This is a genomic window from Pseudomonas helvetica (assembly GCF_039908645.1).
Lineage (GTDB): Bacteria > Pseudomonadota > Gammaproteobacteria > Pseudomonadales > Pseudomonadaceae > Aquipseudomonas > Aquipseudomonas helvetica.
Window position 1 is genome coordinate 4,561,546 of sequence record NZ_CP150917.1, and the last position, 57,111, is coordinate 4,618,656.

Genomic DNA, 57,111 nt, shown 5'->3' on the forward strand with positions numbered 1-57,111 from the left:
CATGTAGCCGCGAATGACGATGCCCTGGGTCGCCAGGTATTTTTTCGCAATCGCCCCCGCAGCCACACGCATGGCGGTTTCCCGCGCCGAGCTGCGACCACCGCCACGGTAATCGCGCTCGCCGTATTTGTGGTGATAGGTGTAGTCGGCGTGGGCCGGGCGGAACAGGTCCTTGATCGCCGAGTAGTCCTTGGACTTCTGGTCGGTATTGCGGATCAGCAGGCCAATCGCGCAACCGGTGGTGCGGCCCTCGAACACGCCAGAGAGGATTTCGACTTCGTCGGCTTCCTGACGCTGGGTGGTGTGGCGGCTGGTGCCGGGCTTGCGGCGGTCCAGATCACGCTGCAAGTCTTCCAGGGACAGTTCAAGGCCCGGCGGGCAGCCGTCGACAATGGCGACCAACGCCGGACCATGGCTTTCGCCCGCGGTGGTGACAGTGAACAGCTTGCCGTAGGTATTGCCGGACATGCAGGGCGCTCCGTGAATTCGCTGAGTGACTCAACCTGAAAATGTAATGTCGGCGAGTATACGCAGGCTATCCAACTAGTTCATCCTCGAACCTTATCGGTGCCTGCAAGTCCAACCGACACCTTCTGAATGATGGCGTGATGATGCTGCGAGTTATTGCCTTGAGCCTTACCCTGTTTACTGGCCTGCTTTCCAATGCAGCCCAGGCCTCTGTTGTACTGCAACGGCCAATCAGTCTGGATACCGGCAGCGGTGAGCTTTTCGGCTCGATGTTGCTGCCAAAGTCCGACAGCCCGGTGCCGGTTGTGCTGATCATTTCCGGCTCGGGCCCGACTGATCGTAACGGCAATAACCCGGAAGGCGGCAACAACGACAGCCTCAAGCGCCTGGCCTGGGTGTTGGCCAAACACAACATCGCCAGCGTGCGTTACGACAAACGCGGCGTGGCGGCCAGCCTCGCAGCGACCCCGGATGAACGCAATCTGACCCTTGAGGCCTACGTTGCCGATGCCGTGGCCTGGGGCCAGAAACTCAAGTCCGACCCGCGTATGGGGCCATTGATTCTGCTCGGGCACAGTGAAGGTGCACTGGTGGCCACACTCGCCGCTCCGCAAGTCGATGCCGCCGCAGTAATCTCCGTGTCCGGTAGCGCCCGTCCGGTAGATCAGGTCTTGCGTCAACAATTGAGCAATCGAATGCCTCCCGATCTGCTGCTGCGCAGCAATGAGCTGCTGGACAGCCTCAAGGCCGGACATGTCGATGAACATGTTCCGACGCCGCTGCAGGTGATCTTCCGTCCCAGCGTGCAACCGTACCTGATCAGCCTGTTTCGCCAGGACCCGGCAGCGGCTTTCGCCAAATTGAAAATGCCGGCGCTGATCATCCAGGGCAGCAACGACATGCAGGTCGGTGTCGGTGACGCACAGATGCTCAAAGCGGCGAAACCGGATGCCCAACTGGCGCTGATCGAAGGCATGAACCACGTGATGCGTATCGTGCCCAATGACATCAAACGGCAATTGGCCTCCTACAAAGACCCGCAACTGCCCCTCGCTGTCGAACTCGGCTCGAGCATCCTGAGCTTTATTGACGGACTTCGCGCCAGTTAAGCCGGTTTTACCCTCCAGTCCTGGAAAAAACGGCCGATAAGCCTGTGTCGGCAGCCCATTGGCTGCCGCCAAGCAGGGCTTGGACAGGATCTCGCCGTTATGACTGATACCCAGAATTCACCCGACACTGCGCCGCAAACCACCGCCACTGAAGTGGTCGACCTGCCGTGGTCGGACGTCCAGGCCGAGCACCACAAGATGCTTCGCCTGGCGCCGCTGAAAACCGATCGAGCGACCGGTGGGCGGCCATTGCGCTTTGTCGAGTTCGGTTATGCCGAGCGCAACAGCAAAGAACGCAGCCTGCTGCGCATGAGCATTTCACTGCCCGGTCAACGGGTGCGCAAAGAACAGAACCACCTGGACGTCTGGGTCGATCATGAGAACCGTCGCGTGCACTTCGGTCCCGACAGCGGTCTGCAGATTGAACCGCTGAACCGTGGCATTGGCCGTTTTCTGGCCGCTCAAGGCATTACGTGGGCGAAGAAAAAGTGGTCGAGCTACACCGTCGACGGTGCGGACCTGAACAACAAGGACGCCCTCAACGAAGACACCCGCCTGCGCCGCGACCACTTCCTGCGCGTGCATGGCTTTGACGTGGTCTACGCCGACGCCCAGCATTTGAAGGGCAGCGTCAAAGAGGTAAAGGTCGGCGATCTGCTCGGCGACTGGAACTCCGAAAAACTGCAATTCGTGGAAATCCTCGAAGCCGCGCAGATGCTGCAGCAAGCCGAGCAGAATCTGGCGGAGCAGGAAGTCAAACTGCAAAAGCAGGAAGAGAAAGTCAGCAAATACAAACGCGAGGACACCGGGCTACGTTTCACCATCACCTGTCTGGTGGCGTTTTCGGTGTTCCAGGCGGGACTGCTGATCTGGATTGCTACGCACCGCTAAAAACCTGAGTTTGCTGTGGTTCTTGTGGCAAGGGAGCTTGCTGAGGCTCTTGTGGCGAGGGAGCTTGCTCCCGCTCGAGCGCGAAGCGCTCGCAATCCTGTTACCTCATCGTTGAGAAAACAAGGTCGGGGGCTGCTGCGCAGCCCAGCGGGAGCAAGCTCCCTCGCCACGTTCACCACATTAAACCCTGGCAGCGAACAACGCCTGATGCTGGCGGCATTGCTCGGCGCTGAGCATGAACACACCGTGACCGCCGCGCTCGAATTCCAGCCAGGCGAAATCGACTTCCGGGTACAACGCCTCGACGTGCACCTGGCTGTTGCCGACTTCAACGATCAGCAAGCCCTTCTCGGTCAGGTGATCCGCCGCTTCGGCGAGCATGCGCCGCACCAGGTTCAAACCATCGTCACCACAGGCCAGACCCAGTTCGGGTTCGTGCTGGTATTCATCCGGCATGTCGGCAAAATCTTCGGCGTCAACGTAAGGCGGGTTGGACACGATCAAGTCGAAACGCTGCCCTGGCAAACCGTCGAAGCCATCGCCCTGAACGGTGTACACGCGCTCATCGACGCCATGGCGCTCGATGTTCTGATTGGCCACTTCCAGCGCTTCGAAAGACAGATCCGCTAACACCACTTCAGCGTTCTGGAACTCGTAGGCGCAGGCAATGCCGATGCAACCGGAACCGGTGCACAGGTCAAGAATCCGTGCAGGTTCGCTGCCCAACCACGGCGCAAACCGTTTTTCGATCAGCTCGCCAATCGGCGAACGCGGAATCAATACACGCTCGTCAACGATGAACGACATCCCGCAGAACCAGGCTTCGCCCAACAGGTAAGCCGTCGGGATGCGCTCCTCGATTCGACGCTTGAGCAAGCGCTGCAGGTTGACCAGTTCGTCGTCTTCAAGACGGCAATCCAAGTAGCTATCGGCGATTTCCCACGGTAGGTGCAATGCCCCCAACACCAGTTGACGGGCTTCGTCCCAGGCGTTGTCGGTCCCATGGCCGAAAAACAGATCCTCCCCATGAAAACGGCTGACAGCCCAACGAATGTGGTCGCGCAAGGTGCGCAGGCGGGAAGTGATCACGGGGGCAAACTCCTGAAAAAACGACTGGCGATTCTAACAGCCTAAACCCTCCTCGACGACGCAAGAAAATCACCGGACGGATGTAGGATTGATCCTGATTTTCAGCTTTTGATTGAACATCTGCTCAGCTCTTGACAGGCTGCAGGCCAGCAACGACGGTGCCTACGATGGTAGCGATTCACAGAAGCGCTCAGCCAGAGGACAATGTCGCAAAAGCCCCACTCGAAGGAGCCCCAGAATGTCCGTTCCAAAAACGATGTTTCAACTCAGCGGTCGTGGTTACGCGCCGGCCAATCTGGCCCATGCGACGCTGGTGATCATCGATGCCCAGAAAGAATACTTGAGCGGCCCCCTGGCCCTTTCCGGCATGGACGCCGCCGTCGACAATATCAAGCAACTGCTCGCGGCTGCCCGCAAGGCGGGTAGGCCGATCGTCCATGTACGCCACCTCGGCACCGTCGGTGGCCTGTTCGACCCACAAGGCGAACGCGGTGAATTCATCCCGGGCCTTGAGCCACTGGCTGACGAAACTGTCATCGGTAAATTGCTGCCCAGTGCGTTCCACGGCACCCCGTTGGAAAAACGCCTGCAAGACCTCGGCTCGCTGGACCTGATCGTCTGCGGTTTCATGAGTCACTCCAGCGTCAGCACCACCGTGCGCGCCGCCAAGAACCTGGGCTTTCGCTGCACCCTGGTCGAAGACGCCTGTGCCACCCGGGACCTGCCTTTCAAAGGTGGCGTCCTCAGCGCCGAACATGTCCAGCAGACTGAAATGGCGATCATGGCCGACAACTTCGCGACCCTCGCCCAGACTCAGGAACTGATCTGATCAAGCGCTTGATGAGCGGCCAACGCAGCCGCTCATCCGCAAAAACCGCTCATTCCCCGCAATTGCCTTAGCCTCAGGAACCACCCGGTCAACTCCCGGTCGAAGGGCCGATACCCATTGAGGAAGGTCGGAATGAAGAAATCCGATGGTTTTGACGCTCGCCGCTTGCGGCCCAAAGGCCCGCGCAACTGGCGTTATCGTTTTGGTGCGGCATTTTCCGCGCTGCTGGCAACCCTCGGCGTGTTGCTGGCGCTGGCCGGTGCCGCCAGCCTGTTGGGCCACCCGCCGGCTCTTGGCGAGTTGAACACCAGCCCGGCCGGCGCCGCGGTGGTCTTGGCGCTTGGCCTGTTGCTGCTGTATGTCGGTGTCGCGTTGTGGCGTCGCTGCCGTCGCCGGATGCGCCAACCGCGTGAGCTGAACCTGGCTCCGCATTTGATGAAAAAACATGACTGAGTGGCGCGCGTTGCGTTTTGACGCGCCCGATTCACCTCGACTTGGGTAAACTGGCCGCCCTTCGCGGAGGCTGACATGCAAGACGACGATTTTTCCCTGTTCAAAAGCGCGATCCAAGGCGTCAAGCCGATCAAGCACGATCGCGCCGAAACCGGCAAACCCAAGGCTGACCGCGCGCACATCGCCAAGCTGCGTCAGGCCGCCACCGTGCGCACCGATGCCACCACTGTTGACGGTCTGTCCGATCAGTTCGTGATCGATGTCGGTCCGGAAGACGAGTTGATGTGGGCGCGTGACGGTGTGCAGGAAAGCCAGATGCGCAAGTTGAAGGTCGGGCAGATCCCGTTCGAAGGCAGCCTCGACCTGCACGGCATGACCGTCGAAAAAGCCCGCGAGACGCTGTGGGCTTTTCTCGCCGAAGCAACAAAATTCGAAATCCGCTGCGTGCGCGTGACTCACGGCAAGGCTGTACGCCTGGACGGCAAGCGGCCGATGATCAAAAGTCACGTCAACACGTGGCTGCGCCAGCATCCGCAGGTGCTTGGCTTCACCTCGTGCCAGGCCAGACACGGCGGTGCCGGAGCGGTTTATGTGATGCTCAAACGGACCATGATGGAAGGTCGCGACGAGTAAAGCTGATGCGCTACGCTTGCAGCGCCGTGTCCGCCGCCGTACCCTTGCCCTTTGCGTAAAATCCCACAGGTAGTTTCATGTCCCTGGAACAGAATTACACGGCGATCCTCGGCCAGCTTGGCGAAGACGCCACCCGCGAAGGTCTGCTCGACACGCCGAAGCGTGCCGCCAAAGCCATGCAGTACCTTTGCCGCGGTTATGAGCAGACGCTCGAAGAAGTCACCAACGGTGCCTTGTTCAGCTCCGACAACAGCGAAATGGTGCTGGTCAAGAACATCGAGCTCTACTCGTTGTGCGAACACCACTTGCTGCCATTCATCGGCAAGGCCCACGTGGCCTATATCCCGAGTGGCAAGGTGCTGGGCCTGTCGAAAGTCGCGCGGATCGTCGATATGTACGCCCGCCGCCTGCAGATCCAGGAAAACCTTAGCCGGCAGATCGCCGAGGCTGTCCAGCAAGTGACTGGCGCCCTGGGCGTGGCGGTGGTGATCGAAGCCCAGCACATGTGCATGATGATGCGCGGTGTAGAGAAACAGAACTCGTCGATGATCACCTCGGTGATGCTTGGTGAGTTCCGCGAAAACGCGGCGACCCGCAGCGAGTTTCTCAGCCTGATCAAGTAATCGCTGTACGAAGAAAACCGGCATTCATCGCCGGTTTTTTTTCGCCTGTGAAAAATCAGGTAAGCTGCGCGCCTTTCTTCATTCGCCCGTGAGGCTTATACCGTGTTAGTAAAAGCGCTTCGTGTCGGCCTCGGCCAGCTGATCATTTTCATCGACTTCCTCACCCGCCCGAGCAAAAAGAAGCGCCCCGCTGCCGCTCAGGCCCAGGTCGAAAACGTAGCGAAAGGCCTGACGCTGTATCAGTTCCACGCCTGCCCGTTCTGTGTGAAAACCCGCCGCACCCTGCGCCGCCTGAATGTGCCGGTGGCTTTGCGTGATGCGAAGAACAACGAACAGGATCGCCAAACCCTGCTTGAGCAAGGCGGCAAGATCAAGGTGCCGTGCCTGCGTATCGAAGAGAATGGCCAGACTACCTGGATGTATGAATCCAAGGTGATCATTGATTATCTGGACAAGCGCTTCGCTGCAGCCTGATGGTTTTGTGGTGTTTTTGCCCGCGATGAGGCCAGCACAGACAACATAAATCCTGAACAAAAATAAACCGGCTCATTCGCCGGTTTATTGGTTTTTAACCTTCCCTCACGCAGCCTGAGCAGCCTGTGCCTGACGCACTACTCCAGCCAATCGTTTAAGCCCTTCGTCCAGCCGCGCCGGATCGATGTGGCTGAAGTTCAGCCGCAGATGCCCCGGATTGTTGTCCGGTTCAGAGAAGAACGGCTCCCCCGGCATAAAGGCCACGTTCTGCGCCAACGCCTCGTTCAGCAAGGTCCGGGTGTCCAATGGCTGCTTCAGGATCAACCAGAAAAACAGCCCGCCTTGCGGTACATTCCACTCGGCCAGATCGCAGAAATGGGTTTCCAGTGCCAACTGGAAGGCGTCACGCCGAACCCGGTAGAAGTCCCGCAGCTCACTCAGGTGATCGCGAAACTTCTCGCTGCCAATCCATTGCAACGCCTGCCATTGGCCAACACGGTTGGTGTGCAAGTCAGCCGATTGCTTGAGTCGCAGCAGGTGCGGGAACAGGTCCGGGCTGGCGATCAAATAGCCGACGCGCAAGCCAGGCAGCAAGGTCTTGGACACGGTGCCGGTGTAGATCCAGCTGGCCTTCTTCAAGCGACTGACGATGGGCGTCGCGCTGCCGCCATCAAAGGTCAGTTCACGGTAGGGTTCGTCTTCGATCAGGGTCACGCCGAATTCATCGAGCAACGCTGCCACTGCATCGCGCTTGGCTTCGCTGTAGCGCACGGCCGAGGGGTTCTGGAACGTCGGGATCAGATAGATGAACGCCGGGTGATGTTTTTCCAGGCGCGCGCGCAGCTCATTCAGGTTCGGGCCGTCAGCCTCCAGCGGCACGGTCAGACAGTCAGCGCCGAACAGCTGGAAGATTTGCAGCGCCGCCAGATAGGTCGGCGCTTCGAGCATGATCTCGGTGCCTTTGTCGATGTACAGCTTGGCCGCCAGATCCAGGGTTTGCTGGGAGCCGCTGACCACCAACACCTGACTCGCCTCACACGGTACGCCCAAGGCCCGGGCCTCAGCCGCCAGCGCTTCGCGTAATGCCGGTTCGCCTTCGCTCATGCCGTATTGGCCCATGGACAACGGCATGTCAGCCCACTCGACCTTCGGCAGCATGGCTTCGGCAGGCAGGCCACCGGCAAACGACATCACTTCCGGGCGCTGAGCCGCGGCAAGGATTTCACGAATCAAAGAACTTTTAAGGCGCGAGACACGTTCGGAAAAAGCCATGGGGGTCACCGGTAGCGAAGGCCAAGGAAATTAAGTCAAACTACTTGACCGAAATTACGACAGCGCGAGCAGATACGTCAATATGCTTGACCTTAAAAACCAAAGCACCCAGCAAACCGCCATGGAAGCGTTCTTCTTCGGCTACCAGGCCTTTACTGCCAAAGCCGACGAAATGCTTGAGCGGCGCGGTTTGAGCCGCGTGCATCAGCGCATCGTGTTTTTCATCGCCCGCTACCCAGCCCTGAGCGTCAAGGAATTGCTCGCACTACTCGGTGTGAGCAAGCAGGCGCTGAACATTCCGCTGCGTCAGTTGGTGGAAATGCACCTGGTGGACAGCGTGGCGTCAGCGACCGACAAGCGTAAACGCCTGCTGGAGCTGACCGTCGACGGCGCGCGGTTCGAGGAGTCGCTGCGGCGTGAGCAAGTGAAATTGCTTGAGCGAGTGTTTGCCGAGGCTGGCGAGGCGGCGGTGGATGGCTGGTTGGCGGTGAACAAAGCGCTGGGCGAAAACCGCTAAACCACGCTTTCGTAGCAGCTGGCGAAGCCTGCGTTCGGCTGCGAAGCAGTCGTAGGGTTCCCCCCGATAAACCATAGAGTTGAGTTGGATTTTACGACCGCTGCGCGCTCGAACGCAGGCTTCGCCAGCCGCTACGGAACAGCCCTATCCCCTGCATATAGCTTTCTCTCCAGACTTTTCGTCTACAAAATCAAAAACATTATTTGCTTTATTTGTATACAAAAGCATAATCCGTTTCGTGCGAGTTCCTGACCAAGCGGTCAACAAATTCGCAAGTACCTCAAAGAGCCGCTGCCCACCTCATGTGTCCGGCTCTGGAAATAACAATAAAACTCTTGAGGAGTACTCGCTGTGGAAAGCCGCAAATCCGAAGCCTCGACGCTGGAACTCTCGCCGCCGTTACGCAATGGCTGGCTGGAGCGCATTTTTAAACTCAGCTTGCATGGCACCACGGTGAAGACCGAGTTGATCGCAGGTATTACCACCTTCATCACCATGGCCTACATCATCTTCGTCAACCCCAACATCATGGCGGACGCCGGGATCGACCACGGCGCCGCCTTCGTCGCGACTTGCATCGCGGCTGCGCTCGGTTGCCTGTTGATGGGTCTGTACGCCAACTGGCCCGTCGGCCTCGCGCCAGGCATGGGCTTGAACGCCTTCTTTACCTACACCGTAGTCGGCACCATGGGTTACCACTGGGAAGCGGCACTGGGCGCGGTGTTCATTTCCGGTGTGCTGTTCATGTTCCTGACGCTATCGCGCGTACGGGAATGGCTGCTCAACAGTATTCCGGTGAGCTTGCGCTTCGCCATGGGCGCAGGCGTTGGTTTGTTCCTCGGGATCATCGGTCTGAAAACAGCTGGAATCATTGTCGCCAGCCCGGCCACGCTGATCAAACTGGGCAATCTGCGTGATCCTGCTCCTCTGCTGGCAGCCGTTTGTTTCCTGATGATTGCGGTACTGAGTTACCACCGCGTGTTCGGCGCGATCCTGATCAGCATCATCACCGTGACCCTGGCAGGCTGGGGTTTGGGCCTGGTGCACTACGGCGGCATTCTGTCGACACCGCCAAGCCTGGCACCGACCTGGATGGCCATGGACATCGCCGGCGTGTTCAACGTCAGCATGATCAGCGTGGTGCTGGCGTTCCTCTTCGTACACATGTTCGATACCGCCGGGACCCTGATGGGCGTGGCGCAACGGGCAGGTTTGGTCGGCAAGGACGGGAAGATCGAAAACCTCTCCCGAGCACTGAAAGCAGACAGTGCGTCGAGCGTGTTCGGGGCGATGGTCGGTGTGCCGCCAGTGACCAGTTACGTGGAAAGTGCCGCGGGTGTGGCCGCCGGTGGTCGTACCGGTCTTACCGCAGTGACCGTAGGTGTGCTATTTATTGCTGCGATGTTCTTCGCGCCGCTGGCTGGCATGATCCCCGCTTACGCCACCGCCGGTGCGCTGATCTACGTGGCCATGCTGATGATGAGCGGCCTGGAGCACATCAAATGGAGTGAAGCCACCGACAGCATTCCGGCGATCGTCACGGCCATCATGATGCCGCTGACCTTCTCGGTTGCCGACGGTATCGCGCTGGGCTTTATCACCTACGTGGTGCTCAAGGCCGGTACGGGTAAACACAAGGAAATTTCCATCAGTCTTTGGGTGCTGTGCGCGATCTTTATCGCCAAGTTCATTTTCTTGTAAGCGGTACGCGTTTCAAACCAGCCTCACCCCGTCGGGTGGGGCTTTTGCACATAGGGAGGAAAGTGATGAGTCTGGAAACCTGGCTGCTGTTCAGCGGCGCTGCACTGGTGGTGATCCTGATCCCGGGGCCACTGTCGTTGCTGATGATCAGCAACAGTCTGAATTATGGTCTGCGGCGTTCTTACCCGGCGTTTCTCGGCGGCGTATTTGCCTCGATCTGCCTGCTGAGCGCATCGGCATTGGGTCTGGGCGCCCTGCTGCTGGCTTCGGAGCAACTCTTCAGTGCGCTGAAGATTGTCGGCGCGCTGTACCTGTTCTACCTCGCTTGGCAAAGCTGGCAGCAATCGCGCCAGCCATCGGTCGGCGCCGAAGTGCCCCAGACCGCGCCGACACCGCGCTTTCGTGCACTGTTCGGGCGCGCGTTCGTGCTGGGTGCCAGCAACCCGAAAGACATTCTGTTCTTCGCCGCCTTCCTGCCACAGTTCTTGAGCGCACAGCAGCCCTTTCTGCCGCAGTTACTGATCATGATCGCCACCTGGACCGTGCTGGATCTGTGCTGCAAGGTGGCCTACGGCCTCGGTGCGCATGGTGCGGCGCGGTATCTGCGCAGCGGCAAGGGCCAGAGCTGGTTCAACCGGATCAGTGCCGGGTTGTTCAGTGGCGCGGGTGCTGCCTCCCTGTTGAGCCGCTAAAAGCATCGCGGGCAAGCCTTGCTCCTACAGGTCCTGAGTCGCTCTCAATGCATGCGAACGACATAAATCCGTAGGAGAGGGGGGACGCCTAGTTCTTGCCCGCGATGGCGTCATCAGACACACCACATTTCTCAAGACGAAAAAAAGCCCGCAGTGTGAGCGGGCGAAAGACCAAAGAAGCTATATGCGCAGTCGCTTCTGAGAAAGATAGCTGGGGGAAAGTCCTAGCTTCCTCTGTAGGTCGAATAGCTGTAGGGCGAAATCAACAATGGCACATGGTAGTGATCCTGCTCTGCCGAGATGCCGAAGCGCAGCACCACCACATCCAGAAAGGCCGGCTCCGGCAGCTGTACACCGCGCGCGCGGTAGTAATCGCCGGCATGAAACTGCAGCTGATAAACCCCGGAACGGTAGTCATCGCCTTGCAACAAGGGTGCGTCGCAACGGCCGTCGCTGTTGGTCAGTGCACTGGCGACCAATTCCAGCTGCGAACCTTCAACGCGGTACAACTCGACCTTGATCGAGCTGCCCGGGCAACCGTGTGCTGCGTCCAAAACGTGTGTAGTCAAACGTCCCATTGATTCTGCGCGCCTGCCTGCGTTTGCAGCAGTCAGGCCTCGCGCCTCCCGGAGTCAGTTAAAAAGGAGACCGCACCTTTTCGGAGCACGAAAAGCGGCGGCAAGCGACTGATTAAGACACTTTTTAAAAAAATTGTACACAATAAAAACGACATTTTTACCACTGTACTCGCCGTCCATGGTTTCTCGGCGAATCTGACGCTGAACCATAAGATCAGAGGACCTTCCATCCATTAGCTGACCACTCAGGCAGGTTTCTTGCAGCCCCCTGAAAAGATGACAGCTGATGAAAAATGCAAAAAATCAGGCTTACAAAGTGAATATAAAGTTGTATACAATCAGTCCATCGCTGTGACGCCAGCCTGTCACCTCACCTTCAGGCCGCCACACACCCCTTATCGCGAATAAGTAACCCCGAATAAGAAGGAAGACTGCAGTGAGCGCTGACTACCCACGCGACCTGATCGGTTACGGCAGTAACCCTCCCCACCCACACTGGCCGGGCAATGCCCGCATTGCCTTGTCTTTCGTGCTCAATTACGAGGAAGGCGGCGAGCGCAACATCCTGCACGGCGATAAAGAGTCGGAAGCCTTCCTCTCGGAAATGGTCTCGGCGCAGCCGCTGCAAGGCGAGCGCAACATGAGCATGGAGTCGCTGTATGAGTATGGCAGCCGTGCCGGCGTCTGGCGGATCCTCAAGCTGTTCAAGGAATTCGACATTCCACTGACCATCTTCGCCGTGGCCATGGCCGCCCAGCGCCACCCGGACGTGATCCGCGCCATGGTTCAAGCCGGCCACGAGATTTGCAGCCATGGCTATCGCTGGATCGACTACCAGTACATGGACGAAGCACAGGAACGCGAGCACATGCTCGAAGCGATCCGCATCCTCACCGAAATCAGCGGCGAGCGCCCGCTGGGCTGGTACACCGGCCGTACCGGGCCGAACACCCGTCGGCTGGTGATGGAAGAAGGCGGCTTCCTGTACGACTGCGATACCTACGACGATGACCTGCCGTATTGGGAACCGAATAACCCGACCGGCAAACCGCACCTGGTGATCCCGTACACCCTGGACACCAATGACATGCGCTTCACCCAGGTTCAGGGTTTCAACAAGGGCGACGATTTCTACCAGTACCTCAAGGACGCGTTCGACGTGCTTTACGCCGAAGGTGCCGAATCGCCAAAAATGCTCTCCATCGGTTTGCACTGCCGCCTGATCGGTCGCCCTGCCCGCCTGGCCGCACTCAAGCGGTTTATCGAATACGCAAAAAGCCATGAGCAGGTCTGGTTCAGCCGCCGGGTCGATATTGCCCGCCACTGGCACGCAACCCATCCGTACCCAGGGGCTTCGAAATGACTGCTTTCCAAACCCTGAAGCCATCGACCTTGAGCCGCGACGCCTTCGTCAACGCCTTCGCCGACATCTACGAACATTCGCCATGGGTCGCCGAAAAAACCTTCGACCTGGGCCAGGACGCGGCAATCGACGAGATTGAAACCCTGCACCAGCGCATGAGCGATATCCTGCTCTGTGCCGATCACGCCAGCCAGCTGGCCTTGATCAACGCTCACCCGGACCTGGCCGGTAAAGCCGCCGTCCAGGGCCAGCTTACCGCAGCCAGCACTGAAGAACAGTCTGGCGCGGGTATTCACCAATGCACGGCCGAAGAGTTTTCTCGCTTCACCGAGTTGAACGACGCCTACAAAGCCAAGTTCAAGTTTCCCTTCATCATGGCGGTAAAAGGCAGCAACCGGCATCAGATCCTCGCTGCGTTCGAAACGCGCATTCACAACTCGGCAGACACCGAATTCAAATGCGCGCTGGCGGAGATCAACAAGATTGCGCTGTTCCGATTACTGACTCTTTAGCGAACATGACCCGAGCGTGAATGAACGTGAAAAACGCCCAGGGCCCTGCAAGCATCCCAAGCCACTTCAATTAAAGGCAGACAAGAAGAATGAAAGCTTACGCCGTACCTTTCGAGAAGTTCGTCAACCTGGCCGACGCCCGCCTGGGCACCAAAATCATCTCGGTCACCGATGACTGGTTCGCTGATGCCAACCGCCTGTTCCAGCCAACCCCGGCCGTATGGAAAGAAGGCGTGTTCGATGACAACGGCAAGTGGATGGATGGCTGGGAATCGCGCCGCAAGCGCTTCGAAGGCTACGACAGCGCGGTGATCCGTCTCGGCGTGCCAGGCTCGATCAAGGGCGTGGACATCGACACTTCATTCTTCACCGGCAACTACCCGCCATCTGCCTCCCTGGAAGCCTGCTTCGTGGCCTCCGGCGAGCCGACTGAAACCACTCAGTGGGTTGAAGTGCTGTCGGCCGTCGAGCTGCAAGGCAACAGCCACCACTACCACGAAATCAACAACGACCAGGCCTTCAGCCACCTGCGCTTCAACATCTACCCGGACGGCGGTGTCGCCCGTCTGCGCGTGTACGGCATTCCGTACCGCGACTGGTCGACGGTTGGCGACAACGAGCAAATTGACCTGGCCGCAGCCCTGAACGGCGGTCGCGCCCTGGCTTGCTCCGACGAACACTTCGGTCGCATGAGCAACATCCTCAACCCGGGTCGCGGCATCAATATGGGCGATGGCTGGGAAACCGCACGTCGTCGCACTCCGGGCAATGACTGGGTCATCGTCGCGCTGGGCCACCCGGGCGAGATCGAAAAAATCATCGTCGACACCCTGCACTTCAAGGGCAACTACCCGGACACCTGCTCGATCCAGGGCGCGTTCGTCAAGGGCGGCACCGACAGCCAGATCGAAACCCAGTCGCTGTTCTGGCGCGAATTGCTGCCAGCGCAGAAACTGGAAATGCACGCCGAACACACCTTCGCCGAGCAGATCAAGGCCCTGGGCCCGATCACCCACATCCGCCTGAACGTGTTCCCGGACGGTGGCGTGAGCCGCTTGCGTGTATTGGGCAAGGTCGCGAAGTAATGCTGAGACTGTAGGAGCACAGCTTGCTGGCGATGGCGTCAGTAAGGGCGCCATCGCCGGCAAGCCGTGCTCCTACAAAAGCAAAGCAACAAACATCATGAACACATAGAAGAAGACCAGCATGCGCACATTGACGATTGAACCGCTGACCAAAGAAGCCTTCGCCCCTTTCGGTGACGTGATCGAAACCGATGGCAGCGATCACTTCATGATCAACAACGGTTCGACCATGCGCTTTCACAAACTGGCAACGGTGGAAACCGCCACGCCAGAAGACAAGGCGATCATCAGCATCTTCCGCGCCGACGCGCAGGACATGCCGCTGACCGTCTGCATGCTGGAGCGCCATCCGCTGGGCAGCCAGGCTTTCATTCCGCTGCTCGGCAACCCCTTTCTGATCGTGGTCGCGCCACTTGGCGATGAACCTGTATCAGGCTTGGTCCGCGCCTTCGTCACCAACGGCAGGCAGGGCATTAATTACCATCGCGGCGTTTGGCACCATCCGGTGCTGACGATCGAAAAGCGGGATGACTTCCTGGTGGTTGATCGCAGTGGCACAGGCAATAACTGCGATGAGCATTTTTTCAAAGAGGATGAGCGTTTGATCCTCGCCCCCCACCAATAAGAGAAGGTCTGATCACTCGACAACAAGAGTGACAGGCGAGAGGTAAAGACTGTGGAAGCACATCTGTTGGAATGGCTGAACCTGAGCGTGCGCTGGGTTCACATGATCACTGGCGTGGCCTGGATCGGCGCGTCGTTCTACTTTGTCTGGCTGGAAAACAACCTCAATCGGGTCAACCCGAAAAACGGCCTGGCGGGCGATCTCTGGGCAATTCACGGTGGCGGGATCTACCACCTGGAGAAATACAAACTGGCCCCACCGACCATGCCGGACAACCTGCACTGGTTCAAATGGGAAGCCTACTTCACCTGGATGTCGGGGATCGCGCTGCTGTGCGTGGTGTTCTACTCCAACCCGACGCTGTACCTGCTGGCACCGGGCAGCAGCCTGAGCGGACCGGAAGGCGTGGCCATCGGTCTTGGCTCGTTGTTCATCGGCTGGTTCATCTACTCGTTCCTGTGCGACTCGGCCCTGGGTAAACGCCCTGCCCTGCTCGGGTTCATTCTGTTCGTGCTGATCATTGGCGCCGCTTACGGCTTCAGCAAAGTGTTCAGCGGTCGCGGTGCGTACCTGCATGTTGGCGCCATCATCGGCACCATCATGGTCGGTAACGTGTTCCGCATCATCATGCCGGCCCAACGGGCACTGGTGGCGGCCATCGCCGAGAACCGCACGCCGGATCCGGCACTGCCAGCCAAGGGTTTGCTGCGTTCACGGCACAACAACTACTTCACCTTGCCGGTGCTGTTCATCATGATCAGCAACCACTTCCCGAGCACTTACGGCAGCCAGTACAACTGGTTGATCCTGGCCGGGATCGCGGTACTCGCGGTGTTGGTGCGTCACTATTTCAACACCCGCCACGAAAGCCACAAGTTCGCCTGGACCCTGCCTGTCGCGGCAGTAGGCATGATCTGCCTGGCCTACGTCACCGGCCCAGCGCCGATGAACACCCCGGAAGTGGCCAAGGCACCGGCGAAGATCGAGTACCAACCGCTGCCCGAAACCGCCCTCGGCGGTGGCGCCAAACCCGCTGAAGCAGCACCAGCCGCTCCGGCCGCCGCTGCGGCACCGGCGCAAGCTTCGACGGCAAGCGGTCCGGACTTCAGCAAGGTACACAGCGTGATTCAGGAACGTTGTGCGGTCTGCCATTCGGCCAAACCGACCAGCCCGCTGTTCAGCGCGGCACCGGCTGGCGTGATGTTCGATACCCCGCAACAGATCCAGCAATTGGCCCCGCGGATCCAGGCCCAGGCTGTCGCCAGCCAGATCATGCCGTTGGGCAACATCACGCAGATGACCCAGCAGGAACGTGACCTGATCGGCGCTTGGATCAATCAGGGAGCCCGAACCAATTAAGCAATACAAAAGCCTGTGACAAGCAGGCTTTTGTGGCGAGGGAGCTTGCTCCCGCTGGACTGCGCAGCAGTCCCCTTTCTTCCTGGAGAAAAGCGGGGCCGCTTCGCGACCCAGCGCGAGCAAGCTCCCTCGCCACAGGTCCACCTGACGCACAAAATCACAAGAATAAAAAAGATCCGAGGTGTTGCATGTCCGTGTCATCCGAAGCACGCATCCCCGACGCACCCGCGATTCAACGACTGCCGCTGTTGCAACTGATTCTGGTCGGTCTGCAACACGTTCTGCTGATGTACGGCGGCGCCATCGCGGTGCCGCTGATCATCGGACAGGCCGCAGGCCTGAGTCGTGAAGAAATCGCCTTCCTGATCAACGCCGACCTGCTGGTCGCCGGCATCGCAACCGTCGTGCAATCACTGGGCATCGGCCCCATGGGCATTCGCATGCCGGTGATGATGGGCGCCAGTTTCGCGGCGGTCGGCAGCATGGTGGCGATGGCTGGCATGCCTGGCATCGGCCTGCAAGGGATCTTCGGCGCGACCATCGCCGCCGGGTTCTTCGGCATGCTCATCGCGCCATTCATGTCCAAGGTGGTGCGGTTCTTCCCGCCGCTGGTGACCGGCACGGTCATCACCTCGATCGGTTTGTCGCTGTTCCCCGTGGCTGTGAACTGGGCGGGTGGCGGCAACGCTGCCGCGCAATTCGGCTCCCCCGTCTACCTGACCATCGCCGCGCTGGTGCTGGGCACCATCTTGCTGATCCACCGCTTCATGCGCGGTTTCTGGGTGAACATTTCGGTACTGATCGGCATGGGCCTGGGTTACATCCTCTGCGGCCTGATCGGCATGGTCGACCTCAGCGGCATGGCGCAGGCGCCGTGGGTGCAAATCGTCACCCCGCTGCATTTCGGCATGCCGCAATTCCATCTCGCGCCGATCCTTTCAATGTGCCTGGTGGTGGTGATCATCTTCGTCGAGTCCACCGGAATGTTTCTCGCCCTGGGCAAGATTACCGGCCAGGAAGTCTGCCCACGGATGCTCCGCCGCGGTTTGCTGTGTGATGCCGGCGCGTCATTCTTCGCCGGGTTCTTCAACACGTTCACCCATTCCTCGTTTGCCCAGAATATCGGCCTGGTGCAAATGACCGGCGTGCGCTGCCGTTCGGTGACCATCGTTGCCGGTGGTCTGCTGGTGGTGCTGAGCCTGCTGCCCAAAGCGGCCTTTCTGGTGGCATCGATTCCACCGGCGGTACTTGGCGGCGCGGCGATTGCCATGTTCGGCATGGTCGCGGCTACCGGGATCAAGATTCTCCAGGAAGCCGACATCGCCGACCGTCGCAACCAATTGCTGGTGGCGGTGAGTATCGGCATGGGGCTGATCCCGGTGGTTCGTCCGGAATTCTTCGCCCACTTGCCGTTGTGGATGAGCCCGATCACCCACAGCGGCATTGCCATGGCGACCCTCAGCGCCCTCTCGTTGAACCTGCTGTTCAACATCCTCGGCGGCGCAGAACGAGCCACCAACAACGAGTGCCACGCTCATCAGCACTGACGGATAAGCGGACGGTCCGCCCGTCCTTCCATCGTTATCCGGTTTCACCCGTGACACGAAATACCCGCATGACAGACCGGCCGGCGATACGTCCGGTCGCCGTCAGCGGCTGTCTGCGCCTTAACAATAAAAACATTCGAGGAGCAACACAGTGACAAACTTGATAGCGGCGCTCCGTTGCTGGGCGCTTGAGCCATGGTGCGCGAGTCAGTATTCTCCGAGGCCGCCTGAATCGGCTCTAAAAAAAAGCCCGGGATTAATTCCTGACCAGATAGCCAGCTTATCCAGGCTCTTGACGGTCACGCGGCACACTCCAATAAAAACCGAACGGACGCTTGATCGACTGTTTCCGAACAGCCGAGCAGGCATTCTTTCGCGTTCTAAAAGCCTTGACTCAGCGCTCGCCGGAGCGCTGAAACCGACCGACCGGATGATCGTTTACAGCAACGAAAAACAGGCGCCACAGCAGAGCGCCGACTTAAAAAAAAACGTGGAACTACTTACTTTGGGAGCAACCGAATGAACCGTACGTGCACTAGCCTGATGCTCGCTGGATCCTTGCTGGCTGGGGGGCAGGCAATGGCCGGCGACCTGCTGCAGTGGCAGAACAACAGCCTGACCTATCTCTATGGCAAAGACTTCAAAGTCAACCCGAGCATCCAGCAAACCGTGACCTTCGAGCACGCCGATGCCTGGAAATACGGGGACAACTTCCTGTTCATCGACAAGATTTTCTACAACGGTAAACCTGACGCTTACCTCGGTAATAACACGTACTACGGTGAGTTCAGCCCGCGTCTGTCGTTCGGCAAGATCTTCGACCAGAAACTCGAGTTCGGCCCGATCAAGGACGTCCTGCTGGCCATGACCTACGAAACCGGCGAAGGCGACGTCAACTCCTACCTGATCGGTCCGGGTTTCGACCTGGCCATTCCCGGTTTCGATTACTTCCAGCTGAACTTCTACAATCGCCACACCGACGACAAACGCCCGGGTAACAACATCTGGCAGATCACTCCGGTGTGGTCCTACACCATCCCGGTGGGCAGCTCCAGCGTGCTGATCGACGGGTTCATGGACTGGGTGGTCGACAACGACAAGAACAGCCAAGGCACCTACCACGCCAACCTGCACTTCAACCCGCAGATCAAATACGACCTGGGCAAAGCCTTGCATTGGGGCGAGAAGCAGCTGTACGTCGGTGTCGAGTACGATTACTGGAAAAACAAATACGCCATCGAAGACACGAAGGACTTCACCACCAATCAGAGCGCCACGAGCCTGCTGGTGAAGTACCACTTCTGATCCAGGGTTGAAAGATCGCAGCCTTCGCCAGCTCCTACATAAGCGCATCGAGTGTAGGGGCCGGCGCCGGCTGCGGTCTTTTGCTTTGCCGCCAACACATCGAACAACCCGATTAAACCTCCGCAAAATTCGCAACCATTGATCAGTCCGTCTGGCATAGCATGGCGCCATTCCACTCTGATCGAGGAGTTGCACCGATGACTCAATTTCGCAAAGTACTTAGCCTGCATACCGGCCAACCCGCGTCCGATGGCGCCGGGGTCAAGCTGACCCGGGTATTTGGTGGCGCAGGCGTCGAACGCTTCGACCCGTTCCTGATGCTCGACGAGTTCGGCTCGGAAAATCCCGACGACTACATTGCCGGCTTCCCACCCCACCCGCACCGTGGCTTCGAAACCGTGACCTACATGCTCGAAGGGCGCATGCGTCATGAGGACCATCTGGGTAACGTCGGTTTGCTGGAAGGCGGTGGCGTGCAATGGATGACCGCCGCCAAGGGCATCATCCACAGCGAGATGCCGGAGCAGGAAGAAGGTGTGATGCGCGGCTTCCAGCTGTGGCTGAACCTGCCAGGCAAGCACAAGCTCGATCCGGCCAGCTATCGGGACATTCAGCCGGCAGACATTCCACGGCTGAAAACTGCGCAAGGCGTCGAGGTGGTAGTGATCGCCGGTCTATTCGACGACGGCACCGTCACGCAAACCGGTGCGGTACAACGGCCAGACACCGAGCCGTATTACTTTGACTTCCATCTACCGGCCGGCACCCGCATCACACCGAAACTGCCGGATCGGCATCGGGCACTGCTTTACGTGTATGACGGCAGCGTGGAGTTGCCGGGACAAACCCAGAGTATCGGCGTCAGCAAACTGGTCCGTTTGTCGGATGAAGGTGAGCTGCAACTGAGCAGCGAGTCCGGAGCGCGAGTGCTGTTGATTGCCGGTAAACCACTGGGCGAACCGATCGTGCAGTACGGGCCGTTCGTGATGAATACCCGGGAGGAGATCGAACAGGCATTGCGTGATTTTCGCGATGATCGATTGACTGCCTGAGTTTTGCATCTGCAAGGACGCCATCGCGAGCAAGCTTTGCTCCTACGGATCAGGGGTTTGACATAGATTTGTAGGAGCAAGGCTTGCCCGCGATAGCCGCGCCGCCGATCTCAAGCCGGGATTGCAGGCTCTTCCAACCCCAGGAATCGGCACAACTCTTCGCGCTTGGCCAAGGCATCGCGGCGGCCAAGCTCGATCAACTCGCTGCAATACCCCGCCTCGAACAGCAGATAACTCAGCACCCCGGCACCGCTGGTCCTGGTCGCACCCGGCCCGCGCAAGAACAGTCGCAACGCGGCTGGCAGCTCTTGTCGATGCCGTGCGGCGATTTCATCGATCGGCTGACTCGGAGCAATCACCAACACGTCCACCGGTGCCACGCCGAAGCTGCGGGCCGCGGTACTTGCCGGTAACAAGTGACTGAACTCGTTCAAGCGTTGCAACAGCTCGATGTCGCTCTCCAGGCTATCAATGAACGTACTGTTGAGCAGGTGCCCACCGATCTGCGCCAACGAGGGTTGCTGACCGGTGTAGGTGCGCTGCAACGGATTATCGGGATCAACGCCGCGCGGGTTGCCACTGACGCCCACCACCAGCACCCTGCTCGCCCCCAGGTGCAGGGCCGGGCTGATCGGCGCCGACTGACGCACCGCACCATCGCCGAAGTACTCGTTGCCGATCTTCACGGGTGCAAACAACAACGGGATCGCCGAACTGGCAAGCAAATGGTCGACCGTCAATTGAGTCGGTACGCCGATACGCCGATGGCGAAGCCAGGCATCGATGCTCCGGCCCCCCTGGTAGAAGGTCACGGCTTGCCCGGACTCATAACCGAATGCGGTTACGGCGACTGCGTGCAATTGTTTTTGTGCGATGGCTTCATTGATGCCGGACAGCTGCAGCTTGTCGTTCAACAAATTGCGCAGCGGTGAGCTGTTGACCAGCGCCACCGGCACTTTTGCGCCAATCCCCAACAGGCTGTGACTGACAAACCGAGTCGCCTGGCTGATGACTCCTGGCCAATCGCTACGTAACACCAGGTCACTGCGAAAGCCCTGCCAGAACGCGGTCAACCGCTGGATGGCCGCGGTAAAGTCCGTCGCCCCGCTGGCCAGGCTGACCGCATTGATCGCCCCGGCCGAAGTGCCGACGATCACCGGGAACGGATTGGCGGAACCTGCCGGCAGCAGCTCGGCTATCGCTGCCAGCACCCCGACCTGATACGCCGCCCGAGCCCCGCCGCCGGAAAGAATCAAACCTGTAACCGGCTCACCTGAACTCATCGCAACACTCCATGGTGCTTGGGGCTTTCAATCTAGTCTGACGAAATGGATTCAACCGCGCTTGGCATACAATTTCGGCTCGCCGGGCGGACGGCTCTTGAAGCGTCGATGGGTCCAGAGGTATTGCTCAGGACAATTGCGCACGCAACCTTCGACCCACTGGTTGATCCGGATGCAGTCAGCTTCGTCACTTTCACCCGGAAAGTCGTTCAGCGGCGCATGGATCACCAGGCGGTAACCACTGCCGTCGGCCAGGCGTTCCTGGGTGAACGGCACCACCAGCGCCTTGCCCAGCTTGGCAAACTTGCTGGTGGCGGGAACGGTTGCCGCCATAATGCCGAACAACGGCACGAAGATACTTTGCTTGGCGCCGTAGTCCTGATCCGGTGCGTACCAGATGGCCCGGCCAGCGCGCAGCAACTTGAGCATGCCGCGTACGTCATCGCGCTCGACCGCCAGCGAGTCGAGGTTATGCCGCTCGCGACCGCGCCGCTGAATGAAATCGAACAGCGGGTTTTTATGTTCGCGGTACATGCCGTCGATGGTGTGCTGCTGGCCGAGCAACGCCGCGCCGATTTCCAGCGTGGTGAAGTGCAACGCCATCAGGATCACACCCTTGCCGTCGCGTTGAGCCTGTTTGAGGTGCTCCAGCCCTTCGACATGGGCCAGGCGTGCCAGGCGCGCGCGGGACCACCACCAGCTCATGGCCATCTCGAAGAAGGCAATGCCGGTCGAGGCGAAGTTTTCCTTGAGCAGACGCTTGCGCTCGGCAGGTGTTTTTTCCGGGAAACACAGTTCAAGGTTACGTTTGGCGATGCGCCGACGATCGGTGGCAACCCGATACATCCCGCTACCCAGCAGGCGACCAATACGCAGCAGCAGCGGATACGGCAGCTGTACGATCAGCCACAACAGCCCTAGACCGCACCATAGCAGCCAAAAACGCGGATGAAAAAATGCAGCTCGAAATTGCGGGCGATCCATTAACGATTCCGGACAGACAACAAGGCCGCGCATTCTACATCGGTTCGACCCGGCTTGCGGCTTACGGGCGTTCTCGTTATAAGTCTCGGCACTTTTAGTGACAAGCCGTTTTATGCCGACCATGAGCCAAACCGAACCGCTAGACCAAGATCCCGTGTTCCAGTTGAAGGGCAGCATGCTCGCCATTACGGTGCTGGAACTGGCCCGCAATGACCTCGAAAGCCTCGACCGACAACTGGCTGCGAAGGTCGCCCTGGCGCCTAATTTTTTCAGCAATGCGCCGCTGGTGCTGGCCCTGGACAAACTCCCGGCCACTGAAGGCGCGGTCGACCTGCCTGCGCTGATGCGTGTTTGCCGACACCATGGCTTGCGCACGCTGGCCATCCGCGCCAGTCGCATCGAAGACATCGCCGCCGCCATTGCCGTCGACCTGCCGGTGCTGCCGCCGTCTGGCGCGCGCGAACGAGCACTTGACCCGCACGAAGGCGAAGTCAGGAAAAAACCGGAAAAACCGCCGGAGCCGACCATCAAACCGACCCGAATAATCACTTCGCCAGTACGTGGCGGCCAGCAGATTTATGCTCAAGGTGGCGATTTGGTAGTGGTTTCCTCGGTCAGCCCGGGGGCGGAACTTCTCGCCGATGGCAACATCCATGTATACGGACCGATGCGCGGTCGTGCGCTGGCCGGTGTGAAGGGTGACTCCAAGGCACGGATTTTCTGTCAGCAATTGAGCGCTGAACTACTCTCTATCGCCGGTCATTACAAGGTTTCCGAAGATCTGCGCCGCGATCCGCTGTGGGGCGCCGGTGTACAAGTCAGCCTGTCGGGTGACGTGTTGAACATCATTCGGCTTTAACGGATACTGCCGCATTTTCCAAGCATCTCTAAAACGTAGCGAAAACGGCTCAAACGAAGTAGGAAAATGGCGCAAGGCAGCGTTTACCCGAGGTAAACCCCGCCCAACACCGGATTCCAGCCAAGGCTGTCCGACTGCAGTAGTTTTCAGGAGATGTTTTTCAGGGGCTAAAAGTCCTTTTTCCTTAGGGGTGAAACACCTTGGCCAAGATTCTCGTGGTTACATCCGGCAAGGGTGGTGTGGGTAAGACCACCACCAGCGCCGCTATCGGTACCGGCCTCGCTCTGCGCGGTCACAAAACAGTTATCGTCGACTTCGACGTCGGCCTGCGTAACCTCGACCTGATCATGGGTTGCGAGCGTCGCGTGGTGTACGACTTCGTCAACGTGGTCAACGGCGAAGCCAACCTGCAGCAAGCCCTGATCAAAGACAAGCGCCTGGAAAACCTCTACGTGCTGGCCGCCAGTCAGACCCGCGACAAAGACGCGCTGACCGTAGAAGGCGTGGAAAAAGTGCTCATGGCACTTAAAGAAGACTTCGAGTTCGTGGTCTGCGATTCTCCGGCGGGTATCGAGAAAGGCGCCCACCTGGCCATGTATTTCGCTGACGAAGCGATTGTCGTGACCAACCCGGAAGTCTCCTCGGTTCGTGACTCGGACCGCATGCTTGGCCTGCTGGCCAGCAAGTCGCGTCGCGCCGAGAACGGCGAAGACCCGATCAAGGAACACCTGTTGCTGACCCGCTACAACCCAGAGCGCGTAAGCAACGGCGAAATGCTCGGCGTCGAAGACGTCAAAGAGATTCTGGCGGTCACCCTGCTGGGTGTGATTCCGGAATCGCAAGCCGTACTCAAGGCTTCCAACCAAGGCGTGCCAGTGATTCTCGACGACCAAAGCGACGCCGGTCAGGCGTACAGCGATGCCGTCGATCGTCTGCTGGGCAAAACCGTGCAACACCGGTTCCTTGACGTTGAGAAGAAGGGATTCTTCGAGCGCCTGTTTGGAGGTAGATAATGAATCTTTTTGACTTCTTTCGTGCCAACAAAAAAGTAAGCACCGCGTCGGTAGCGAAAGAGCGTCTACAGATCATCGTGGCGCATGAACGCGGCCAACGCAGTACCCCAGATTACCTGCCGGCCTTGCAGAAGGAACTGGTCGAGGTGATCCGCAAGTACGTCAATATCGGGTCCGATGACGTGCACGTCGCACTGGAAAACCAGGGCAGCTGCTCGATTCTGGAACTCAATATCACCCTGCCTGATCGCTGAGTCGATCCGGCTGGAGCCACGGCGGCTCAGGTCCTTTCCAGCAACGGAGAGGACCTGAGCCGCCGTTGGCGTTTGTTACGAGGCTGTTTTAATGCCGCTGTCGAATATCCGCATCATCCATCAGGACGCCGCCGTACTGGTGGTGGACAAGCCTACCCTGCTGCTCTCCGTGCCCGGTCGCGCCGATGACAACAAGGACTGCCTGATCACCCGCCTGCAAGAAAACGGCTACCCGGAAGCGCGCATCGTCCATCGACTGGACTGGGAAACCTCCGGGATCATCCTGCTGGCCCGCGACCCCGATACCCATCGCGAACTGTCTCGACAGTTTCACGACCGCGAAACCGAAAAAGCCTACACCGCACTGTGCTGGGGCCAACCGGAACTGGACAGCGGCAGCATTGATTTGCCGTTGCGCTACGACCCGCCGACCAAACCCCGCCACGTGGTGGACCATGAGTTCGGCAAGCATGCACTGACCTTCTGGCGCGTGCTGGAACGTTGCGGCGACTGGTGCCGGGTGGAACTGACGCCGATTACCGGCCGCTCGCATCAGTTGCGCGTGCACATGCTCTCCATCGGTCATCCGTTGTTGGGTGACGGGCTTTACGCTCACCCGCAAGCCCTGGCTGCCTGGCCGCGCCTGTGCCTGCACGCCAGCATGCTCAGCTTCACCCACCCGCAAAGTGGCGAACGCTTGCGCTTCGAGTGCCCGGCACCGTTTTGAACACTAGTGAGCAGCCCGTCGCAGCAGCCATCGACAATCGTAAGGACATGGAACCCGGTGACGCATAAAGCCCCCGACTCAACCGCTCTGGCAAAAGCGCCGCAACAGTTGCTGTACCTGGTGTATGGCGACCAGGACGTTTACCGCAGAGAAGCCAAATTCAGTATTCTGACCGCTTTGTCGCAGCTCAGGAAAGGCGAGCCCCTGTGCATCAGGATCTTTACCGACAGACCTGAAGACTATGCCGGCTGGCCTGTTGAAACCCTGGCCCTGGATCAGCAGACCTTGACCTCATGGCAAGGCGAGAACGGTTACCACCATCGCCGCAAGGCCTGTGCCATTGCTGCCGGGTTGAAGCTGGCGGAAAAAACCCTGTTTGTTGATACCGACACGCTGTTCCTCGAAGACCCCAACCTGATCCTCAAACGAATTCAGCCTCAGCAGTATCTGATGGATTGTTTCGAGTACGACTGGAGCTACGTCTGCAAACGTCCGGACTACGTGAAGCTCGGCACGTGCCTGCAAGCCCATGGCATCAGCTCCGACAACAGTTTCAAGCTTTACAACAGTGGTCTGTGCGGCGTCACGGACAGCGATACGCCGTTACTGGAAGAGACGATCAAGCTGATCGACGAATGGACTCAAGGCTCGTTCGATATCCATACAATCGAACAAATTGCCCTGTCATTCGCCATGCGTGACAAACCCGTGCAGGAAGCGAAGAAGTTCATCTACCACTACTTTGCCGAAAAAAGATTCTTTCATGCCATGCAAAAGCACTTCTTTGCCTTGCATGGCGAACAGTTTCGCCCGCAGTTGCTCGAGCTTTGCCTTGAGGTCCCTCGCAGCAAACCGTTCCCTTCAGCCTGGCGGCGCCTGAAAATCAAATGGAAACTGCGCAATAAGCGTGGAAGCTTGAGAAAAGTCGGTCGCGATCTTCTGTATGGAAGTGCCGCGCCAGATCACCCGTATTACGCGGTCTGTCGACATGAGTGGTGGGAAAGCGCGTCTCGGGAAATTCTGCGTTGGGACGAGAACCAAAAGAAAAAGCTCTTGCCACTGGGCCAGGGGCACTGGCCAAAACTATTACCCAAGCCGACAAAGCCAGGCGACAAGCAGGCAATCATTGCTTATCTGAAAAAGCGATTATCCGAAACGAGCTAGCGGGCCTGCCTCGTGACAGTGTTATCAAAGCACTTGCCCAATGCCCCGAGCCAATACGTTAAACTCGCGGCACTGCTGTCTGGAGCTACTTATGCGCGAAGAGTTGAACCAAGGCCTGATCGACTTCCTCAAGGCCTCCCCTACCCCATTCCATGCCACCGCCAGCCTTGTTCAGCGCCTGGAAGCGGCGGGTTATCAGCGCCTTGACGAGCGCGAGCCCTGGACCACCGAAGCCAATGGTCGCTACTACGTCACGCGCAACGACTCCTCGATCGTTGCCATCAAGATGGGCCGCAATTCCCCTCTGTACGATGGCATCCGCCTGGTTGGCGCTCACACCGATAGCCCATGCCTGCGAGTCAAGCCACAACCTGAACTGCAGCGTCAGGGTTTCTGGCAGTTGGGCGTCGAAGTCTATGGCGGCGCATTGCTCGCCCCCTGGTTTGACCGTGACCTGTCGCTGGCCGGTCGCGTGACCTTTCGCCGCGACGGCAAGGTCGAAAGCCAACTGATCGACTTCAAGGTACCGATCGCCACCATTCCCAACCTGGCCATTCACCTCAACCGTGAAGCCAACATGGGCTGGGCGATCAACGCACAGACCGAACTGCCGCCGATCCTCGCGCAATTTGCCGGTGACGAGCGTGTGGACTTCCGCGCCGTACTCACCGATCAATTGGCCCGGGAACACGGTCTGAACGCCGACGTGGTGCTCGATTACGAGCTGAGCTTTTACGACACCCAAAGTGCTGCCGTCATCGGCCTGCATGGCGACTTCATTGCCGGTGCGCGCCTGGACAACCTGCTGTCGTGCTACGCCGGCCTGCAAGCCTTGCTGACAGCTGAAACCGATGAAACCTGCGTGCTGGTGTGCAACGACCACGAAGAAGTCGGCTCCTGCTCGGCATGCGGTGCCGACGGCCCGATGCTCGAACAAACCCTGCGTCGTCTGCTGCCTGAGGGTGACGAGTTCGTCCGCACCATTCAGAAATCGCTGCTGGTCTCAGCCGACAACGCCCACGGCGTACACCCCAACTACGCCGACAAACACGACGCCAATCACGGCCCGAAACTCAACGCCGGCCCGGTAATCAAGGTCAACAGCAACCAGCGCTACGCCACCAATAGCGAAACCGCAGGGTTCTTCCGTCATCTGTGCATGGCCGAAGAAGTTCCGGTGCAAAGCTTCGTGGTGCGCAGCGACATGGGCTGTGGTTCGACCATCGGCCCGATCACCGCCAGCCATTTGGGCGTACGCACCGTGGACATCGGCCTGCCGACGTTTGCCATGCACTCGATCCGCGAGCTGTGCGGCAGCCATGACCTGGCGCACCTGGTCAAAGTGCTGAGCGCTTTCTACGCCAGTCGCGAGTTGCCGTAACGCAATCCCTGTGGCGAGGGAGCTTGCTCCCTCGCCACTGTCATTACGCGATGCTGCTGAACCATTTCTGACACGCATCAACCCACGTCGCACAAAAGCCACCTAGACTTACATCACCTTCCCCGACAAGGCTGTCGTCATGATCTCGATGTCTGTGTTCAACTCCATGCTCATTCCGATTCTCTCGGGAATGATCCTGCTGGCCATTGGCTTCAACTTTCGTGACAAGAACGCCGGGGTGCTCTCGATGTGGATCGGCATGCTGCTGATCCTCGCCACCGTGATTTACAAAATCCTCGCCAAGCTGAACGAATAAAAGCACTGACTGCGCTCGCATTGGTTTTGCCCCGCTCGTACACTCGGTCGACCTGTACCCGTTGAGGTTGACCGCCTAGTGTTCGCTCGTCTTTTTGCCCTGCCGTCTACGTTGTTCATCTGCCTGTTGATGCTGCTTCCCGTGGCGCCTGCTCAGGCCGTCGGCCTGCCGAGCCTGCTCAACGGTTCACCAAAAGCCCAACCCGAAGCAACCGCACCGCTGGGGCAATCGCTGGACGAAGTGATCAAATCACTGGAAAACGATCAGCAACGAGCCAGGTTGCTGGCCGACCTGAAGAAACTGCGCGACGTCAGCAAAAAAGCCCAGACACCGACCGAAGATGGCGTACTCGGTTTGATCGGCGGCACCCTGGCCAACCTCGAAAAACAGTTTTCCGGCGCCGACAGCCCGCTCACTCGCTGGTCCGATGAGTTCGAACTGGCCAAGGACGAACTGAGCGCACTGATGCTGCCAGCCAGTGAATGGCTGCCGATGCTCTTTGCCTTCGCCCTGATCCTGATGCTCTGGAGCCTGCTCGCCGCTGCGCTGATCTGGCTCGGTCATCGCGTTCGAACGCGCTTCGGCCTGACCGAAGAACTGCCGCAACACCCCAAGACCTGGGACATGCTGCGCTTTGCCCTGCGTAAACTCGGCCCCTGGCTGATCGCGCTGCTGATTACTGTCTACATGAGCTACGCCTTGCCCTCATCGCTGGGTAAATACCTGGCCATGGTGCTGGCTTATGCACTGGTGGTCGGTACCTGCTTCTCGGCGATCTGCGTGATCGCGTTCTCCGTGCTCGACGGCCCGCACCGCCATCGCGCCCTGTACATCCTGCGGCACCAGGCCTTTCGCCCCCTGTGGCTGATTGGCAGTTTTGCAGCCTTCGGCGAAGCCTTGAACGACCCACGGCTGGTCACCAGCCTCGGCATTCACCTGGCGCACATCACCGCGACCATCGCCAATGTGCTGGCAGCGATATTCACCGGCCTGTTCATCCTGCGTTTCCGTCGGCCCATCGCCCACCTGATCCGCAACCAGCCGCTGTCGCGGCGACTGACCCGCCGTGCACTGAGCGACACGATCGAGATTCTTGGGACCTTCTGGTTCTTGCCTGCACTGGTGCTGGTGGGAATCTCGCTGTTCGCCACCTTCGTCTCCGCTGGCGACACCAGCACCGCGCTGCGCCAATCACTGATCTGCACCGTGCTGCTGGTGTTGTGCATGGTCATCAACGGCCTGGTCCGCCGCCACGCGCTCAAGCCACAACGCGGGGCAAAGCGTCATGCGCTGTATTCGGAGCGCCTGAAGAACTTCTTCTATACCCTCGCGCATCTGGCGGTGTGGCTGGTGTTCATCGAACTCGGCTTGCGGGTCTGGGGCATGTCGCTGATCCGCTTCACCGAAGGTGAGGGCCATGAAGTCAGCGTCAAACTGTTCAGCCTGGGCGGTACGCTGATTTTCGCGTGGCTGATCTGGATCCTCAGCGACACCGCCGTGCACCACGCCCTCACCCGCTCGCGCAAAGGCCAGGCCAATGCGCGGGCGCAAACGATGATGCCGCTGATTCGCAACGTGCTGTTCGTGGCGATCTTCATCATCGGGATGATCGTCGCACTGGCCAACATGGGCATGAACGTCACACCGCTGCTGGCAGGTGCCGGCGTGATCGGCCTGGCCATCGGTTTTGGCGCGCAGTCGCTGGTTGCCGACCTGATCACCGGGCTGTTCATCATCATCGAAGACTCGCTGGCCATCGACGACTACGTGGACGTCGGCGGCCACCTGGGCACCGTCGAAGGTCTGACCATCCGCACCGTGCGCCTGCGCGACATCGACGGCATCGTGCACACCATCCCGTTCAGTGAAATCAAAAGCATCAAGAACTACTCACGGGAATTCGGCTACGCGATCTTCCGCGTAGCAGTGCCGTACAACATGGAAATCGATGACGCGATCAAACTGATGCGCGACGTCGGCCAGAAAATGCGCACCGACCCGATACAACGTCGCAACATCTGGTCGCCGCTGGAGATCCAGGGCGTCGAGAGTTTCGAGTCCGGCAGCGCAATTCTGCGCGCACGGTTCAAGACCGCACCGATCAAACAGTGGGAAGTCTCAAGAGCGTTCAACCTGTCACTCAAACGCCATCTGGATGAAGCAGGACTGGATTTGGCGACACCGCGCATGAGCATTCAAGTAGTGACGGCGGCCGGCGGGCTGGAGAAGGAATAACGAGAAAAAAGCAGACGCAGAGCGTGGCAACGATCTAAAGCCGTTCGCGCTCTTACCACTCAGGCCGGCCGGCAGGCCGCCGTGCTGTTGATCTTGATCCACCCGCCCCTTCGGAAGGCCGAGCGCAGGTGTTCATCAGGGGGTGGGCGCGCAGCGCCGTACGGCGCAGCCGGACACATCGAGAGGAGGTCGTCGCGCAGCAGACCGTAGGCGATGCCCCCTGATGGACACCGGAGTGAGGGAACGCCGAGCCTAGGCGAGGTGCCGTACGCTTGGGGCGAAGACCTTTGCTTCCTTTGGGGCGTCTGCCAAAGGGAGTCGCCGTAAGGGCGAAACCCTAAGCGGCCGTTACCGAAGAAATGGATATGTACACCTGCAAGAGGTTGGTCGGCTGTCAGGCCGCCATCGCGGGCAAGCCCAGCTCCCACAGTAGATCTATGTACATCTGCGGGAGATCGGCCGGCTGTCAGGCCGCCATCGCGAGCAAGCTCGGCTCCTACAAGAGCAGGAGCAGGAACGGGAGCAGTTTCAGACCACATCCACCCCGACATGAATCGCATCATGCCGCCAAAACTCCAGATCACAATCGATCAACCGCCCATGCTGATCATAATTGACCCGCGCAATCCGCAACCCCGGACTGCCCACGGACACCCGAAGTGCAGCCGCCGCATCCACCGACAACGCCGTCGGCACAATCTCGAAGCGCACCCGCCCATAGTGCAAATCATAATGCCGCGCATACAACTCGGTAATCGACTGATTGAGATCAAACGCCAGAATCCCCGGAAAAAACTGCGGATTCAAATAGTGCTCGACATACAAAACCAACCGTCCATCGATACGCCGCGAACGGCAGATCTGAATCACACTCGACAACGCCGGCAGCTGCAACCAGGCACACACCGCCGCTGACGCCGGCTGCAACCGCGCCGAAATCACCTCGGTCGACGGTACCCGCCCCTGCGCACTGACCATCGCGTGAAAGTGGCTGCGTTGCATCAGGTTGTACGCCAGACGCGGTGGCGAAACGAACCAGCCGCGCCGCTCCTCGCGATAAATCTGCCCCTGCGCCTCCAACTGCAACAACGCCTCACGCACAGTGATCCGCGTGGTCCCGAACAACTCACTGAGCTTGCGCTCGGCCGGCAGCTTGCTCGCGGGCGCCAGCAGACCGTGGTCGATCTGCTCCTGGAGCACCTGACCGATGGCTGTCACCGCTTTCGTTGCCTCTTCACGCATCAACGTTACCTATCTGGACTAGACCAGCACTGTTTCAGAGCAGGACTGCGCCAAAAAGCGCGTCCTGAAACGTATTGCAAGCCTAGGCAATACATATGACTGATCGATGACAAAGCCGCCGAACGGCTGATCCAGACCTGTGCAAATAAGCGGCCAAGTCCTTGCAAACCGGCCTTCCGGCCATGGTCTACGCTTACTTCGCAGCCCTCACTACCGAGCGAAAAGAATGCGAGCGCGCCTGATACCGACATCAAAGTGTCATCCAGCTCACCTAAATTGGCTCAGGTATTGCTGACCTAGACCAACAAACCGCAAACGCAGCGTTGAATACGCCCAAAGGAGCTTCGGATGAAACAGCTTTTCCTGGCATCACTGTTAGGCTCGACCATTGCCATGTGCACCGCAGCCATGGCGGCTGATACCGATTTAAAAGCCTTGGAAGCCGCTGCGAAAGCGGAAGGCGCCGTCAACAGCGTCGGCATGCCCGATGACTGGGCCAACTGGAAAGGTACCTGGGAAGACCTGGCCAAGAACTACGGCCTCAAGCACATCGACACCGACATGAGCTCGGCCCAGGAAGTCGCCAAGTTCGCCGCCGAAAAAGACAACGCCAGTGCTGACATCGGCGACGTCGGCGCCGCCTTCGGCCCGATCGCAGTCAAGCAAGGCGTGGTTCAACCGTACAAGCCAAGCACCTGGGCGCAAGTTCCGGACTGGGCCAAGGACAAGGACGGTAACTGGGCACTGGCCTACACCGGCACCATCGCGTTTATCGTCAACAAGAAGCTGCTCCACGGCTCCGAAGCCCCAACAAAGTGGGCTGACCTGAAGACCGGTAAATACAAGGTCTCCATCGGTGACGTGAGCACCGCTGCACAAGCCGCCAACGGTGTATTGGCCGCCGCCATCGCCAACGGTGGTGATGAGAAGAATATTCAGCCAGCACTGCTGATGTTCGCCGAGATCGCCAAGCAAGGTCGCCTGTCGCTGGCCAACCCGACCATTTCCACCATGGAAAAGGGTGAAGTCGAAGTCGGTGTGGTCTGGGACTTCAATGGCCTGAGCTATAAAGCCAAGATGGTCAACCCGGATGACTACGTCGTGCTGATCCCGTCCGATGGTTCGGTGAAGTCCGGTTACACCACCATCATCAACAAATACGCCAAGCACCCGAACGCCGCAAAACTGGCCCGCGAGTACATCTTCAGCGATGCCGGCCAAATCAATCTGGCGCGCGGTAACGCCCGTCCGATTCGTGCTGAAACGGGCCTGAAACTGCCTGCTGATGTCGCGAAAAACCTGATCCCGGCCGCGCAGTACGAAGCCGCCAAGCCCAAGCCGATCACCGACGCCGATGCCTGGGAAAAAACCTCCAAGGCCCTGCCGCAGAAGTGGCAGGAAGAAGTCATCATCAATATGCAGTAATGCTGCATCCGTAGGAGCAAAGCTTGCTCGCGATGCAGGCACCGCGATCTGTCTAACGAGCGCGGCGATACCATCGCGGGCAAGCCTTGCTCCTACAGGTTTTGACGCTACCACCTGATTTTGGAGTTTCCTCCCCCATGAAGCACAACGTCATCCTTGTCGTGCTCGACGGCCTCAATTACGAGGTTGCCCGCCACGCCATGGGACATCTTCAGGCTTATGTCGGCGCAGGACGCGCAGCCCTCTACAAACTCGAATGCGAACTGCCGTCCCTGTCGCGCCCGCTCTATGAATGCATTCTGACCGGCGTCACACCGATCGACAGCGGTATCGTCCACAACAACGTGTCACGCCTGTCCAACCAGCGCAGCGTGTTCCACTACGCCACCGCCGCCGGGCTCAGCACCGCCGCTGCGGCCTACCACTGGGTCAGCGAACTGTATAACCGTTCGCCATTTGTGGCGGCCCGCGACCGCCACACCGACAACATTGAACTGCCAATCCAGCATGCGCATTTCTACTGGTCCGATCACTACCCCGATTCGCACCTGTTCGCCGACGCCGAGAACCTGCGTCTACGTCATGCGCCGAACTTTCTGCTGGTTCACCCCATGAACATCGACGACGCCGGACACAAGCACGGCCTCGACACTGCGCAATACCGCAACAGTGCCCGCTCGGCCGACATCATTCTCGCCGACTACCTAAAAGGCTGGCTCGACGCTGGCTATCAGGTGCTGGTGACCGCCGACCACGGCATGAACAACGACCGCTCCCACAACGGCCTGCTGGCCGAAGAACGTGAAGTACCGCTGTTCGTCATCGGCGATGCCTTCAGCTTCAATCCCCATGCAGCCCCGAAACAAACCGAACTGTGTGGCACTCTCTGCGAGTTGCTGGGTGTTGCCCACGACAAACCTGTGTGCCGGGAGCTGCTCAAGTGAATTCAATCACCCGTGGCAAATGGCTGGCGGCGTTGTGCCTGGTGCCCTTCGCCATTTTCTTTATCGTGTTCCAGATCGCCCCGCTGTGCTGGGTGCTGATCAACAGCGTGCAATCGGAAGAGTTCGGTTGGGGCCTGGCCAACTTCAACAAGATCTTCAGCTCGAAGTTCTACATGCAGGCGATCCAGTACAGCCTCGAGATCAGCTTCTGGTCCAGCGTGTTCGGCATCGTCATCGCAATCCTCGGCAGTTACTCGCTGCGTCGGGTCGATTCGAAGCTGCGCAACTTCGTCAACGCCTTCGCCAACATGACCAGCAACTTCGCCGGCGTCCCGCTGGCCTTTGCGTTCATCATTCTGCTGGGGTTCAACGGCAGTTTCACCATCATGCTCAAACAGGCCGGGATTATTCAGGACTTCAACCTGTACTCGAAAACCGGGTTGATCATCCTCTACACCTACTTCCAGATTCCCCTCGGCGTGTTGCTGCTGTACCCGGCATTCGACGCCCTGCGTGAAGACTGGCGCGAATCGGCATCCCTGCTCGGTGCCAGCGGCTGGCAGTTCTGGCGGCACATCGGCTTGCCAGTACTGACCCCGGCCTTGCTCGGCACCTTCGTGATCCTGTTGGCCAACGCCCTCGGCGCCTATGCCACCGTCTACGCCCTGACCACCGGCAACTTCAACGTGCTGCCGATCCGCATCGCGGCGATGGTTTCGGGCGATATTTCCCTGGACCCGAACATGGCCAGTGCCCTGGCCGTTGTGCTGGTGACGTTGATGACCCTGGTGACCGTGGTCCATCAGTTGCTGTTGAAGAGGAGCTACCATGTCTCGCGCTGAACTGGGCCCCGTCGGTGTCTATCACCGGGTCGTGGTTTATCTGCTGTTCGCCATTCTGTTGCTGCCGCTGGCCGGGACCCTGATCTACTCGATCGCCAGCAGTTGGTCGGCCACCGTTCTGCCCAGCGGCTTTACCTTCAAATGGTATATCCAACTGTGGAGCGACCCGCGTTTTCTCAACGCCTTTGGCCAGTCACTGCTGGTCTGCGTGGGTGCGCTGATTCTGTCAGTGGTGCTGATCCTGCCGCTGCTGTTCGTGGTGCATTACCACTTCCCGAAACTCGACGCGCTGATGAACATCCTGATCCTGCTGCCGTTCGCGGTGCCGCCCGTGGTGTCTTCGGTGGGGCTGTTGCAGCTCTACGGTTCGGGCCCGTTCGCGATGGTCGGCACACCGTGGATTCTGGTCGGTTGCTACTTCACCGTGGCGCTGCCGTTCATGTACCGGGCGATCACCAACAACCTGCAGGCGATCAACCTGCGCGACCTGATGGACTCCGCCCAGCTGCTCGGTGCCAGCACCTGGCAAGCGGCGTTCCTGGTGGTGCTGCCGAACCTGCGCAAAGGCTTGATGGTTGCGTTGCTGCTGTCGTTCTCGTTCCTTTTCGGTGAGTTCGTGTTCGCCAACATCCTCGTCGGCACGCGCTACGAAACCCTGCAGGTCTACCTCAACAACATGCGTAACAGCAGCGGTCACTTCACCAGCGCGCTGGTGATTTCCTACTTTTTCTTTGTGCTGGTTCTGACCTGGGCTGCCAATATCTTGAACAAGGACAAAAGCCAATGAGCTATGTCAGCGTCCAACACCTGCAAAAAAGCTACTCGCAAACGGGCTCTGCCGGCACTCCGGTGTTCAGCGATATCAACTGCGAAATCCAGAAAGGCGAGTTCGTCACCTTGCTCGGCCCGTCCGGTTGCGGCAAGTCGACCCTGCTGCGCTGCATCGCCGGACTGACCGCGGTGGATGGCGGCAAGATCCTGCTCGACGGCCATGACCTGGTGCCGCTGAGCCCGCAGAAACGCGGAATCGGCATGGTGTTCCAGAGCTACGCGCTGTTCCCCAACATGACCGTGGAGCAGAACGTCGCCTTCGGTTTGCGCATGCAGAAGGTCAACGCCGACGACAGCCGCAAGCGGGTGCTCGAAGTGCTGCAATTGGTGGAACTGACCGATTTTGCCAGCCGCTATCCGCATCAACTGTCCGGCGGCCAATGCCAGCGCGTGGCCCTCGCCCGCTCGCTGGTCACCCGACCACGCCTGCTGCTGCTCGATGAGCCGCTGTCGGCACTCGATGCACGAATCCGCAAGCACCTGCGTGAGCAGATCCGGCAGATTCAGCGCGAGCTGGGGCTGACCACGATTTTCGTGACGCACGATCAGGAAGAAGCCCTGACCATGTCCGACCGGATCTTCCTGATGAACCAAGGCAAGATCGTCCAGAGCGGCGATGCTGAAACGCTCTACACCGCACCGGTCGATGTGTTTGCCGCTGGCTTCATCGGCAACTACAACCTGCTCGATGCCGCCAGCGCCAGCAAGCTGCTGCAACGTCCGATCAATGGCCGCATCGCGATTCGCCCGGAAGCCATCGAACTGAGCCGTAATGGCGAGCCGGATGCGCTGATCCGTAGCCACAGCTTGCTGGGCAACGTGATCCGCTATCGGGTCGAGGCTCGCGGCGTTGAACTGGTGGTGGACGTGCTGAACCGTTCGGCGGCTGACCTGCATGCCGATGGTCAACGGCTGGCACTTTCCATCGATCCGACAGCCCTGTGTGAGGTAGCCTGATGTTTTCGCTGTGCACACTGTTAAAGAGAGAGCAGCACTGATGGCTTTGGCAATTTTTGATCTGGACGAAACCCTGATCCACGGCGACTGCGCCTCGCTGTGGAGCGAGCAGATGGCCCGCCTCGGCTGGGTCGACGGCGAATCCTTCCTGCGTCGCGACAAGGAATTGATGGACGCCTATGGCAGGGGCCACCTGGCCATGGAGGACTACATGACCTTCAGCCTGGAGCCGATGGCCGGACGCACCCCGGAAGAAATCGAGCACCTTGTGGCCCCATGGGTCGAAGATTTCATCGAGCCGATCATTTTCAGCGACGCCTGCAAAGCCATCGCCGAGCACCGCAAGGCCGGCGACCGGATTCTGGTGATCTCCGCCTCTGGCACGCACCTAGTCAAACCCATCGCCGAACGCCTGGGCATCGACGAGATCCTCGGTATAGACCTGGAAGTGACTCACGGGGTCTACAGCGGCAAAACGGTTGGCACCCTGACCTATCGCGAAGGCAAGATCACTCGCTTGCTGGAGTGGCTGGACGCCGAAGAGGAGAACCTTGAAGGCGCAAGTTTCTATTCCGACTCACGCAACGATTTGCCGTTGCTGATCAAAGTCGACCATCCGCATGTGGTCAACCCGGATCCGGTACTGCTCGAACATGCCGAAAAGGCCGGTTGGCCGATCCACATCTGGAAGTAACCCTGATCGTTCCCATGGAGATCGTTCCCACTACGTGGGAACGATCTCTCAGTAGTCAAATCAGGCTTTCGTCGATCACCAGCACCAACTTGCCCGACACCCGATTGGTCGCAAGCTCGGCGAACGCCGCTTCAGCGTCCTTGATCGGGAAGGTCCTGGCCAATTGCGGGCTCAGGCGCCCTTCGGCGAACAGCGGCCAGACATGCTGGCTCAGGTCACTCAACAGATCGGCCTTGAACTGCTCGTCACGGCTACGCAAGGTCGAACCCAGCAGCTGAATCCGTTTGGCCAGCACCTGCGCCAGATCCAGCGGCGCTTCACGGCCGCCCATCAAGCCGATCAACAGCCAACGACCGTCGAGCGCCAGTAACTTCAGGTTCAGCGCGGCATAGTTGGCGCCGACCGGGTCGAGGATCACATCGAACGGCCCCAGGTCACGCAAACCATCCAGCCCATCAGTGCGCACCACCCCGCCTTGCGCACCCAGCGCCTCGCAGTAGGCCAGCCGGTCCGCCGAACCGACGCTGACCCAGCACGGGTTGCCGAACGCCTTGCATAGCTGAATGGCAGCTGAACCAACCCCACTTGCCCCGGCGTGCAGGAGAACTTTCTCACCCGGTTTGAGCGCAGCCAATTGGAACAAATTCAGCCAGGCGGTGCTGTAGACCTCGGGCAACGCTGCCGCTTCGACCAGCGACAAGCCTTCGGGCGCGGGCAATACGTGACGGCCATCGACCACCACTTCTTCGGCCATCCCACCGCCCGCCAGCAGTGCGCAGACACGGTCTCCGACCTGCCAGGACGACCCTGCGCCGACCTCGCTGATCACGCCTGAACACTCAAGGCCCAGCACCTGACTGGCGCCCGGTGGTGGCGGATAGAGCCCTGCCTTCTGTAACAAATCGGCTCGATTGAGGCCCGCTGCCGCCACTCGAATGCGAACTTGTCCTACGTCACACGTCGGACTGGGCGCTTCAACCCACTCCACTCGACCTTCAACGCCTTGCAATGCTTTCACAGTGCCTCCATAGTGAGTCTGGACTGAGCCCGATGCTGTAGCGCCGGGTTTTTTGCATTATGCGACCGGCCCAGGGTCGTACGAAAATTCGCCGAGTGGCGATCAGGCAGTTTTAACCCAGCCTGATCGATACGCGAGCAGTTTGCGTAGAGCCTTGTGGAACCGGCGACTTTAAAGACGGCCTAATATGCGTTATCAATTGCCCCCGCGTCGAATCAGCATGAAGCATTTGTTCCCCAGCACCGCACTTGCGCTTTTCATTGGCCTGGGCAGCTTGTCGCTGTCGCCCACTACGTTCGCAGCCAATAGCTGGGACAACCTTCAGCCCGATCGTGACGAGGTGATTGCCAGCCTTAACGTCGTCGAGTTGCTCAAGCGCCACCATTACAGCAAGCCGCCGCTCGATAACGCACGTTCCGCGATCATCTACGACAGCTACCTGAAGCTGCTGGATCCGTCGCGCAGTTATTTCATGGCCAGCGACATCGCCGAATTCGACAAATGGAAAAACCAGTTTGACGAGTTCCTCAAAAGCGGTGACCTGAACGCCGGGTTCACGATTTACAAGCGCTATCTGGACCGCGTCAAGGCGCGTCTGGACTTTGCCTTGGTCGAGCTGAACAAAGGCGTCGACAAGATGGACTTCACCACCAGGGAAACCTTGCTGGTCGATCGCAAGGACGCTCCGTGGCTGAAGACCACTGCCGAGCTCGACGACCTGTGGCGCAAACGCGTCAAGGACGAAGTGCTGCGGATGAAGATCGCCGGCAAAGACCCCAAACAGATTCAGGAAACCCTGACCAAGCGTTACAAGAATCAGCTGTCGCGCCTGGACCAGACCCGTCCGGAAGACATCTTCCAGGCGTACATCAACAACTTCGCCATGTCCTACGATCCGCACACCAACTATCTGTCACCGGATAACGCGGAGAACTTCGACATCAACATGAGCCTGTCGCTGGAAGGCATCGGCGCCGTGTTGCAGAGCGATAACGACCAGGTGAAAGTCGTGCGCCTGGTGCCGGCAGGCCCGGCGGACAAGACCAAGCAGGTTGCACCGGCCGACAAGATCATCGGCGTTGCCCAAGGCAGTAAAGAAATGGTCGACGTCGTCGGTTGGCGCCTGGACGAAGTGGTCAAGCTGATCCGTGGACCGAAAGGCACTGTGGTGCGCCTGGAAGTGATCCCGGCCAGCAATGCGCCAAACGACCAGACCACCAAGATCGTCTCGATCACCCGCGAAGCGGTGAAGCTTGAAGATCAGGCGGTGAAGAAGTCGGTCCTCAACCTCAAACAGGACGGCAAGGACTACAAGCTCGGCGTCATCGAGATCCCGGCCTTCTACCTGGACTTCAAGGCGTTCCGTGCCGGTGATCCGGACTACAAGAGCACCACCCGCGACGTCAAGAAGCTGCTGACCGAACTGCAAAAAGACAAGGTCGACGGTGTAGTCATCGACTTGCGCAACAACGGCGGCGGCTCCTTGCAGGAAGCCACCGAGCTGACCAGTCTGTTCATCGACAAAGGTCCGACCGTGCTGGTACGTAACGCCGACGGCCGGGTCGATGTACTGGAAGACGAAAACCCGGGCGCCTTCTACAAAGGCCCGATGGCGTTGCTGGTCAACCGTCTGTCTGCTTCGGCTTCGGAGATTTTTGCCGGCGCCATGCAGGACTACCACCGTGCGCTGATCATCGGCGGCCAGACCTTCGGCAAAGGCACCGTGCAAACCATCCAGCCGCTGAACCATGGCGAGCTGAAACTGACACTGGCCAAGTTCTACCGGGTTTCCGGACAGAGCACCCAGCATCAGGGCGTGCTGCCGGATGTCGACTTCCCGTCGATCATCGACACCAAGGAAATCGGCGAGAGCGCCCTGCCGGAATCCATGCCGTGGGACACCATTCGCCCGGCCATCAAGCCGGCAGTCGACCCGTTCAAACCGTACCTGGCACAGCTCAAGTCCGAGCATGATGCCCGTTCGGCCAAGGACGCGGAGTTTGTGTTCATTCGCGACAAACTGGCACTGGCCCAGAAGCTGATGGCGGAAAAAACCGTCAGCCTCAATGAAGCCGAACGTCGCGCGCAACACGCCGATATCGAAGCCAAGCAGCTGGTGATGGAAAACATCCGCCGCAAGGCCAAGGGCGAAGATCCGCTCAAAGAACTGAAGAAAGAAGACGAAGACGCCATCGCGGCCGAACCAGATAAGACCAAACCGGAAGACGATGCCTACCTGAGCGAAACCGGGCGGATCCTGCTGGATTACTTGAAGCTGAACACCGCGGTCGCCAGCAACAAAAAGTGATGGCAATTTAATGCTGACGATCCCCGGATCGTCATCAAACAGTCATCATTCTGTCGTGAAATAAAGGACTGGGCCCGCTCTCTGAAAAAGAGCGGGCCCGGTCCTTTTTTTATCGCCAGAGATCGCCATGACCACGACCGAACAGCTGAGTGCCTTGAGTTCAATACTGGCTCAAAGTGGTTTGCACAGTCTGTTCCAGCCGATCGTTTCACTGTCCGAACGACGCATCCTCGGCTATGAAGCCCTCAGTCGCGGGCCCTCCAACAGCCCTCTGCATTCGCCCATCGCGTTATTCGCCGTGGCCCGCCAGGCAGGCCGTCTCAGCGAACTGGAAATGGCCTGCCGACACAGCGCCTGCCGCCGCTTCAATGAACAGCAGTTACCGGGCAAGCTCTTTCTTAACGTCTCTCCCGAATCGTTGCTCGAAGCCGGCCATCAACCGGGTAGAACCTTGCAAATGCTCCAGGACTTCGGCATTCCGCCAAGCCAGGTGGTGATCGAGCTGACCGAGCAAACCCCGACCGACGACTTTCAGTTGCTGCAAAATGCATTGCATCACTACCGTGCCATGGGTTTTTCGATTGCACTGGATGACCTGGGCGCCGGGTATTCGAGCCTGCGGCTCTGGTCGGAACTGCGCCCGGACTATGTGAAGATTGACCGGCATTTTATCGATGGCATTCATCAGGACGCGCTCAAGCGCGAATTCGTCGGCTCGATCCTGCAGATCGCCAAAGCTTCGCGGGCACAGGTCATTGCCGAAGGTATCGAACTGCCGGAAGAACTCGCGGTGTTGACCGAGATGGGGGTCGACCTGGTGCAGGGCTATCTGTTGTGCCGTCCGCAGGAGCACCCGCCACGGGACGCCCGGACGATGATGCCCAAGCACGACAGCAGCGCCGTGGCGCTCAACGATGAAGGCAGCGACCTCAGCGCCCTGCTCAACGAACATCCGGCTGTACACCGCGATACCCCTACCGCTGACGTGCTGGAAGCCTTCCGTCGTCAGGCCAACCTGAACTCGCTGGCAGTGCTCGACGAACTCGGTCAGCCCTGTGGCATCGTCCACCGTCATTCGCTGTCCGATGCGCTGCTCAAGCCGTTTGCCACCGATCTGTTCGCGCGTAAGCCGATCAGCCGGCTAATGAGCGATGACTTCCTCGCCGTTGAGCTCAGCCAGTCGCTGCAACAGGTCAGCCGGCTGATCACCAGCCGCGCCCGACAGCGCATCGAAGAGGATTTCATCATCACCCTCAACGCCGGCTATCTGGGCCTGGGTCGGGTGATCGATGTGCTCAAACTGATTACCGAGTTGAAAATCCAACAGGCCCGCTACGCCAACCCGCTGACCCTGTTGCCGGGCAACGTGCCGATCCAGCAGTGCCTGACCCGGCTGTTACAGCAGAGCCGCGAGTCGGTGATCTGCTACGTCGACATCGACAGTTTCAAGCCTTTCAACGATATCTACGGCTATGGCCGCGGCGACGAAGTCCTGCTGTGCCTGGCGCAATGCCTGAACGACCGCGTCGACCCCAGCCGCGATTTCGTCGGCCATATCGGCGGCGATGATTTCCTGCTGGTCCTCGGCCCGGAAGACTGGCGCAAGCGCCTGAACCAGCTGCTCGAGGACTTCCACAGCCAATGCCGACGCTTCTACCGCAGCGAACACCTGGAAGCCGGCTGCTTTATCGCGCCTAATCGTCAGGGCGTCCGCCAGGAATTTGCGCTGCTGTCGCTGTCGATTGGCGTGGTGCATCTACACCCAGAGGCCTGTGGACAACTCGACGCCAGCCAACTCGCGGAAATGGCCTCACAGGCCAAGCATCATGCGAAGAATGTTCAGGGGGGGAGTATTTATGTGATTGATAGTTTGGGGGTGTTGTAAAAAAATCTGTCCCGTTTACACGCTCCGTTCTTTGTTTGTCACTTAATACGACTAGCAATATACCTCAACCATAACTCACCTGACTCCCACGCATTCCAGTAGCAGTAGTAACAGCTCAGTTCTTTCAATAAGTACTCCCTTAATTCCAATTCATCCTTCTTCTGGTTAAGCAGCGCATTGAGCTCTTGCCGCACCAGCATTAGATCCCCGGGGTCAGAATCGGCTAAAAAAGCATCAATCACTTGCTCAGGAGCCTCATATTCAAGCGTCCAATCTTGATGAAAGTACGCTCCAAAAAAATCGTGCAGCTGGGAAAGTTTACGTTCACACCCATTATTCAAGACAAGTGATAGATCTACATATCAAATATCGCTCACTCGCCAAGAATACTAACAACATGATTCAACCACACTTCCCCCGATTCCCATTCATGCCAGTAGCAGTAACAGCAGCTCATATTTTTCAGCAGAAACTCTCTTAACTCAAGCTCACACTTATGCATCTCTAGCAGAGTAGAAATTTCATTTTTCACTCCTGAAATGGCCTCCACGGTAGAGTCGGATAGAAAAGACCTTACAACATCATCAGCCGCCTCATACTCACACATCCAATCCTCATTAAAATAGGCTCCCAAGAACTGATAAAGCTGTGAAAAAGAATCATCGATCACTTGCATACCCCGTTAATATATTGTACCCAGTCGGCGAATTTGGCGCTCTCTGAAGTATCAATTTGACGATAGATAAAGGCTCGAGTTTTCCACTATGACGAACGACTCCAACGCCTATTGGTACTGGCATTTGCTGCGCAATAACAAGTTTGCGCGCTCTACCGCTCAGAAAATCATCAATTATCTCCTCATTTTTAGCTATAACACTTAAAACTGTTGACTCAGCAGCAGCCCTATTTGGAAACGTCGATGCTATTGGTATATGTGGCTCGGCATTGAGCCTGTCTCGCAACTGCACCTCTGTCCGACCGACATGCTTCGCAATAAGATGCCCTCCTTGAGCCTCATGTGCCGCTAAACCTCCACCCGGAACAATCTCGCTAAATGGTCCATCCGCCTCTATCTCTCCAGGGCATCGGCATGACAACCCCAACGGATCCACCCACCCCGTCGGATTCGGGGTGTACTGATACCCGTTTAACCCACCCGCCAGCTTGCTCGGATCCGGCGTCAGGTAGCGGCCAATGTCCGGATTGTAGTAGCGATGCCGGTTGTAGTGCAGGCCTGATTCAGCATCGAAATACTGCCCCTGAAAGCGCAACGGTTGCTCAAGCTGTTCTTCGCCAAAGTGCTTCAGGCTGGCGAGTTTTCCGTAGGCCTTGTAGGTCGCCGACCAGACGATCTCGCCGCTGTAATCCGTCAGTTCCTGCGGGGTGCCGAGGTGGTCGAGTTGGTAGTAGAACGGACAGGCCTTGCGCGGACCGAAGCCGTCGAGCATGGCCAGGGGGCGGAAGCTGCCGGGTTCGTAGAGGTAGCTGCGGTAGTGTTCTTTGCCGCGTTCGGCGACGAGGTTGTCGCCTTGCCAGAAGAACTCGGTGGTGTGGCCATCGACGGTTTTGGCGATGCGCCGACCGAAGGCGTCATAGCGGTAACTGGCAGTTTTGCCATCCGGCAGCGTGATGCCGATCAACCGGTGCTGGCAGTCGTAGCGGTATTCGGTGACGAGTTTCTGCCCGGTGCCTCGGCGTTCGCGGATCAGGTTGCCGAAGGCGTCGTAGTCGTAATGGCGGTCGCCTTGCAGCAGCAGGCGGTTGCCTTTGATCGTCGCCAGGCCCGGGCGATCGTGCATCTGCAGGTTGCCGGCAGGGTCATGGGCAAAGCTTTCCTGCTGTGGATCGCGAGAGTGGCGGACGCGAACCAGGCGGTTCAGCGGATCGTAGTGATAGTTGCGCTGGCCGTGACGACTGTCGGCAATGAAGTCGAGGTTGCCGTTGGCGCTGTAGGCGTAATCGCGACGATGGCGTGGCTGCTCAGCATGAGAAACCGCGTGGGCGCGCAATCGACCCTGCTCATCGTAGAGATACCGACTGAGCAGTTGACCCTGCTGGCGTTGCTGTTCGCGTCCCGCGTCAAAGACGTGCGTGGTCAGCCGCGTGCCGTTGAGGTCGATAGCGCTGAGCGCGCCGCCCTTGGCATGGTGGTAGTCGAGGGTGCTGTTGTCCGGCAGGCGCAGGTGATCGAGTTGACCGCAAGCGTTGTAGCGATAACGCAAGGTGCCCCAACCCTGATGCTCAGTGATCAGTCGGTCTTGCTGGTCGTACTCGAACTCCAACGGGTGGTCGCGACCGTCATCGATGCTGACCAGACGACCAAGGCTGTCGTAGCGATAGTCGACCTTCTGGCCATCGGGCAAGGTCTTGACCAGCAAGCGCCCCGCCGCATCGCGCTGGTAAGCGGTGATCAGCGTTGAGCCGTCATCGCCAAATTCGGTTTTCTCCAGCAGATGGCCGTTGAGGTCATAGCGGTACGCGGTGCGCCGACCATCAAAACCGGTTTCTTGCTCGATCAGTCCGTTGGCGCCGTACGCCAACTGATACTTTTCGCCCACCTCGTTTTCGATTTCGCTGAGCAACAACCGCGCGTTGTCGTAGCGATAGTGCAACTGGCTGCCGTCGGCATTGATGCGACGGCTGACCAGATGAAGGTCATCAGCGTATTCGTAGCGCGTGACCTGGCCCGACTCATCGCGTTCGGCGATGAGTTTTCCGTAGGCGTTATAGCTGAAGGCGCGGGTGACACCTCCAGGCAAAGTGGTCTGGATCAGCCGGCCGAGAACGTCCCATTGATACTGGGTGACCGCACCCTGTGCATCCTGACGACGGCTTTGCCGGCCCAATGCGTCGTAAGCGAAATACCGCCGACCACCGTCCGGCAGTTGCTCTTCGGTCAGTTGCCCGAGGTTGTTCCAGACAAAGAGGTGACAACTGTTATCCGGATAGCGGATCGACAGCAGTCGCCCTCGATCATCGTACTGATAATGGGTGACATGCCCATCAGGGTCGATTTGTTCGGTGATATCGCCCTGGATGTTTCGCTGGTACTTCCAACGCGCCTTGCCCCGACGCATCACCCGAACGAAACCGTTGTGATATTCGTAGTAAGTCGGTTCGTCTTCTGGCGGAATGACTGCCAGCAACCGCCCGGCATCGTCATAGGTGTATTGGGTGACCCCGCCGAGAGGATCTTTCTCGGCCACCAACTGACCGTTATCGTCGTAAGCCTTGAGGTGTTCGGCCCCGCCCGCCTCGACCTTGCGCACCAGCCGCGCCTGCTGGTCGTGGACGTAAACCTCTTGGCTGCCATCGGCGTTGTGCAGCGTGACGCTGCCGTTATCGTCCCAGGCATAACGGGCGTCCATCTGCGCAAAACTCGCCCAGTGCCGCACGCATCGGGCGGCTTTGCCTTCGCGCTCCCACTCCCAGAAAAAACTCGCGCCGCCAGCCAGTTGCCGCTGGAGAATCACCGCCTGATTGTCGTAGTCGTAGCGCTCGCTTTCGCCCGCGGCGTTGACGGCTTCGATCAGTCGACGGCAGTCGTCATAGCGATAGGCGACCAGCGTTTGCTCGGTCTGCCAGGCTTCATCGACACTCGCAGCCGCACGATAGACTTGATAGTCGACGGCGATCAGATGTCGCCGGTCGTAACACAACAGCAAGGCGCGACCCGCGCCGTTGTCCAGACGTTTGATCCGCGCCTGCCGATCGCGGGTGATACGCAGGCGGTTGTTGTAAGGGTCGCTGATGGCCGTGAGGTTACCGTCACGAAAATGGTAGAACCGTGTCGCCTCACCGGCCTGGGCGAGGATCAGTTCATCGGCGTCGTCGCCCAGATAAATCGCTGCACGGGACAAACTGTTATGGATCGCCGGACGCTCGGCGTTGGGTCTCGGGAAGCGCGTGCGGCGGTTTTCGTGGTCGATCCAGACGACGTTGTCGCCGTCGATTTCCAGGCGGTGCGCCAGCGAATGGCTCCAGCCAAAGCCCAGTCCGCTGTCGATCTCCACCGCGCTGGTGCGGTACAACCGGGTGAAGGCAAACGGCAGCACACCGTCGAGTTCGCCATCGGTGAGGGTCAGCAGTTCTTCACCAGTGACCATCGACACCGGGCAGTTGTGGGTGGCGGTTTTATCTGCCGAATCGGCGCTGTCGCCGTTGGGGTTTTTCGCCTGATCCGGGGCGTTGTCGTGATGCTCCTGCTTGCTCAGGCTGGTCTTGGGTCCAGACTTGTCGCGGGCGATGGCCGCAGGGTTTTTCACGTAAAGGATCGGCGCTTCACCGGGGGTAATCTTCAGCGGCCCTCGGGGTGTTGGCGCCAGCGACGCCTTTCGGGCACTCATCATTAGCGGCTTGAGCGCATCGGCATGACTGCTGAAACGCTGATTGCTCGACACTTGCGCCAGTCGGATGCTCAAGGCTGCCAGCCACTGTCGAGCACGCTGCGACTTGATCTTCTCCAGCACTTTGGCGCCCACACCGGCCCCAACGCCCATCGGTCCGGTCACGCAAGCCAGGAGCAATCCGATCAACACGCCTGTACGAATTTCGGCCATTACTTCGGCTTCGTACTGCGGCGGTAGCATCCGCAACCAACTGGTGACGGCCGTCAGATAGATGAACAGCAACGGTTCATCGCTGAGCACCAGCAAGCCATTGGCAATCGCTTCTGTGGAAGCGTTGAGCAGGGTCTCGAGCTCGGCCTGGGTCAGGTACTCAAGGAGCTTTTCACTGTTGGCTTGCAGGTCGGCCAGCAAGTGATAGAACTGCTGAACATCGTCCCAGAGGTCGAGCAAGGCGCTTTCAACACCCCGTTGATCAGCCTGCTGCAAGGCGTTGTAGCGCTCGATAAAACCGCTTTGCGAAAAGCTCACCCACAACGGTTGAAACTCGTTCGTCCACTCGCTTTGCAGCCAGTCCTCAAGCTCGGCAATGGTGGTTTGATAAGAGGCGTAGAGTGCCTTGACGTGGTCTTGAGTGACGTTGGGGTAAAAGGTGATTCGGTGCCGCTGGCCACGCCAGCATTCGGGGACTTCGAGGATGCCGCCAGGGCCGATAACTGCGTGGACCGGCTCGCCGACCACCTCATCCCCTCCCGGCCCATCGATCAATGCTTCGAGCATCACCGGGGTATTGCCGATCGGCACAAAACGCGCCGCCTCGAACATGTGCACCAGGGTCAACGATCCGCCGGCCGGACAGGACGCAACGGTGGCGCTGATCGGAGTGGTCGAGTTTTTCGGTGCACTGAGGCTGACGTCGTTGCCAACCTTGAACACCTGCTCGACATCCAGCGCTGCGCCCGTCCAGAAACTTTCGGCCCAGGAATCGTAGTCACTGAGGCAGTGCCGAAAGTCGTTGAAGACGGCTTGAATGTCCGGGCTTTTCGGGTTCAGCGCAGCAATGACCAGATGGCCAATGGCAGTGTTCAAGGCCTGCAGTTTTTTTGGATCGAGCATTCTCAATCTTCGCGCGGTCACTGTGGGACGCGAGACTGTGCGGGGATTGCGCGGGGAATGAAGTCAGGACAAACGGAGGATGATGTAGGGTATTTCGTTAAAGCGAAGGGGATGGCTCAATCAAGCAGAACGGGCACTGCTTGATCGGCGAATACTTTACAAACACCTGTAGGAAAGTGGCTCACCCGCGATCGCAGGCAAACCGGATCAGCCGGTGCGAGAGTGGCCGTCAAGTATCACGTGACGCCAGTTCCTTGAGCTTGATCTCGGCCAGCGGATGTCCGGCCTTGGCCGCCATCTGCCACCAACGCGCCGCCTCGGCAGCGTCAGGGGCCTTGCTCGGTGTTCCGGCAAGGCTGATCACGCCAACCTGATAGGCTGCTTTAGCGTCCCCCGCCAATGCGGCAAGGCGCAACAAACGTACGCCTTCTTCACGGGCGCCGAGACCTTGGCCACGGAACGTCAGGATGTGGCCATAGAAGCTTTGCGCACCAACATCACCAAGGTTCGCCATGCGCGCGAACTGGCCTTCAAGCCAGCTCCAGCCGCGTGGCTGGCGGACAAACCATGACCAATGAAACAGCCTGCGTGCCAGCCAGTAACTGGCACGGGCCTTGAGTCGCCAGAGCATTCAGGCCTCCGCAGATTCGGGGTATTCGTACTCAAACACCCGTACCACTTCCGACGCATGCCAGGACGCGGCAGCCACGCCATCGGAAGGCCCGGAGAAACGCCCCAGTCGCTCGACGCATTCGAAGAACCCGGTGCGCGGCAGACGGCTAGCGCCTTGGCTGATGACCAGCGAGCTGCGCAGCGGCTGCTCGGCCCGTGCATCCAGAGCTGCCAGGTGCTCAAGCGCGGCAGTCAGGGTTTGCATGGCCGGGCTTGGCAACTGCAAACGCTCAAGCAAAGCGCGATAAGTCAAAAGATGACGCTGGCGACGGGCCTGATCCAGCTCGCCGATTAAACCGTCCCAATGCTGACGACTGATGCGTACGCTCACGATTCATCCCTCCATCCCAGCACCGTCAGTTCCCAGGCCAGGCTGCGGCGAATCGCTGCGTCAGGTTGACGCTCGCCACTTTCGATCAAGGCCAGGTAAGACGGGCTGATGCCTACCGTGCGGGCTAGCGCCTCAATGGCGATGCCCTTCCCTTCGCGCAAACTGCGTAGTTGATCCAGACCTGGAAGAACCTGGTCTGCTGTGGCCGCGTGACGGACTGTCGCTTCACGCGGTGGTTGTTCAGTGACGCCTGCTGCTTTCAATAACGCTTGATACTGAGCCCACGGCAGAACCGCATATTCGGGTTCGCCATCACGTGCAATTATCTGAATATCCATGACTACCCCGTAGGACAACAACACTTAGCGAGTCAGCACTTTTCCTTAGAAGTGTAATCCTAACAGCCGATAAGGTCGCGAGGGGCGATCAATCTGTGGATGAACCTGATTCAACTCAGGTTTTTTTCGGGCCTTGCAGTTGTAATTGCTCCGGCGTATCAGGCAAGCGCTCCACGACCGCAAGCTTTTCTGGACTCTGACGGTCGCGCCAGGCACGGAAAGCGTTCAGTTCGTCATCGAGGGTTTTCAAGACCCAGGCCAGCACGGCGATGTCATCGAGCATGCCAAATACCGGGATAAAATCCGGGATCGCGTCGAGCGGGCTGAGGAAGTACATCAGCCCCGCCACCACTATCAGCATCGATTTGCGACTGATGTCCCGATACTCACCGCGCCAGTACGCCAGGCACAATGCCTGCAGCAATCTCAGGTCATCTTTAAGCTTGCCCAAACGGTTACCCTGGCTCGCCCCTTTTCTGGCTACGGCAAACAACAGGGCCGGTAATCGCCCACGACTGAGCAACCTTCCCGCCAAGGGTAAAAATCGAGCGAAGTTCCAAGGTGCTTTCATCATCTCTCCCGCTGAAATGTTATCCACACAAATTGTGGATAACCTTGTGAACAGAGCCGCTTTTCACGCCTGAAGGCCACGTCCTACAAGGGCTAAGCTCAGATCGGGCGTTTTTTACTCACATAAAAAAACCCAATATTTCATTGACTTGGCAACCTACAGCGTTTAGCTGCGGCACCCTCAATGCTGTGACTCCACTCCACCGCGTCCGTTCGCTTGAATTGTCGACCACCGAACGCCAGATGCAACAACGCCCCGCATGAACGGGGCGTTGTTTTTATAACAGACGCTGATTACTTGGCAGCGTCTTGTTTTGCCGGATCTTTGATCGCCAGCAGTTCCAGGTCGAATACCAGCACCGAGTTGGCCGGGATTGCCGGGCTAGGGCTTTGTGCACCGTAGGCCAGATCGCTAGGGATGTACAGTTTGTACTTCTCGCCGACGTGCATCAGTTGCAGACCTTCAACCCAACCCGGGATCACGCCGCTAACCGGCAGATCAATCGGGCTGCCGCGCTCGACGGAGCTGTCGAATACGGTGCCGTTGGTCAGCTTGCCAGTGTAGTGGACAGTCACCACGTCAGTCGGCTTAGGCTGTGGGCCATCGGCTTTCTTGACCACTTCGTACTGCAGACCCGAAGCCGTGGTAACGACACCCGGCTTCTTCGCGTTGTCTTCGAGGAATTTCTTGCCGGCAGCTGCCGACTCTTCGCTCATCTTGGCCAGACGCTCTTCAGCGCGCTTTTGCAGCGCAGCGAAAGCTTCGACCAGTTCGTCATCCTTCAGTTTCTGTTCTTTCTTGCCAACGGCATCTTCGATGCCTTGGGCTACCGCTTTGGAGTCCAGGTCATCCATGCCTTCCTGAGCCAGGCTCTTGCCCATGTTCAGGCCAATACCGTAGGAAGCTTTTTGCGCCGGGGTTTTCAGCTCGACGCTGGTCTGCGAGTCACAACCCGCAAGTACCAGGCTAACCAGGGCCACCGCCGCCGCCAACCGATGCTGTTTCATGCTATTTCCTTGTTCATGCGCCTAAAGGGCAATCGAATAAAGCCGCGAGCTTATCAGGCCGCCACGACCAATGGCTACCGGCATGAGAGCAGGAAAGCTCCGATAAGTTCAGGTCTTTTAATGCATTTTGCGAGCGCTGGTCATGAAGCTTCTGTCAGCTTCTTCTCAGCGCAATAAACGCCGGTTCCTACAGCGCCTGGCGTAATGGCCACTTGCCTCGCACCTGGAGCTAAGGCATAACAAGGCTATAAATCAACAAGGATGTTTAACGTGCGCCTCTTGATCCGTGTGCTGTTGCTGATAATCACCCTGCTGGCAGTCGCTCTGGCGGTGGTCCTGTATTACGTCGCCAACCCGAAGCTACCGGCCTATACGCCAGTCAAGCAGGTGAACTACCTCGAGCAATGGGACGCCGCCGACCGCCAGACCTACTACTTCACACCACAGGGCACACAGGTCAAAGGCCTGCGCTACAACTGGTTCACAGCACTTGAACTGCCATTCTCGGAGCAACGCTTTGCCACGCCTGAATACCTGGCGCGTTTTGGTTTTTTGGTAGATCCGACCCAAAAAGCCACACCCAACAACCCCGGCAACCTGCCCGTCGGTTTCGCCCGCCATCAGAATCCAGGCAGTAAAGAAGAGTTTCTGGATGTTACCTGCGCTGCCTGCCACACCGGCGAGCTGCGCTTTAAAGGCCAGGCGGTGCGCATCGACGGCGGCTCGGCACAGCACGTATTGCCTTCCAGTGTCCCCACTCTGCGCGGCGGCAGTTTCGGTCAGGCATTGGTCGCAAGCCTCGCCTCGACCTACTACAACCCCTGGAAACTCGAACGCTTCGCACGCAACGTGCTGGGTCAGGACTATGACGCCCAACACTCACAACTGCGCCAGGACTTCAAAACTTCGCTGGATACCTTCTTGCGCGCAGCCTGGAATGACACCCACCGCGGCCTTTATCCCACCGAAGAAGGCCCCGGCCGTACCGACGCTTTCGGCCGTATTGCCAACGCCAGTTTCGGCGACGCTATTTCGCCGAACAACTACCGAGTAGCCAACGCGCCCGTGGACTATCCGCAGTTGTGGGATATCTGGAGCTTCGACTGGGTGCAATGGAACGGCTCAGCCCAGCAACCCATGGCGCGCAACATCGGCGAAGCCCTGGGCGTCGGCGCGACGCTGAACTTCTTCGATGCCGCCGGCCAGCCGCTCAAGGGCGATGATCGCTACCCTTCCAGCGTGCGAGTACGCGACCTGCAACTGATCGAAGAAACACTGAAGCGACTCAAACCTCCGGCCTGGCCCGAAGCATTGCTCGGCAGCATCGACAAACCACTGGCCGCCAAGGGCCGCACGCTGTTCGCCGAAAACTGCGCCGGTTGCCATGTACCGAACGTGACAGTGACCAATGGTCGGCCTGAGCAGAAATTGAAAATGTTGCCGGTGGACGTCATTGGTACCGACCCGGGGGCCGCCAACAACATCGCCGACCACCGTTTTGACCTGAGCCCGCTCAAATGGGACGTGGCCGAACTGGCGAAACTGGACGTCAAACTGCACCCGACACCTACCGGGCCACTGGACCTGAGCAAACTCTCGGTTGCCAAAGGTCTGGCCTACGTGACTGCCTTCGTCGAGAACCGCGCTTACCGTGACGCCAACGTCACACCTCAAGAGCGCCCCGACATGGATGGATACGGCCTGCCGATTGGCGTTCGTGAACTACGTGCCTACAAGGCACGACCGCTGGCGGGCGTCTGGGCGACGCCACCGTTTCTGCATAACGGTTCAGTACCGAACATCTACCAACTGCTCTCGCCGCAGGATGAGCGTGCAGCCACCTTCTATAGAGGCACGTTCGAATACGACCCACAGCACCTGGGTTATCGCACTGAAGCCTTCAGCAACGGTTTTGAGTTCGACACGCGAATCACCGGCAACCACAACAGCGGTCACGAATTTCGTCCAGGCGAACGAGGCAACGGGGTCATCGGCCGACTGCTGCAACCCCAAGAGCGCTGGGCACTGGTGGAATACCTGAAGGTGCTCGGCGGGCCTTTGGAGTCGCAACTACCATGACCATCACCGCAGCAAAAAGGATTCATGCATGTTGATCACACTTTGGCTGCGCATCGGCGTATTGCTCGGCAAAACCCTGCTGCTCCTGTTGGGGCTCGGTTTGCTGGCCTGGGCGGTGGCGACAGCCTGGTTCGCCTGGCATCACAGCGGTCCGGTCTCTGCCAAAGAACAGATTCCGGCGGGTGAAGCGGCAATGACGCGGGACATCATCCAGACTGCCGTGCGCATCGTCGACCAGCACCGCGAAAACACTCGTTTCCTGCGCGATGCCCACGCCAAGGCGCATGGCTGCGTAAAGGCCGAGGTTCAAGTGCTGGCCGACCTCACGCCTGAACTGCGTCAAGGTGTCTTTAGCGAGGCCGGCAAGACCTGGCAAGCCATCTTGCGACTGTCCAACGGTAACGCCTATCCGCAATTCGATAGCGTTCGCGATGCCCGAGGCATGGCGATCAAATTGCTTGATGTACCGGGAACACAGCTACTCAAGGATCAGCAGAACCGTAGTGAGCAGGACTTCGTGATGTTCAACCATCCGAACTTCTTCGTCAGCAATGTCGCCGAGTACCGTCAAAACGTCGCAGCCCAAGCTGATGGCAAGCAAGTCATGGCGTTCTTTCCGAGCTGGGATCCGCGCAGCTGGCAGATTCGTCACCTGTTCATTGCCTTGGCGACCCTGGCGCCAGCCCCGGCCAGTCCGACCCAGAGCACTTATTTTTCCGTCTCGCCGTATAAATTCGGTACGGCCAATGCCAAGTTCCGCGTTGCGCCAGACCCTGGCAACTGCCCCGACTACACCCTCCCTGCGCAAAATCAAGCGCTGCCAAACTTTTTGCGCAGTGCGCTGAATCAACAGCTGTCGACGGACCGGGTAGCCGCGTGTTTTGTCTTGCAGATCCAGCGCCAGGACCCGACCAGGTATATGCCGATCGAGGACACCAGCATCGAATGGCGTGAAAGCGATGCGCCGTTCGAAACCGTGGCGCGGATCCGGATCCCCGCCCAGGACTTCGACACGCCAGCGCTGAACCTGCAATGCGATAACCAGTCCTTCAACCCCTGGTTTGGCCTGGAAGCCCACCGCCCTATCGGCGGTATCAATCGGCTACGCAAAGCAGTGTACGAAGCGGTCAGTGATTACCGGCACGCGCGCAATGCCGAGCAGTAGTAACCCATAAACGAAAAAAGCGACCAAGGGTCGCTTTTTTATCGGGGACCATGACTTGATAAAACCCCAGACAGCAAAAAGCCCGCATTAAGCGGGCTTTCTGTGGTGACCTGGCGTTCAGTGTTCCAGGTTACCGAATATGGCGCAGCGGACGGGACTCGAACCCGCGACCCCCGGCGTGACAGGCCGGTATTCTAACCGACTGAACTACCGCTGCGCGTAGCGTTGAAAGTAAGTGGTGGGTGATGACGGGATCGAACCGCCGACATTCTGCTTGTAAGGCAGACGCTCTCCCAGCTGAGCTAATCACCCTTTACCTTCGTTGCGGGGCGCATTGTGCCACAAAAATTCATAACGTGCTGATTTAATTAAGAAAAATATTAAAAAAGCTGAATTTCAATGAAACAGTACACATCGCATGGAACTCTTACAGCAAAAAGCCCGCGTTAGCGGGCTTTCCGTGGTGACCTGGCGTTCAGCGTTCCAGGTTACCGAATATGGCGCAGCGGACGGGACTCGAACCCGCGACCCCCGGCGTGACAGGCCGGTATTCTAACCGACTGAACTACCGCTGCGCGTAACACTGAATGCGAATGGTGGGTGATGACGGGATCGAACCGCCGACATTCTGCTTGTAAGGCAGACGCTCTCCCAGCTGAGCTAATCACCCTTCACGTTCGGTGTGGCGCGCATTCTACGGAGCAGCCCAACCTCTGGCAAGCACTTTTTAAAATAATTTTTTCAGGCCTTCCAAAGGCTTAGCTGAGGGTTGGCCTATGACGCTGCGCGGAGAATAATGCCCCCCTTTGTATAAAGGAGAGACTCACCCCATGTGGTTCAAAAACCTGCTTATCTATCGCCTGACCCAAGATCTGCCTTTTGATGCTGAGGCGTTGGAAACTGCACTGGCCACCAAACTGGCGCGTCCATGTGCAAGCCAGGAGTTGACCACCTACGGTTTCGTCGCGCCGTTTGGCAAAGGCGAAGATGCACCCCTGGTACATGTCAGCGGAGACTTCCTGCTGATCGCCGCACGCAAGGAAGAACGCATTCTGCCAGGCAGCGTCGTGCGCGACGCGGTCAAGGAAAAGGTCGAAGAGATCGAAGCCGAGCAAATGCGCAAGGTCTATAAGAAGGAGCGTGATCAGATCAAGGATGAAATCATCCAGGCGTTCCTGCCGCGCGCCTTTATCCGTCGCTCGTCGACCTTTGCTGCCATTGCACCGAAACAGGGGCTGATCCTGGTCAACTCCGCCAGCCCGAAACGCGCCGAAGACCTGCTTTCCACGCTGCGTGAAGTGATCGGCACGCTGCCGGTACGTCCGTTGACTGTAAAAATGTCCCCGACCGCGACCATGACTGAGTGGGTCACCACCCAGAAAGCCGCTGACGACTTCTTCGTACTGGATGAGTGCGAACTGCGCGATACCCACGAAGACGGCGGCATCGTCCGTTGCAAGCGTCAGGACCTGACCAGCGAAGAAATCCAGTTGCATCTGAGCACCGGTAAAGTGGTCACTCAGCTGTCCCTGGCCTGGCAAGACAAACTGTCGTTCGTCCTCGACGACAAGATGGTGGTCAAGCGCCTGAAGTTTGAAGACCTTCTGCAGGATCAGGCAGAACAGGACGGTGGTGATGAAGCCCTCGGCCAACTCGACGCCAGCTTCATGCTGATGATGATGACTTTCGGCGAATTCCTCCCGGCGCTGGTTGAGGCGCTGGGCGGCGAAGAGACTCCGCAAGGGATCTAATCGCGCTAATGGGCGCCGGCCGAATTGGCGGCGCCTATAAAGAAAAGATCGCAGCCTGCGGCAGTTCCTACAGTAATGTGCGTTCATCTGTAGGCGCTGCCGCAGGCTGCGATCTTTTTACAGACGATATAGGAAGGAACAGGTCATGCGTGCACTGGCAGCACTGAGCCGCTTTGTCGGCAACACTTTCGCTTACTGGGTCTTGATCTTCGCCGTAGTGGCCTTCCTGCAACCGGCGTGGTTCATCGGCCTGAAAGGTGCGATCGTGCCGTTGCTGGGGCTGGTGATGTTCGGCATGGGCCTGACCCTCAAACTTGAAGATTTCGCTGAAGTGGCCCGTCATCCGTGGCGCGTGGCACTGGGCGTGGTCGCACATTTCGTGATCATGCCCGGCGTGGCATGGTTGCTCTGCCAGGCGTTTCACCTGCCACCGGAAATCGCCGTCGGGGTGATTCTGGTCGGTTGCTGCCCAAGCGGCACCTCGTCGAACGTGATGACCTGGCTGGCCCGCGGTGACCTGGCGCTGTCGGTAGCGATTGCCGCCGTCACCACCCTGCTCGCTCCGGTGCTGACGCCTGCCCTGATCTGGTTATTGGCCTCGGCCTGGTTGCCGGTATCGTTCATGGAACTGTTCTGGTCGATCCTGCAAGTGGTGTTGCTGCCGATCGTGCTCGGCGTGGTTGCCCAACGCCTGCTGGGAGATCGGGTGCGCCACGCGGTAGAGGTGCTGCCGCTGGTTTCAGTGGTGAGCATCGTGATCATCGTCGCCGCCGTTGTCGCGGCGAGTCAGGCAAAGATTGCCGAGTCCGGCCTGCTGATCATGGTCGTGGTGATGCTGCATAACAGCTTTGGCTTCCTGCTGGGCTACTTCACCGGACGCGTGTTCAAGCTGCCGCTGGCGCAACGCAAATCCCTGGCCCTGGAAGTCGGCATGCAGAACTCCGGGCTGGGCGCGGCGCTGGCCAGTGCCCACTTCTCGCCACTGGCGGCGGTACCGAGCGCGCTGTTCAGCGTTTGGCACAACATTTCCGGGGCGTTGCTCTCGACGTATTTCCGTCGGATGAGCGAGAAACAGGACCGCGAACTGGCCGCCCGACAAGCAACCGAGTGACCCGGTAACTTGATCCCCGGATTATTAGTGGGCACTATAGTGCGCATCGCGAGGACGACCTCGCGGCTCGACCGAGTTACTAATC

The 57,111-nt window shown here is 58.8% G+C and carries 54 protein-coding genes and 4 tRNA genes (1 of these 58 only partly in view); 38 read left to right on the forward strand and 20 right to left on the reverse strand.

The features are described from left to right. A protein-coding gene (gene aroC, locus AABM55_RS21215) for a chorismate synthase (RefSeq protein ID WP_019693022.1) crosses the window boundary here: on the reverse strand, positions 1 to 468 show its start. It extends 624 nt beyond the left edge of the window; only the first 468 of its 1,092 coding nucleotides appear in the window; its start codon is at positions 466 to 468; its stop codon lies beyond the left edge, outside the window. A 95-nt stretch (positions 469 to 563) separates the two neighbouring features. Between aroC and AABM55_RS21220 the strand changes: the two genes are divergently transcribed. Then, positions 564 to 1,577, forward strand: coding sequence for an alpha/beta hydrolase (locus AABM55_RS21220; protein ID WP_081013690.1), 1,014 nt, complete (start codon positions 564 to 566; stop codon positions 1,575 to 1,577). Positions 1,578 to 1,676: 99 nt separating this feature from the next. Then, entirely contained in the window at positions 1,677 to 2,468 is a 792-nt protein-coding gene (locus tag AABM55_RS21225) for a hypothetical protein (protein WP_103315808.1), read from the forward strand. Between the two features lie 180 nt (positions 2,469 to 2,648). Here the strand turns inward: AABM55_RS21225 and prmB are convergent, their stop codons facing one another. Further along, complete coding sequence (gene prmB, locus AABM55_RS21230) at positions 2,649 to 3,557, reverse strand: 50S ribosomal protein L3 N(5)-glutamine methyltransferase (RefSeq protein ID WP_347927705.1); 909 nt, start codon at positions 3,555 to 3,557, stop codon at positions 2,649 to 2,651. 238 nt (positions 3,558 to 3,795) lie between these two features. Here prmB and AABM55_RS21235 point away from each other — a divergent pair, with 238 nt between their 5' ends. The 5 genes from AABM55_RS21235 to AABM55_RS21255 all read left to right on the forward strand — a co-directional run bounded on the left by AABM55_RS21235 (position 3,796) and on the right by AABM55_RS21255 (position 6,569). Further along, entirely contained in the window at positions 3,796 to 4,386 is a 591-nt protein-coding gene (locus AABM55_RS21235) for a cysteine hydrolase family protein (RefSeq protein WP_103315806.1), read from the forward strand. 132 nt (positions 4,387 to 4,518) lie between these two features. Next, positions 4,519 to 4,839: a hypothetical protein gene (locus AABM55_RS21240; protein ID WP_347927706.1), complete on the forward strand. Its 321-nt coding sequence runs from the start codon at positions 4,519 to 4,521 to the stop codon at positions 4,837 to 4,839. Between the two features lie 75 nt (positions 4,840 to 4,914). Next, positions 4,915 to 5,472 carry a Smr/MutS family protein gene (locus AABM55_RS21245; RefSeq protein WP_019693028.1) on the forward strand — a complete coding sequence of 186 codons (558 nt, stop codon included), beginning with the start codon at positions 4,915 to 4,917 and terminating at the stop codon, positions 5,470 to 5,472. 77 nt (positions 5,473 to 5,549) lie between these two features. After that, positions 5,550 to 6,095 (forward strand): GTP cyclohydrolase I FolE, encoded by a 546-nt coding sequence (gene folE, locus AABM55_RS21250; RefSeq protein WP_019693029.1) that lies wholly within the window; start codon positions 5,550 to 5,552, stop codon positions 6,093 to 6,095. 102 nt (positions 6,096 to 6,197) lie between these two features. Next, a complete protein-coding gene (locus tag AABM55_RS21255) occupies positions 6,198 to 6,569 on the forward strand; it encodes a glutathione S-transferase N-terminal domain-containing protein (protein WP_347927707.1) in 372 nt (123 codons plus the stop codon). Between the two features lie 105 nt (positions 6,570 to 6,674). Here AABM55_RS21255 and AABM55_RS21260 read toward each other — a convergent pair whose 3' ends face one another. Beyond that, positions 6,675 to 7,841, reverse strand: a complete 1,167-nt coding sequence (locus AABM55_RS21260) for a PLP-dependent aminotransferase family protein (protein WP_347927708.1) — start codon at positions 7,839 to 7,841, stop codon at positions 6,675 to 6,677. Between the two features lie 82 nt (positions 7,842 to 7,923). Here AABM55_RS21260 and AABM55_RS21265 point away from each other — a divergent pair, with 82 nt between their 5' ends. The 3 genes from AABM55_RS21265 (at position 7,924) to AABM55_RS21275 (ending at position 10,751) form a co-directional block, all read left to right on the forward strand. Next, positions 7,924 to 8,358 carry a MarR family transcriptional regulator gene (locus AABM55_RS21265; RefSeq protein ID WP_347927709.1) on the forward strand — a complete coding sequence of 145 codons (435 nt, stop codon included), beginning with the start codon at positions 7,924 to 7,926 and terminating at the stop codon, positions 8,356 to 8,358. Positions 8,359 to 8,739: 381 nt separating this feature from the next. After that, positions 8,740 to 10,059 carry an NCS2 family permease gene (locus AABM55_RS21270; protein WP_347930076.1) on the forward strand — a complete coding sequence of 440 codons (1,320 nt, stop codon included), beginning with the start codon at positions 8,740 to 8,742 and terminating at the stop codon, positions 10,057 to 10,059. Between the two features lie 65 nt (positions 10,060 to 10,124). Continuing rightward, positions 10,125 to 10,751, forward strand: a complete 627-nt coding sequence (locus tag AABM55_RS21275) for a LysE family translocator (protein WP_054593504.1) — start codon at positions 10,125 to 10,127, stop codon at positions 10,749 to 10,751. Positions 10,752 to 10,975: 224 nt separating this feature from the next. Here AABM55_RS21275 and uraH read toward each other — a convergent pair whose 3' ends face one another. Next, the gene (uraH, locus tag AABM55_RS21280) at positions 10,976 to 11,329 is read right to left on the reverse strand and encodes a hydroxyisourate hydrolase (protein WP_095078352.1); all 354 of its coding nucleotides are present in this window, start codon (positions 11,327 to 11,329) and stop codon (positions 10,976 to 10,978) included. A 436-nt stretch (positions 11,330 to 11,765) separates the two neighbouring features. Here uraH and puuE point away from each other — a divergent pair, with 436 nt between their 5' ends. From puuE to AABM55_RS21320, 8 genes are all read left to right on the forward strand, one after another. After that, on the forward strand, positions 11,766 to 12,692 hold the full coding sequence (puuE, locus tag AABM55_RS21285) for an allantoinase PuuE (protein ID WP_216742623.1): 927 nt from the start codon (positions 11,766 to 11,768) through the stop codon (positions 12,690 to 12,692). Then, entirely contained in the window at positions 12,689 to 13,204 is a 516-nt protein-coding gene (gene uraD / locus AABM55_RS21290; RefSeq protein WP_347927710.1) for a 2-oxo-4-hydroxy-4-carboxy-5-ureidoimidazoline decarboxylase, read from the forward strand. The genes puuE and uraD overlap by 4 nt, the downstream gene beginning before the upstream one ends. A gap of 89 nt (positions 13,205 to 13,293) precedes the next feature. Continuing rightward, entirely contained in the window at positions 13,294 to 14,289 is a 996-nt protein-coding gene (gene alc / locus AABM55_RS21295; protein WP_347927711.1) for an allantoicase, read from the forward strand. Between the two features lie 121 nt (positions 14,290 to 14,410). Further along, on the forward strand, positions 14,411 to 14,914 hold the full coding sequence (locus AABM55_RS21300; RefSeq protein WP_007898831.1) for an ureidoglycolate lyase: 504 nt from the start codon (positions 14,411 to 14,413) through the stop codon (positions 14,912 to 14,914). A gap of 51 nt (positions 14,915 to 14,965) precedes the next feature. Then, positions 14,966 to 16,273, forward strand: a complete 1,308-nt coding sequence (locus tag AABM55_RS21305) for a urate hydroxylase PuuD (protein WP_347927712.1) — start codon at positions 14,966 to 14,968, stop codon at positions 16,271 to 16,273. A gap of 188 nt (positions 16,274 to 16,461) precedes the next feature. Continuing rightward, positions 16,462 to 17,820 (forward strand): nucleobase:cation symporter-2 family protein, encoded by a 1,359-nt coding sequence (locus tag AABM55_RS21310; protein ID WP_103319921.1) that lies wholly within the window; start codon positions 16,462 to 16,464, stop codon positions 17,818 to 17,820. 519 nt (positions 17,821 to 18,339) lie between these two features. Then, positions 18,340 to 19,125: an outer membrane protein OmpK gene (locus tag AABM55_RS21315; protein ID WP_347927713.1), complete on the forward strand. Its 786-nt coding sequence runs from the start codon at positions 18,340 to 18,342 to the stop codon at positions 19,123 to 19,125. A 197-nt stretch (positions 19,126 to 19,322) separates the two neighbouring features. Continuing rightward, positions 19,323 to 20,177 carry a pirin family protein gene (locus AABM55_RS21320; RefSeq protein WP_347927714.1) on the forward strand — a complete coding sequence of 285 codons (855 nt, stop codon included), beginning with the start codon at positions 19,323 to 19,325 and terminating at the stop codon, positions 20,175 to 20,177. A 110-nt stretch (positions 20,178 to 20,287) separates the two neighbouring features. On the opposite strand, the gene AABM55_RS21325 is transcribed toward AABM55_RS21320, so the two are convergent. Beyond that, positions 20,288 to 21,460 (reverse strand): patatin-like phospholipase family protein, encoded by a 1,173-nt coding sequence (locus AABM55_RS21325; RefSeq protein WP_347927715.1) that lies wholly within the window; start codon positions 21,458 to 21,460, stop codon positions 20,288 to 20,290. Between the two features lie 51 nt (positions 21,461 to 21,511). Continuing rightward, complete coding sequence (locus tag AABM55_RS21330) at positions 21,512 to 22,444, reverse strand: lipid A biosynthesis lauroyl acyltransferase (RefSeq protein WP_347927716.1); 933 nt, start codon at positions 22,442 to 22,444, stop codon at positions 21,512 to 21,514. 121 nt (positions 22,445 to 22,565) lie between these two features. Between AABM55_RS21330 and minC the strand changes: the two genes are divergently transcribed. The 8 genes from minC (at position 22,566) to AABM55_RS21370 (ending at position 30,393) form a co-directional block, all read left to right on the forward strand. Continuing rightward, positions 22,566 to 23,303: a septum site-determining protein MinC gene (gene minC / locus AABM55_RS21335; protein WP_054598158.1), complete on the forward strand. Its 738-nt coding sequence runs from the start codon at positions 22,566 to 22,568 to the stop codon at positions 23,301 to 23,303. Positions 23,304 to 23,503: 200 nt separating this feature from the next. Next, complete coding sequence (gene minD / locus AABM55_RS21340) at positions 23,504 to 24,316, forward strand: septum site-determining protein MinD (RefSeq protein ID WP_054593514.1); 813 nt, start codon at positions 23,504 to 23,506, stop codon at positions 24,314 to 24,316. Further along, on the forward strand, positions 24,316 to 24,570 hold the full coding sequence (gene minE, locus AABM55_RS21345; RefSeq protein ID WP_019693048.1) for a cell division topological specificity factor MinE: 255 nt from the start codon (positions 24,316 to 24,318) through the stop codon (positions 24,568 to 24,570). The genes minD and minE overlap by 1 nt, the downstream gene beginning before the upstream one ends. A 91-nt stretch (positions 24,571 to 24,661) precedes the next feature. Further along, positions 24,662 to 25,297, forward strand: coding sequence for an RluA family pseudouridine synthase (locus AABM55_RS21350; protein ID WP_007940846.1), 636 nt, complete (start codon positions 24,662 to 24,664; stop codon positions 25,295 to 25,297). Between the two features lie 57 nt (positions 25,298 to 25,354). Further along, positions 25,355 to 26,461: a hypothetical protein gene (locus AABM55_RS21355; protein WP_103319909.1), complete on the forward strand. Its 1,107-nt coding sequence runs from the start codon at positions 25,355 to 25,357 to the stop codon at positions 26,459 to 26,461. A 91-nt stretch (positions 26,462 to 26,552) separates the two neighbouring features. After that, positions 26,553 to 27,842 (forward strand): M18 family aminopeptidase, encoded by a 1,290-nt coding sequence (locus tag AABM55_RS21360; protein ID WP_347927717.1) that lies wholly within the window; start codon positions 26,553 to 26,555, stop codon positions 27,840 to 27,842. A gap of 139 nt (positions 27,843 to 27,981) precedes the next feature. Beyond that, positions 27,982 to 28,158 carry a hypothetical protein gene (locus tag AABM55_RS21365; RefSeq protein ID WP_173860023.1) on the forward strand — a complete coding sequence of 59 codons (177 nt, stop codon included), beginning with the start codon at positions 27,982 to 27,984 and terminating at the stop codon, positions 28,156 to 28,158. A gap of 78 nt (positions 28,159 to 28,236) precedes the next feature. Then, the gene (locus tag AABM55_RS21370; protein ID WP_054593516.1) at positions 28,237 to 30,393 is read left to right on the forward strand and encodes a mechanosensitive ion channel family protein; all 2,157 of its coding nucleotides are present in this window, start codon (positions 28,237 to 28,239) and stop codon (positions 30,391 to 30,393) included. A 528-nt stretch (positions 30,394 to 30,921) separates the two neighbouring features. Here AABM55_RS21370 and phnR read toward each other — a convergent pair. Then, entirely contained in the window at positions 30,922 to 31,635 is a 714-nt protein-coding gene (phnR, locus tag AABM55_RS21375) for a phosphonate utilization transcriptional regulator PhnR (RefSeq protein ID WP_054593517.1), read from the reverse strand. 348 nt (positions 31,636 to 31,983) lie between these two features. Here phnR and AABM55_RS21380 point away from each other — a divergent pair, with 348 nt between their 5' ends. From AABM55_RS21380 to AABM55_RS21405, 6 genes are all read left to right on the forward strand, one after another. Continuing rightward, complete coding sequence (locus tag AABM55_RS21380; RefSeq protein WP_054593518.1) at positions 31,984 to 33,060, forward strand: ABC transporter substrate-binding protein; 1,077 nt, start codon at positions 31,984 to 31,986, stop codon at positions 33,058 to 33,060. A gap of 137 nt (positions 33,061 to 33,197) precedes the next feature. Next, on the forward strand, positions 33,198 to 34,004 hold the full coding sequence (locus AABM55_RS21385; RefSeq protein WP_347927718.1) for an alkaline phosphatase family protein: 807 nt from the start codon (positions 33,198 to 33,200) through the stop codon (positions 34,002 to 34,004). Then, a complete protein-coding gene (locus tag AABM55_RS21390; RefSeq protein ID WP_054593520.1) occupies positions 34,001 to 34,846 on the forward strand; it encodes an ABC transporter permease subunit in 846 nt (281 codons plus the stop codon). The genes AABM55_RS21385 and AABM55_RS21390 overlap by 4 nt, the downstream gene beginning before the upstream one ends. Further along, a complete protein-coding gene (locus AABM55_RS21395) occupies positions 34,833 to 35,633 on the forward strand; it encodes an ABC transporter permease (RefSeq protein WP_054593521.1) in 801 nt (266 codons plus the stop codon). Before AABM55_RS21390 ends, AABM55_RS21395 begins: the two co-directional genes overlap by 14 nt. Next, positions 35,630 to 36,634 (forward strand): ABC transporter ATP-binding protein, encoded by a 1,005-nt coding sequence (locus AABM55_RS21400; protein ID WP_103319899.1) that lies wholly within the window; start codon positions 35,630 to 35,632, stop codon positions 36,632 to 36,634. Before AABM55_RS21395 ends, AABM55_RS21400 begins: the two co-directional genes overlap by 4 nt. 40 nt (positions 36,635 to 36,674) lie before the next feature. After that, positions 36,675 to 37,328 carry an HAD family phosphatase gene (locus tag AABM55_RS21405; RefSeq protein ID WP_103319897.1) on the forward strand — a complete coding sequence of 218 codons (654 nt, stop codon included), beginning with the start codon at positions 36,675 to 36,677 and terminating at the stop codon, positions 37,326 to 37,328. A 55-nt stretch (positions 37,329 to 37,383) separates the two neighbouring features. Here the strand turns inward: AABM55_RS21405 and AABM55_RS21410 are convergent, their stop codons facing one another. After that, on the reverse strand, positions 37,384 to 38,346 hold the full coding sequence (locus AABM55_RS21410) for a zinc-binding dehydrogenase (protein ID WP_054593524.1): 963 nt from the start codon (positions 38,344 to 38,346) through the stop codon (positions 37,384 to 37,386). Between the two features lie 220 nt (positions 38,347 to 38,566). On the opposite strand from AABM55_RS21410, the gene AABM55_RS21415 reads away from it, so the two are divergent. Both AABM55_RS21415 and AABM55_RS21420 read left to right on the forward strand, forming a co-directional pair. Then, a complete protein-coding gene (locus AABM55_RS21415; RefSeq protein WP_177474946.1) occupies positions 38,567 to 40,654 on the forward strand; it encodes a carboxy terminal-processing peptidase in 2,088 nt (695 codons plus the stop codon). Between the two features lie 127 nt (positions 40,655 to 40,781). Then, positions 40,782 to 42,539, forward strand: coding sequence for a bifunctional diguanylate cyclase/phosphodiesterase (locus AABM55_RS21420; RefSeq protein WP_347927719.1), 1,758 nt, complete (start codon positions 40,782 to 40,784; stop codon positions 42,537 to 42,539). 38 nt (positions 42,540 to 42,577) lie between these two features. On the opposite strand, the gene AABM55_RS21425 is transcribed toward AABM55_RS21420, so the two are convergent. From AABM55_RS21425 to AABM55_RS21460, 8 genes are all read right to left on the reverse strand, one after another. After that, complete coding sequence (locus AABM55_RS21425; RefSeq protein WP_347927720.1) at positions 42,578 to 42,880, reverse strand: contact-dependent growth inhibition system immunity protein; 303 nt, start codon at positions 42,878 to 42,880, stop codon at positions 42,578 to 42,580. A 32-nt stretch (positions 42,881 to 42,912) separates the two neighbouring features. Continuing rightward, positions 42,913 to 43,209, reverse strand: a complete 297-nt coding sequence (locus AABM55_RS21430) for a contact-dependent growth inhibition system immunity protein (RefSeq protein WP_103319937.1) — start codon at positions 43,207 to 43,209, stop codon at positions 42,913 to 42,915. Continuing rightward, on the reverse strand, positions 43,199 to 48,001 hold the full coding sequence (locus AABM55_RS21435; RefSeq protein WP_347927721.1) for an RHS repeat-associated core domain-containing protein: 4,803 nt from the start codon (positions 47,999 to 48,001) through the stop codon (positions 43,199 to 43,201). Before AABM55_RS21435 ends, AABM55_RS21430 begins: the two co-directional genes overlap by 11 nt. Positions 48,002 to 48,230: 229 nt before the next feature. Beyond that, complete coding sequence (locus tag AABM55_RS21440) at positions 48,231 to 48,632, reverse strand: sel1 repeat family protein (protein WP_347927722.1); 402 nt, start codon at positions 48,630 to 48,632, stop codon at positions 48,231 to 48,233. Next, the gene (locus tag AABM55_RS21445) at positions 48,633 to 49,004 is read right to left on the reverse strand and encodes a hypothetical protein (RefSeq protein ID WP_019693066.1); all 372 of its coding nucleotides are present in this window, start codon (positions 49,002 to 49,004) and stop codon (positions 48,633 to 48,635) included. After that, complete coding sequence (locus tag AABM55_RS21450) at positions 49,001 to 49,342, reverse strand: helix-turn-helix transcriptional regulator (protein ID WP_347927723.1); 342 nt, start codon at positions 49,340 to 49,342, stop codon at positions 49,001 to 49,003. Before AABM55_RS21450 ends, AABM55_RS21445 begins: the two co-directional genes overlap by 4 nt. 115 nt (positions 49,343 to 49,457) lie before the next feature. Continuing rightward, a complete protein-coding gene (locus tag AABM55_RS21455; protein ID WP_054593530.1) occupies positions 49,458 to 49,913 on the reverse strand; it encodes a YkvA family protein in 456 nt (151 codons plus the stop codon). Between the two features lie 293 nt (positions 49,914 to 50,206). Further along, the gene (locus AABM55_RS21460; protein WP_019693069.1) at positions 50,207 to 50,920 is read right to left on the reverse strand and encodes an FKBP-type peptidyl-prolyl cis-trans isomerase; all 714 of its coding nucleotides are present in this window, start codon (positions 50,918 to 50,920) and stop codon (positions 50,207 to 50,209) included. Positions 50,921 to 51,190: 270 nt separating this feature from the next. Between AABM55_RS21460 and AABM55_RS21465 the strand changes: the two genes are divergently transcribed. Continuing rightward, positions 51,191 to 52,999 carry a di-heme-cytochrome C peroxidase gene (locus AABM55_RS21465; RefSeq protein ID WP_347927724.1) on the forward strand — a complete coding sequence of 603 codons (1,809 nt, stop codon included), beginning with the start codon at positions 51,191 to 51,193 and terminating at the stop codon, positions 52,997 to 52,999. A gap of 28 nt (positions 53,000 to 53,027) precedes the next feature. Beyond that, positions 53,028 to 54,164, forward strand: coding sequence for a catalase family protein (locus tag AABM55_RS21470; RefSeq protein WP_347927725.1), 1,137 nt, complete (start codon positions 53,028 to 53,030; stop codon positions 54,162 to 54,164). Positions 54,165 to 54,304: 140 nt separating this feature from the next. On the opposite strand, the gene AABM55_RS21475 is transcribed toward AABM55_RS21470, so the two are convergent. The 4 genes from AABM55_RS21475 to AABM55_RS21490 form a co-directional block, all read right to left on the reverse strand. Beyond that, positions 54,305 to 54,381: transfer RNA gene (locus AABM55_RS21475), tRNA-Asp, on the reverse strand. A 19-nt stretch (positions 54,382 to 54,400) separates the two neighbouring features. Next, a tRNA-Val gene (locus AABM55_RS21480) sits at positions 54,401 to 54,476 on the reverse strand. Positions 54,477 to 54,662: 186 nt separating this feature from the next. After that, positions 54,663 to 54,739 (reverse strand) — tRNA-Asp (locus tag AABM55_RS21485). 19 nt (positions 54,740 to 54,758) lie between these two features. Then, positions 54,759 to 54,834 (reverse strand) — tRNA-Val (locus AABM55_RS21490). Between the two features lie 160 nt (positions 54,835 to 54,994). On the opposite strand from AABM55_RS21490, the gene rdgC reads away from it, so the two are divergent. Together rdgC and AABM55_RS21500 are read left to right on the forward strand one after the other, a co-directional pair. After that, positions 54,995 to 55,915 carry a recombination-associated protein RdgC gene (gene rdgC, locus AABM55_RS21495; protein WP_103319547.1) on the forward strand — a complete coding sequence of 307 codons (921 nt, stop codon included), beginning with the start codon at positions 54,995 to 54,997 and terminating at the stop codon, positions 55,913 to 55,915. A 145-nt stretch (positions 55,916 to 56,060) separates the two neighbouring features. Further along, a complete protein-coding gene (locus tag AABM55_RS21500) occupies positions 56,061 to 57,026 on the forward strand; it encodes a bile acid:sodium symporter family protein (RefSeq protein ID WP_347927726.1) in 966 nt (321 codons plus the stop codon). Positions 57,027 to 57,111 lie beyond the last annotated feature (85 nt).

Excerpts from the sequence above, each read along its gene's own strand:
- AABM55_RS21225 (WP_103315808.1), top strand. The coding sequence starts at position 1,677 with ATGACTGATACCCAGAATTCACCCGACACTGCGCCGCAAACCACCGCC.
- AABM55_RS21235 (WP_103315806.1), top strand. The coding sequence starts at position 3,796 with ATGTCCGTTCCAAAAACGATGTTTCAACTCAGCGGTCGTGGTTACGCG.
- AABM55_RS21240 (WP_347927706.1), top strand. The coding sequence starts at position 4,519 with ATGAAGAAATCCGATGGTTTTGACGCTCGCCGCTTGCGGCCCAAAGGC.
- AABM55_RS21245 (WP_019693028.1), top strand. The coding sequence starts at position 4,915 with ATGCAAGACGACGATTTTTCCCTGTTCAAAAGCGCGATCCAAGGCGTC.
- folE (WP_019693029.1), top strand. The coding sequence starts at position 5,550 with ATGTCCCTGGAACAGAATTACACGGCGATCCTCGGCCAGCTTGGCGAA.
- AABM55_RS21260 (WP_347927708.1), bottom strand. The coding sequence starts at position 7,841 with ATGGCTTTTTCCGAACGTGTCTCGCGCCTTAAAAGTTCTTTGATTCGT.
- AABM55_RS21265 (WP_347927709.1), top strand. The coding sequence starts at position 7,924 with ATGCTTGACCTTAAAAACCAAAGCACCCAGCAAACCGCCATGGAAGCG.
- AABM55_RS21275 (WP_054593504.1), top strand. The coding sequence starts at position 10,125 with ATGAGTCTGGAAACCTGGCTGCTGTTCAGCGGCGCTGCACTGGTGGTG.
- uraH (WP_095078352.1), bottom strand. The coding sequence starts at position 11,329 with ATGGGACGTTTGACTACACACGTTTTGGACGCAGCACACGGTTGCCCG.
- uraD (WP_347927710.1), top strand. The coding sequence starts at position 12,689 with ATGACTGCTTTCCAAACCCTGAAGCCATCGACCTTGAGCCGCGACGCC.
- alc (WP_347927711.1), top strand. The coding sequence starts at position 13,294 with ATGAAAGCTTACGCCGTACCTTTCGAGAAGTTCGTCAACCTGGCCGAC.
- AABM55_RS21300 (WP_007898831.1), top strand. The coding sequence starts at position 14,411 with ATGCGCACATTGACGATTGAACCGCTGACCAAAGAAGCCTTCGCCCCT.
- AABM55_RS21310 (WP_103319921.1), top strand. The coding sequence starts at position 16,462 with ATGTCCGTGTCATCCGAAGCACGCATCCCCGACGCACCCGCGATTCAA.
- AABM55_RS21315 (WP_347927713.1), top strand. The coding sequence starts at position 18,340 with ATGAACCGTACGTGCACTAGCCTGATGCTCGCTGGATCCTTGCTGGCT.
- AABM55_RS21320 (WP_347927714.1), top strand. The coding sequence starts at position 19,323 with ATGACTCAATTTCGCAAAGTACTTAGCCTGCATACCGGCCAACCCGCG.
- AABM55_RS21325 (WP_347927715.1), bottom strand. The coding sequence starts at position 21,460 with ATGAGTTCAGGTGAGCCGGTTACAGGTTTGATTCTTTCCGGCGGCGGG.
- AABM55_RS21330 (WP_347927716.1), bottom strand. The coding sequence starts at position 22,444 with ATGGATCGCCCGCAATTTCGAGCTGCATTTTTTCATCCGCGTTTTTGG.
- minC (WP_054598158.1), top strand. The coding sequence starts at position 22,566 with ATGAGCCAAACCGAACCGCTAGACCAAGATCCCGTGTTCCAGTTGAAG.
- minE (WP_019693048.1), top strand. The coding sequence starts at position 24,316 with ATGAATCTTTTTGACTTCTTTCGTGCCAACAAAAAAGTAAGCACCGCG.
- AABM55_RS21350 (WP_007940846.1), top strand. The coding sequence starts at position 24,662 with ATGCCGCTGTCGAATATCCGCATCATCCATCAGGACGCCGCCGTACTG.
- AABM55_RS21360 (WP_347927717.1), top strand. The coding sequence starts at position 26,553 with ATGCGCGAAGAGTTGAACCAAGGCCTGATCGACTTCCTCAAGGCCTCC.
- AABM55_RS21365 (WP_173860023.1), top strand. The coding sequence starts at position 27,982 with ATGATCTCGATGTCTGTGTTCAACTCCATGCTCATTCCGATTCTCTCG.
- phnR (WP_054593517.1), bottom strand. The coding sequence starts at position 31,635 with ATGCGTGAAGAGGCAACGAAAGCGGTGACAGCCATCGGTCAGGTGCTC.
- AABM55_RS21380 (WP_054593518.1), top strand. The coding sequence starts at position 31,984 with ATGAAACAGCTTTTCCTGGCATCACTGTTAGGCTCGACCATTGCCATG.
- AABM55_RS21385 (WP_347927718.1), top strand. The coding sequence starts at position 33,198 with ATGAAGCACAACGTCATCCTTGTCGTGCTCGACGGCCTCAATTACGAG.
- AABM55_RS21395 (WP_054593521.1), top strand. The coding sequence starts at position 34,833 with ATGTCTCGCGCTGAACTGGGCCCCGTCGGTGTCTATCACCGGGTCGTG.
- AABM55_RS21400 (WP_103319899.1), top strand. The coding sequence starts at position 35,630 with ATGAGCTATGTCAGCGTCCAACACCTGCAAAAAAGCTACTCGCAAACG.
- AABM55_RS21405 (WP_103319897.1), top strand. The coding sequence starts at position 36,675 with ATGGCTTTGGCAATTTTTGATCTGGACGAAACCCTGATCCACGGCGAC.
- AABM55_RS21415 (WP_177474946.1), top strand. The coding sequence starts at position 38,567 with ATGAAGCATTTGTTCCCCAGCACCGCACTTGCGCTTTTCATTGGCCTG.
- AABM55_RS21420 (WP_347927719.1), top strand. The coding sequence starts at position 40,782 with ATGACCACGACCGAACAGCTGAGTGCCTTGAGTTCAATACTGGCTCAA.
- AABM55_RS21435 (WP_347927721.1), bottom strand. The coding sequence starts at position 48,001 with ATGCTCGATCCAAAAAAACTGCAGGCCTTGAACACTGCCATTGGCCAT.
- AABM55_RS21440 (WP_347927722.1), bottom strand. The coding sequence starts at position 48,632 with ATGCTCTGGCGACTCAAGGCCCGTGCCAGTTACTGGCTGGCACGCAGG.
- AABM55_RS21450 (WP_347927723.1), bottom strand. The coding sequence starts at position 49,342 with ATGGATATTCAGATAATTGCACGTGATGGCGAACCCGAATATGCGGTT.
- AABM55_RS21455 (WP_054593530.1), bottom strand. The coding sequence starts at position 49,913 with ATGAAAGCACCTTGGAACTTCGCTCGATTTTTACCCTTGGCGGGAAGG.
- AABM55_RS21460 (WP_019693069.1), bottom strand. The coding sequence starts at position 50,920 with ATGAAACAGCATCGGTTGGCGGCGGCGGTGGCCCTGGTTAGCCTGGTA.
- AABM55_RS21470 (WP_347927725.1), top strand. The coding sequence starts at position 53,028 with ATGTTGATCACACTTTGGCTGCGCATCGGCGTATTGCTCGGCAAAACC.
- rdgC (WP_103319547.1), top strand. The coding sequence starts at position 54,995 with ATGTGGTTCAAAAACCTGCTTATCTATCGCCTGACCCAAGATCTGCCT.
- AABM55_RS21500 (WP_347927726.1), top strand. The coding sequence starts at position 56,061 with ATGCGTGCACTGGCAGCACTGAGCCGCTTTGTCGGCAACACTTTCGCT.